This window comes from Algibacter sp. L4_22 (assembly GCF_023473045.1).
GTDB lineage: Bacteria > Bacteroidota > Bacteroidia > Flavobacteriales > Flavobacteriaceae > Algibacter.
The window spans coordinates 115,343-173,013 of sequence record NZ_JAMCOK010000004.1 but is presented as its reverse complement, the minus strand read 5'-3'; the positions used below and the strand labels follow the sequence as shown (position 1 = coordinate 173,013).

Genomic DNA, 57,671 nt, shown 5'->3' with positions numbered 1-57,671 from the left:
ATTCATCGTCCCAATATTTAGAGGTTGCTAAATACGTAGGAGCATCATCTAGATTTAAAGCAATTGTCTCGCCATATTCACTCTTACCAGATCGTTGTCCTCCTGTAATAATATGTACTATTTTAGTGCTCATTGTCTGTGATTAAACATTCATAATTTGCATTAATACGATGCGCTAAATCAGAAGCAACGCCTATTTTAACCATGCCTTTTTCGGCATCAATAATTTGAGTCGTTTGTACACCTTTACAATAGGTCTGAAAAGCCAATACGGTAGCTTCTAAACTATCCTCTGTATTTAGTTTACCATCAGTAATAATATGAAGGTTGTGATTAAATTCTATATCGGAACAAATTCCCTTTACGTGTTTAAAACCAGCTGTTAAATTGGTTTTACCACCTGTTTTAAGAGCGGTTAATGCGATTTCAATAGCTTTTAAAACGCCTGTTCTATTTAAAATATGTTGCGCTTCTCCGTCAAACAAAGAAATAATAGAAAACTGTGTGTTTTGATTTTTAGAGGCTTCTGCTATTTTATTTACCGTGCCTTTGGCGTAAGCTATAATTTGATCTTTTAACATGGAACCACTAGAATCTATCAAGAATATATGATGCTGTTTTAAAAGCTTATTTTTACGCTTGTTTTTTAATTCGAATTTATCTGTTGCTAAATATTGACTTACTGTTTTTTTGGTATCAATTAACGCAATATTACCTTCTGAATTTTGAATTGAATGCGTTCCGTTTTGAACGGTATTTGTACGAATGTCTTTGGGCTTATGAAACTTATTCTGTGGAAGTAACATATTTACTTTATCTTCTTTTGAAGGACTAACTTCTGAAGGTTTTTCTTCTGGTTGATTATTTTGATCTGGAGAGGAATTTTCCTTATTTGGTTCATTATTTAAACTCCTATGGTTTAACACCAAATCTGCAATAGTATCAACATCTTTTATGGTGATGTTTGAAGTATTTTGATAGGCAACATAAGCTCTCGCTGTTTTTAGCAGTAAAATATCTGCCCGCAACCCTTCCACTTGATGCTGTATTGCTAATTGGCTACAATAGGCTATAGTGTCATCAGTAATCTGTATTGATTTCAATCTGTTTTTAGCAGCTTCAATTCGTGATTTAATACGATCATCTTCAACGCTATAATCAGCAACAAACTGTAAAGGATCATCATCAAATTCAAAACGTTGTTTAATGATTTTCTGACGTACTTTTGGATCTACAGACGTTGTAATATTTACACTTAAACCAAAACGATCTTTTAGTTGTGGTCTTAAATTTCCTTCTTCAGGATTCATAGAACCTACTAAACAAAATCGACTTTCAAAATAGCGAGATACACCTTCTCTTTCTAAATAATAATTGCCAGAAGCAGCAGCATCTAATAAGATATCGGTAAGATAATCTTGTAATAAATTAACCTCATCTACATATAAAACACCTTGGTGTGCTTGTGCCATTAAGCCTAGATTAACAACTTCTTTTTTAGCATTTATCAATTGTTCTAAATCTATACTTCCTATTAATCTATCTTCTGAAACACCAATGGGTAAATTAACAAAAGGATAGTTTTCTTGATTTCCCATTAGGCTTGTTAACGATCTAATCAAGGTCGTTTTTCCTGTTCCTTTATCACCAACAGCTAAAACTCCACCAATTAGAGGATCTACCAAATTTAAAATAAGTGCTAACTTAAAGTGGTCTTGCCCCACAATGGCAGAAAACGGAAAATTCATATATTCTTCAACTTGTCTCATATTGCATAAAAACCGTTATAAATCCAAACCATTCCAATAATTACAGAAGCCATTCCTGCAATACCATTCATCCACTTAAAAATGGATAAATTACGTTCTAAAAACCGACTCATTACAGATATTAAAACGTAACTATAAACACCCATGGCTATAATAATCCCTAGACTTTCTACAGCTAGAATTAGAATAGCTTCGCCTATGGTAGCACTACTTAATACTAGAGCAGAAGTTAAAGCTCCTCCTGTACCTGCTAAGCCGTGCAGCATACCAATCCAAAATGATTTATTCATTGGGTTTACGGCTATTTCTTCTCCTTTAGTACCATGTAGATGTATGGGATTAGAAAGATCATGTTCGTGAGCCTCAATTTTTTTATGATCCTTTACCATGTTATTAATGGCATGATTTCTTTTTATGGCAACAATCCCCAACCAAATCATAATTGGGCCAACAGCTAATTCTGCATAAAACGAAATATTATGTACAACCAATGTTGCCATACTTTTAAAAAGTAGAGCTGTTCCTCCAAAAAGTAATAAAGTCGCCGAGTGTCCAAATGCCCATTGGGAGGCTTTAAAAACCGTTTTAAAGTTTACTCTTTTATTATTAATGCTATTTTCGGAAGCTAATACTGAAACTGCCGTAACATGATCTGGCTCAAAGGAATGCAGTATTCCTGCCATTAATGGCCTAATTAAAGAAATTACTGTCATTTTTTAATAAATTTAATAAGTGTTCCATTTTTATCTATAAGATAGATATCCAATTCTACCTGTTTAATTTTTATATGTGTATGCTGGTAACAATGCTTAAGTAACAACTGAAAAAAAGGTGAGTTTTGTTCAAAATCAAACAATTCGGTTAACCGTCCCGCCATATTTAAGGCTTTAATTTTATCTGCTTCATAAAAACCGACCTCTTCGGCCAATTGCACTATAAAATCTTTATTCCAACTAGATACACAACTATGTGTATCAGTAATACCTGCTGCTAATTTTGCAGCTTTACCAAGCATGATACCAATACTAACTTTTTCAATTGGGCATTGATTAATTTTAGTCAGCGTTTCCCCTATCCAATTCCCATAATGGATAAAACCATATTCGGGTAAATAATCGAATTTAGCCGACAAATATTTTTCACTTCTTGCTCCTGAATTAATGACCAATTCCGTCACATTATTGGCAACAGCAACATCAATACCTTGCTCTATACTTGCGATATAAGATGATGACGAATAGGGCTTAACAATGCCAGTTGTTCCTAAAATGGAAATGCCGTTCATAATACCCACACGCTCATTAAGTGTGCGTTTAGCAATCTTTCGTCCATTAGTAACATATACAGTCACAGATACACCACATTCTAAATCGTAATCGTGCAATAGTTTTTGAATAGCACTTGTAATCATTTTTCTAGGAACCGGATTAATAGCCGGCTCTCCAATAGCCAATTCTAAGCCTTTAAGCGTTACCGTTCCTACACCTTCACCGGCTATAAATTGAATATCTTTTTCTTGTGTTAAACTCAAAACACATCCTATTTCAGCACCATTAGTTACATCAGGGTCATCACCAGCATCTTTAATTACAGAACATTTGGCAGTATTTTCTGTAAACTCACAATGATGCACAGGAATTTCTAATACTTTATCAATAGGCAAGTGAACTTTTACAGAAACTATTTCCTTTTGATGAATAATAGCCATCAACCCAGATTTCGCTGCAGCTGCAGCACAGGTTCCTGTTGTAAACCCTTCTCTTAACGGCCCTTTTGGAATCTCTCTTAAACTCATATTTTCAATGTTTTAAGAATGAGTAATTCCAATGTACTAACATCAAACACGACTTTAAAATATGTCGGTATTTTGGGCTGTTCAATAATAATAATTTGTGAATTTGTTTGTAAAGCAGCTTCTATTTTTGTGTTTAAAAAACCACTATCACCTGTTTCTTTTGTTAAAACAACGTTGATATCGTTCGCTTCAATTATACTAACCTCTTTTTTTAAATCTTCCGAAGGCAAACCTAAAATCAATTGTTTTTCGGGAAAATTACTCTCAGCAGCAATCGCCAATGATTCAGGTCTATCTAGTATTCTAAAATAGGTTGCCTGTTTTTCCCACCAAGGTTTTAATCTTTTAATAGATTGCACGCCCGTTAACGCTAATACAATTTGATTCTTTTCAAACAATTCTAAAGCATCATCATAAGAATCTACATAAAATACAGATGGGTTAATTATTTTAGAAAGTAACTTTCTTCCAAATCGTATCACTGGAATTTGTAAACGTTCTGCAACTTTTGCTATTGTACTATGTAATATTTCAGCAAAAGGATGCGAAGCATTTATAATAGTATGAATTTCATTGTTTAATAGGTATTCTTCTAGTTGTTGTTCATCTAAAGCGCCATGTCTATAACTAGCTATTTCATTTTCTTCAAAAGGAATATTTGTTTTAGTTGAATACACAAATGGCATAGCCAAACTTTCTAATAAAGTAGCTACTTTTTTCCCTTCTGTTGTTCCTCCAAAAACTAATATCATTTGCTTTTTATTATGAATGATTATTCTGTTACTACAAATTTCTTATTGGTTCTAAAAATGTGTTTCACATCTGGACTGTATAATTGTGATCTGTTTTTACGAGCTCCAATTGCGTGACCTACGATGATTAATACCGTTCTTGTTTTTTTACTGTCTTTTACAATTTTTGCTAGATTTTCTAATTTCCCTTGATAAATTTCTTCATCTTTCCAGCTGATTCTATACATCACAGCTACAGGCGTATCGGCATCAAAATGTTCTAGCAATTGTGCTTGTACTTTTTTAGCAATTCCCACACTTAAAAAGATACACATAGTTGCATTGGTTGATGCAAAAGCAGAAATGCTTTCTTTTGAAGGCATCGGTGTTTTTCCTTCTCCACGAGTTAAAACAATAGATTGCACAACTTCAGGAATTGTAAATTCTGATCTTAAAGTTGCTGCTGCTGCACTAAAAGATGAAATACCAGGTACAATGAAGTAATCCATTTCTAAGTCGTCAAAAATGGTCATTTGTTCTTGGATAGCACCGTATAAAGAAGGATCTCCACATTGTAACCGCACAACGAAATTCCCTTTTTTATAATGCGCTTGCATTAAAGTAATTTGCTCTTCTAAAGTCATCATAGCAGAATTTCTAACTACTGCTCCTGCTTTACACCAATTGGTCATTTCTTCAGGAATTAAACTCCCGGCGTATAACACGCAATCTGCTTGCTCTAAATATTGCTTTCCTTTTACGGTTATTAATTCTTCATCTCCTGGTCCTGCACCAATAATAGCAATGGCAGTTTTACGAGCCGCATTAACACTTAAAGCCACAGAAAACGTAAATTTCTCTCCATTATCTAAATGAATTTTTTGTTTTTCAATCAATACGTTCTTGCTTCCAGAAAGTAACATTGCGGTAGATTCTGAAACGCCATCGACACCAATTTTAGATTGTACCATGTCACTTGGGTTGGGCACTGTAATTGTATCTATTTCTTCTGAAGTAAACGTGCTAAAAGGAATTGCATTATTTGTACTAAAATCTAAATACGCTTGTTGTTTTCCTTTGATATCTATAGAACCAAAATTTTTAATGGCTGAAAAATTAATTCGTAATGCTTTAAGTTCTCGTCTTAAAGTGGTTTCAAACAGTTTTGAATCTAATTTTTTAGAACATCCAGATCCTACTGAAAGTACTTTTGGAATAAATAATAAACTCGGAATTGCTACCTCATAAATCTTATACGTTACGGCTATAAACAATTCGAATTGGGTGTAATCAATATCACTTTCATTATAAAAAAGAGTCACAAAACCAGGTACTGTTTTTTCTAAATGCTGTGTCCCTTTATCTTTAACATCTAACAATAAAGCGGTTGGTTTATTATTGACAAACAACGCCATGGTTTTATTCATAGATAGCGAGGTTTCTACTTGCCAGTCAAACTGACTTCCAAGTGTATCTAAAGCCCAAATATTTTGAACATCACTTGAGGTAGAAATAATAGGTTTAGCTCCTAAAATTGTTGCAACTTTTAAAGCAAAATCATTTGCGCCACCTTTATGTCCGCTTAATACAGATTGTACATTTACACCTAAATCATCAACAGAAATTACAGCCGGATCTGTACTCTTATTTTCAAGATGAGATGCTATTAAACGCACACAAATACCTAAAGCCGTTACAAAACAAATACCATCTAACTTCGCGAAATTATCATTTAAATAACTTGAAATTGAAGCAATGGTTGATACATTTTTATTCGTAGAGCTTAAGATTGTTACAACTAACGATTTTGGAAATTCTTGCTGAATAATAAGGGCTTTTTCAAGGCCTTTTTCAGTAACTGCTATGATGGCTATTTTTTTCATTTATTGCTTTTCTGCGGTGTGAATGCTAATTTTATTGTGATCGTTTAGCTGAATACTATTCGTGCTAATCGCATAATTTAAGTCTGTAAGTGTTTCTATAAATACAGAACTACTTGTTTCTCTTACGGCATTGGTTACAAAACGAACCAATGGATTTAATTGATAAACGGTTTCGATTAATTCTTTTAATCGTCCGCCGTGTCCGCCAATAAAAACGACATCTGGCATAGGGAAATCGTTTAAATTCAGATTAAAGAAATCGTCTATAACAATCTCAATACCTGGTGTACTAAAACGTTCTGCATTTTGTTGAATAATGGTTATGCATGCTCGTCGCTTTTCAAAAGCAACTATTTTTAAATGTGGAAACTGTTGTTTGGCTTCAATAGCTACAGAGCCTGTGCAAGCACCAATATCCCAAAAAACATTTTTATTTTGTAATGCTAATGCACTTATGGTACTTAAACGAATAGGCATTTTGGTAATCATATTTGCTCTATTTTCTAACGGAATAAAAGCAGCATCTGGAATACCAAAAGGTTTGTCTTTAGGTGTTAGTTGTTTTAATAACACACAGTTTAATGCGTTATGCGTTTTGGTTTTACAAGCTGATAAATCGAGTTGCTCAATATGTTCTTCATTTCCATCTAAGGCTTCACCAATAGTAATCGAATAATTATCGAAACCATATTGTAGCATGCGTTTCGCAATTACTGCTGGTGTTTTTTTACTATCTGTTAATACACCTATCAATTCTGTTCTGTTAATTAAAGCTTCATCTAAAGCCGTCCAATCTCTACCGTGAATAGATAACGATTTTAAGGTGTTATAGTTTGTTTGTGTTTTATGACATAATAACTGAATACTATTGAAATAAGGAAAAGCTTTTAGTTTTGCATTTGGTAATAAACGTTGTAACGTGTTTCCGAAACCATAGAAAAAAGGATCTCCGGAAGCAAAAACGACAATAGACGAATTAAAGCCGCTATATTTTTTGATGAGTACGTCCATTTTTCCTGAAATTTCAATCCAATTATGATTTTTAGGTAAGAACGATTTCACCAATTCATAATGACGTTTCCCTCCAGAAAAAACAACTGACTTCTTAATTAATTCTAAAACATCATCATTCAATTTTGGAATAGGATGATTGCTAATTCCAATTAAATAAAAATCGATATGTTTATCATTTTGTATCATTTACAAATACGATTCTTTAATTACCACATCGTTAATGTTCTTACGTTTTCCCCATTGTAAACGTTCTAATTCTGGGTTTTCATAAAATTCATCGACATGCCCTAAACATAAATAACCTATCAATTGTCTATCTTTTGGTGCTTTTAATATGGTTTTAATGGTATCGGGATTTAAAATACTCACCCAACCTAAACCAATATCTAACGCTCTCGCCATTAACCACATATTTTGGATCGCACAAACAACAGAATATACACCAGCTTCTTTCATGGCTGTTTGTCCTAAAACAGGGTGTTCACTAGGCTTATAGAATACCGCTATATTCAATGCAGATTCAACAATACCTTCTAATTTCAATTGGGTATAAGCATCTATTTTATTTCCTTCAAAAAGTGTTTTAGCTTTTTCGTTTTCTTCAAAAAAACTGTCTTTAACTTTATTTCTAATTTCTAAATCTTTAATGATAACAAATTCCCAAGGTTGCGAAAAACCAACCGAAGGTGCGTTTACTCCAGCAAATAGAATTTTATCTAGATCGGCTTTAGCAATCGATTTATTTATAAAACGATTCCCTCTAACGTCTCTACGTGCAAGTATTATTTGCTCTAAGGTTTCAATATGTTCTGGAGTAAATTTGTTCATCTTTTAAGATTTAAAATAAGTTGAAGCTTCGGGTAATGTAAAAGCAGCATTAACAATGGCTGCGGCAACATTACTTCCACCTCTGTTACCTTCTATAATGACCCAGTTTGTATTATTTGTTTGTGATAATTGCTCTTTAGCTTCTAAAACATTTACAAACCCAACAGGTACACCAACAACTCCTGCAGGTTTAAAATTGTTGTTAGCTCTTATTTGGTCTACAATTTCAAACAAAGCCGTAGGCGCATTCCCCACAACATATAAAGCATTCGGATGTTTTTCAATAGCTTTTCTAATGCCTGCTTGCGAACGCGTAATATTTTCTGATTTTGCTAATATCTGGGCATCTTCGTCATTTAATAAACAGTGTATCTGATTACCGAATTCCTTAGTGAACGCTTTTGTTATTCCAGCTTGTACCATCGTAACATCTGTTACAATTTCTCCTCCGTTTTTAAGATGATGATGCCAATTTTCAATGGCTTTTGAAGTCGCAGAATAATGATTAAAATCTTCTAAAATCCCTGTGGTATGAATCACTCGCGTTATCGCCCATTTATCAGCTATAGAAAATGGCAAATCTTTAATATGTTCTGTAACAATTCTAAAACTTTCTTGCTGAATTTCTTTACCCGTATGTGGTTTTCTGTTCAGGTAACCTCGTGGTGTAACTAAATAGTCTTTAAAACGATACGTTTGAGAGTTTCCAATCATCACCAAGCAAAACATGTCTACATCTTCAGGATTAAACTCACCTAAAGTGGTGATTTTGAGTGCTTCTTCTGGTCGTGTTACGTGCCTTATAATTGCAACAGGCGTATTAGGTGAACGCTCTGATAAAAATATTTTCTGCAATCTACCTAATTGCCAATGTCTTTTTATACTTTTTGGATTGTATAAACTGGTAACAAAATCGCCCATTGCGGCCGCTTTAATTCTTTTTTCTATTCTGTTCCATGGCGTCATTAAATCCGATAAAGAAATACAGCAAAAATCGTGACCTAATGGCGCACCTAATTTACTTCCTGCAGCTAAAAAAGCAGAAACACCTGGTAAGGTTTCCAATTCAATATCATCGTGATTTTCTTTAGAAACAACTTCGTAAACAATAGCCGCCATAGCATAAATACTGGCATCTCCAGAACCAATAACAACAACATGTTTGTCTTCTTTAGCTTTTTCAATAGCTTTATGAGCTCTAGCTTCTTCTTTACCTAAGGGCATGGAGATGAGTTCTGCATCTTCTTTAAATAAAGTGGCTCCAAATTGAAAATAATAGTCATAACCAATAACCACATCTGCGTTTTCTAAAGCGTTTTTAACTATGGGTAACATATAATCAATATCTCCAGGACCTAAACCTGCTACTGTTATTTTCATGATGTGATTTTTTTAATAATGGTAAGAGAAAAATAAGGGATCTCTCTTTTATTTGCAGTTGTCCAATGGGTTGAGATAAATTGTTGATCGGTTCCTAAACGTTCGGCATAAGTGATACTATGCTTTTCTGTATCGATTACTGATGTGATAATATCTATTACCGATATTATTTTCATTAATACTACGGTGTCAAAATTATCTATAGCTTCTTGTAATTCTGCTTTGGTTTGTACACGCGGAATAACCACTACTTTTTCGTTTTGTAAGCACAAAGGTATTTTACTTTCTGAAGCTAAATGCAAGTATGAACTAATACCAGGAATTAAATCTATAGCCAATTCATGCTCTTGTATTTTTTCTAACAAATAAGAAAAAGAACTGTACGTACTAATATCGCCTTCACTAACTATAGCAATGGATAATCCTTTTTTATAATCGCTTAAAATGTGTTGAAACGTTGTTTCGTAAATAACTTTCGCTTGCTCGCGTTCCAAATCCATTTTTAAGTAGAAGCCTTCTAGTTTTTCGGTATTTAAATCATAATGATTTAAAATTGATAACGAATAACTTTCTTTCCTACCGTCTTTAAATAAAGATCCTGGATAGTATATTTTATCTGCTTGCTGTAATGCTTTTAAGCCTTTTAAAGTAATTAAATCAGGATCACCAGGACCTAAAGAAATACCACAAATTTTTCCTATCATCATATTCCTAACCCTTTTTTAATTTTAGTAAATACACTACTTTTTTGACCTACTTTTTCATCTTCTTCAAACAAAAGACCTTTTACGCCTAAATGATGCCCTATTTGTTCTTTTCCTATTTCAGATTCTAGACCTACAATTTGCTTACGATATTTACACATTTGGCAATTCATATTTGCCGTACCGTTAATAGCTTCATCTAAACGCTCATCAAAAGCTTTTAAAATCAACTCATCACTACCAAAAGCTTGGGTGTATACATGCTCTAAAGGAGAAGTTTCGCTAAAATCTCTTATTTGTTTATAAATACGTTCTAAAAGAATACCTGTAAAAAAGAAAAACGGAATGGCAATCGTGCGTTTGAATTCCATTTTACTAGTAAGTTCTAAACTTTTAGTAACGCTTGGATACGCAGTACCACTGTATGAAACCGTTGTAAAACCAAAGCCCATCCCTTCGCCTAACATGCAGGCTAATTTGTGTACATCGGAATTGGCATCGGTATCGGTAGTTCCTCTCCCTACAACCATTAAACAAACGTCCTTTCTGTCCATAGGTGCATGTTTGCGTTCCTCTTCTAAAACTCTTTTTTGAGCTAACTCTAGCAAAAAGGAATTTACACCAAGATGTTTTCCCATTTTAATGGTTAAATCTTTGTAATAGCTTTGTATGGTATTCATCTCGTAAGGAATATCATTCTTGGCATGAGAACCCGCAAAAAGTATAACAGGCAATGCATAAATTTCACGAATACCTTTTTGATACATACGTTCAACAGAAGCTTCATAAACTGGATGATTAAATTCTAAAAACCCATAATCTACTTCGTATTCTGTATACCTCGCTTGTAAAACTCTAACTAACTCTTTAAAAGAATCGGTTCCTGATTTGGTTCTACTACCATGTCCACAAAGTAAAATTCCTTTTTTCATTGTTTTATGTAATTGGTTCTGCCCCTATTAAAAATACTACAGGCATTTGTAGTTCTTGTATTTTAACGTCATTTTCAATTCTCCCTAATGTTGATGATAATAACACCTCGTTTTGTCTTGATACATTAGAAATAGCACTAATAGGGATATCTGGGTTTTTACAAACCTCCAGTAGTTTAGGAATAATTTGGTCTAAACTTTTTAACCCCATATATAACGCCAATGTATTACCTGCGTTAAGCATTTCGGCTATACCTTTAAGCTGCGCTGTGGAATAATCGGCTGTATGAGCTGTACAAATTAAAACAGCATTAGATTGCCTTCTTTCTGTAATGGGGATATTAGCTGAACTGGCTGCTGCTAAAGCGGCAGAAATACCAGGAACAACTGTAAATGGTAGATTTTGCTTTGTTAAAAAACGAGCTTCTTCTGCTGCTCTACCATAAATATATGGATCGCCAGATTTTAAACGAACAACTCTTTCGCCTTGTTCGCAATGCGCTTTCATTAATATATTTATTTTATTTTGACGCGTTTCTTGATCTTCAATATCACCAAATTTCCTTCCTACGTAAATACGTTCAGCTTTTGTATTGATATTTAATATTTCATCTGAAATTAAATTATCATGTAATATAATTTCAGCATTTTCAATAGCTTCAAAAGCTTTTAATGTTAATAAATTTTTATTCCCAGGCCCTGCACCAATAATGCTTATTTCTGGTAAATACGTTTTTGTGAAAATCCATTCAGGATTTGAAAATTGATAGGTATAATTAAGTAATGATTTGGATTTAGAATTGTCTATAATCTTGTAACGTTCTTCTGTTGTTGCCTCAAAAACAGGTGTAGGTAAGTTTAAATGAAATGCTGCATTTTCATAATACGCCCTTCTTTTTGGGTGTACATCTGCACAACCATTAATAACTTCTCCAAAACAGTTTTGTTTTAAAATAGCTTCAATTAAACCCACAGCATCTTTTTGATGAATAAGATTTACTGGTACATTTGGATTTTTTAATTGTTTTTTATTTGCTAGAAAGCGTCCTGGATGCCGTTTGCTTCCTATTAACCCTGCCAAACGCAAAATAGTTAAGTTACTACCAAAATGCTGTTTCAATAAGTATTCTGCTTTTATTAACGCAGTACCTGAGGCTTTTTCTGGATAACAATCTATTGTTTCATCTATAAGACCATTGGTGTTTTGATACACAGATGTAGAGCTTACAAAAACAATTTTTATAGACTTAGGTGTATGCTTAATAATTTGTTCTATTTGAAGTGGGTGTATCGTTTCAATATTTTCGATACGTTTTGGAGGAAAATTGATAATTAGTGTTGAAGCTCCGCTTATTAAAGCATCCCAATCTCCAATAATCTTATCGGACTCTATTTTTATCCTACTTACTTGAAACGAATATTTACTTAGTGATTTTAAATTATCCAGATCGGACGTGCTGCCACTAATTGAATACCCTTTTTTTTGAAGATCTAACGCTAGTGGTAAACCTAACCAGCCTAATCCTAAAATAGAGATATGCTTATTCATAACTGTGATAAATCTAAAGTTAGACGTTGCAACTGTATTTTTGTACAGTACTGCCAAGCTTCGGTATTTATAGAGTCAAATTCTATTCTACCTAAAGTTTTTCCGAATTTATTTTTAAAACGAATGCCTGTTTTTGTAGTTTCCTTTTGATAAAAATATTCTGTACTCGAAATTTTTAATTGTTGCAATTCCTTATTCTCTTTTGGAACAGCAGCAATAACAAATTCTAAACAATCGGTTTTAGTTTGGAGTTCTAGCGTGAATTCTTTTGAATAGTTTACCGCGTTTATGTCTTTAAACGCTAAGTGAGGTTTATTAGGTAACTGAAGTGTTACACCTTCTGGTTTTTCTAGCAGAAATAAGAATAATGGATATAAATATTGATCGGAACTAAAGCCTCTTGTAATAAGGCAATCTCCCAATTCTTCATCGCTTTTAAATTCAAAAGGTTTTGGTTTTATAGGTGCTATTTCTTTATTAGAAACCTGTTCTTCCCAACCTTCTCGATACAACAGTTCGGTTTCTAAAGGACATTCATTCTGTATATGTCCTTTAACAATGTGGGTTATTTTTTCTGGCGTAAGTTCTTTGTACCAAAATTCTCCAGGGTGTACAATACAAGTAGGTGCATCTTCACATCTACCATTACATCGTGTTTTAATGGTATGTGTATCATTCCAATTATCATTGTTACGTAAATAAGCTCTTGCAGCTCTTATAACTTTTTCTCCGCCTGCTTTTTGACAAGAACCACCGTCGCAAAAGAAAAAAGTATGTGTTGTATTGGCTATATTTTTTCCCATTAAATTAGTATGACTATTATGGGAAAAGTAGAGAAGAAAGCCAAAAAATATGGCAATCAAACACATCAACTTTTATCCCGAAAGTTTAAATTAGGTTTTACTTTAGGCAGGTCTTCTGACTCACTCTACTTTTAACGCCTTCCCGTTCCTAAGAACAGTGACTTCTAGATGTTAAAAGCTTTTTTAGAGCTTACAGCTGCGGGAACAGTTTTGGATTCTCACCAAATTCCCTTTTAATTCGATATTCTTAATTAAAAGAATAAGAAACCTTAAGCAATACAAATGTATAGCTAATTTTTGAATTATAGTATCGATTCTGTAATGAATTTTGCCCTTTTTTGAGGAGAAGCTTTAGGTAAAATTATAATTTCAAAACCTTTGTTTTTGTACTGTTCTAAAAGTACTTTTTCTAATTTCAAACAGTAATCAAACTCCTGTAACCTTTGTCCGTCTTGACAATAAATATCAAACCAAGTTGGTGCAAAAAAAACGGTGTTATGGTAAGTGTCTTGATAAGGAAAATCTTGTAAGTAATGAGGAATGGTTTTATTTTCTAAAACTAAATAAGCTTCTAAATCTAATAACGATCTGTCGCAAACTTGAGCTTTACTAGTTAATAATTCTTGACTCGTTACATTGAAAACAAGATCGGAAAAACGATTAATATCACCCCAAGGCACACCGTTTCTATTATTCTGTTGTTCCTCTAGAATAATTTTTCTAGACACTTCATCCATACAAGGAATCGTGTTTTTTAGAAGATTTATGGTCGTCGTTTTCCCAGTGCCTGGAGCTCCTGTAATAATATATTTTTTTTGAAGACTATGCATATTGAAACAGTAATAAAACGCCAATAATTATGAAACAAAATAGTATACTAACTTTGTAATTAATATGTGTAACTATTTTAATTTCTTCATGTTTTATGTCTCGGTTATTGCTTCCTATAAAAGGTTTATCTACCAGTTTTCCATGATAATAATTTGGTCCTCCAAACTGGCAATCTAAAATATATGCTAAAGCTGCTTCTGGATAACCTGCATTTGGACTACTGTGTTTACTGCCTTCTTTAAAAACAAACCGCAACCCGCTTAATTTAAATTGAACAATTAACAATAATATAGCAGTAATTCGAGCAGGAATATAATTAACTACATCGTCCAATTTTGCGGCAAATTTACCGAACCATATATAACGATCGTTTTTATACCCAACCATGGAATCGAAGGTGTTTATCATTTTATAAGCCATTGCTCCTGGAACACCCAAAATTAAAAAATAAAAAAGTGGCGCAATAACACCGTCACTTAAATTTTCCGACATCGTTTCAAAAGTTGCTACTCTAATTTGTTGTTCGCTCAAGTTATTAGTCTCTCGCCCCACAATCCAAGATAAACGCTTACGTCCAGCATCCAACCCTTCCTTTTTTAAAGTACTAAACACAGCTAAACCTTCCTTTATCAACGTTTTATTTGCCAAACAATAAAACAACATAAGTGTTGAAAAGAAAATAGCTGAAATTTGAAAATTGGAAGCATTTAACCATCTAATAATTAGATAGGGCACAATAAAAGAAAAACTAACCAATACGATAACTAATAAAGCACCTTTTAAGAACTTATAACGGCCTTTATTAAGCCATTTTTCACCTAAAGAAATACTATTACCAAACGCGACAATAAGATGTGGCATTTTTATGGGGTCTCCTAAAATTAAATCAAAAGTAAAAGCAAAAATTAAAATGTAAATATGGTTTAATCCCATGCTTTTAAAGCTTTAATTAAAATGTTATTTGCTTCTTTACTTTGTGTCGAAAGTCGGATAAATTCCCTGTCTATTTTTTTAAAATTTGTAGCATCGCGAACTAGAATTTGATGTTCCTCTATTAAATAGTGTTTTAATTCTTTAGCCGATTTATGTAACAATTCAACTAAAAAATAAGACGTATTACTTTCAATAACCTTAAAACCATTTAACTGTGCCACTTGCTGTTTAAAAACAGTTGTTTCCTCTAATAATTCTGAAGCATTAAATTGAAGTGCATCATAGTTTTCCAAAATGAATTCACCAGCTTTTATAGCCAATAAATTCACACTCCAAGGCATTTTTAAACTTAAAAGTTTTACTATGTTTGAAGCATTAGAAACTACATACCCCAAACGCAATCCAGGAATGGTAAATGTTTTGGTTAAGGAACGAACAATTATTAAATTACTGTACTTTGCCGTTAATGACACAATGGATTCAATACGCGTTGTAAACTCAATATATGCTTCATCAATAACAAATGTAGTCTCTGGTTTTTGCTGAAAAAGAAATTCTAATTCATCTTTAGAAAAAACGTTCCCATTAGGATTATTAGGATTACATATAAACACAAGGTCTGCATTAGTCTTTTTTAGTTCGGTTGAAGCAATTAACTCGTAATTTAAATGAAAGATTTTACAAGCATCTTCGTATTCTGCAAACGTAGGTGCTACTATAGCTGCTCTCTTATTAGAGAATAATTGAGCTATTAGATAAAATGCCTCTGTTGCTCCGTTGGTAAACAAAAATTGTTCACTATTTAGTTGAAATTTTTTAGCTGCTAATACATTCAATTCACTTGCGGAAGGAGAGGGATAACTTTGAATTTGATTAACACATTTTGAAACCGCGTCAAGCAATCCTTTAGGGCATCCTTTATAGTATACATTCGAACTAAAGTTGTGTTTAATTTCGCCCTCAATTAAATGAAGATCATCTCCGTGGCCATTTAACATTGTTGTGCGCTGTTTTTTAAAATGGTTTCCATATCTAAATTTTCATTTATCCAATCGGCTAACTTATCAAATTGTTCCGCTTTAAAAAGTATGTAATTTTTTGCTTGAGCTTCAGGGAATTTTAATTGTAATAATTCTGTTACGACATCTTGATTATCAAAAATACCATGAAGGTAAGTGCCCCAACTTTTATCGCCATCAAAATAACCTTCTTCCTTCTCGTCTATAAGATTTAAATATTTGTTTTTAGGTACACTAGTTTCACCCATATGAATTTCGTACCCTACACAAGGTGCATTGAAGTTTTTAAACTTAAAATTACGTTGTATCGTTTGCTTTGTTTGAGAAAGCTCTGTCTCAATATCAAACAATCCCAAACCTGCTTCTAGTTTAACATTGCTTTCTACAGAAAATGGATCTGTAATAAATTTACCCAACATTTGGTAACCGCCACATATTCCTATAATTGGAATTTGTGAATACTTATTTTTAATAACAGAATCCAAACCCTCCTTTTTTAAAGCAACTAAATCTTCAATGGTGTTTTTGGTGCCTGGAATAATAATAACATCGGCTTTATTAAGTTCTTCGGAATCTCTTGTAAAATAAAGGTTGATAAGTGATTCCTGCTCTAAAGCTTGAAAATCTGTATAATTAGACATGTAATGAAGTTTTACTACTGCAATGTTTAATTTACCTTCGATAGCTGTTGTTGCCCTAAGGTTCAATGCTACAGAGTCTTCTTCTTCAATAATAATATCTTTTGCGTAGGGTAAAACCCCCAAAACAGGAAGACCTGTAAGTTTTTCTAATGTCTTTTTTCCTTCAACAAATAAAGAAGCATCTCCTCTAAATTTATTAATAATAATACCTTTAACAAGTTTACGTTCCCAATCTTCTAGCAAAGCAATAGTACCATAAACACTACCAAATATACCTCCTTTATCAATATCTCCCACTAAATAAACACAAGCGTTAGCAGCTTCTGCCATACGCATGTTTACAATATCTCTATGCTTTAAATTAAGTTCGCTAATACTACCGGCACCTTCCATAACAACAGGATTGTGCTTTGATACTAGTTTCTTGAAAGACGCTTTAGCTTCTTCAAAAAGATGTTTTTTATTATCACCTAAAAAATATTCTTTAGCGGTTTGATCTCCTATTGGTTTTCCATGCAAAACAATTTGTGATTTATTTACAGATGACGGTTTTAATAAAATAGGATTCATTTCTACCGTTGGCGGAATACCACAAGCTTCTGCTTGCACTGCCTGCGCTCTTCCAATCTCAAGATTATCAAGTGTAGAAAAACTATTTAAAGACATATTTTGTGCTTTAAATGGAGCAGGATTATATCCTTTTTGTTTAAGCCATCTGCAAATTCCTGTTGTTATCCAACTTTTACCAACATCGGAACCTGTACCAACTAACATGATAGGTTTTAGGTTTTGCATTTAAAATTTGTTTATTTTAAATACAAAAATATCGAATAATATAGACTTTAATATCGGGTTGATGATAAAGTTTATTGAAATATACACCTTGCTTTTGTTTAAGTAAAACCAACTTGTAAAAGACTTTGAATTTAATACCTTTGTTTTAAGATTAGTAGTTTATATTTTTTATGGAAGACGAATATAAATATTGACACTAAAACTACTAGAAGTAAATCCGTTAGTTTCAAATATTTATGTTACGCTTACAACTTGAATTTAGACAACACCTAACATATTTATAATTTAATAAAACAGTGATTACGCAAATGAATACAGGATTAGTCTTATCTGGTGGCGGTGCACGCGGTATTGCACATATAGGTGTAATAAAAGCACTAGAGGAACACAATATAAATATCACTCATATTTCAGGAACAAGTTCTGGAGCTTTAGTAGGCGTTTTATTTGCTGCTGGCCATTCTTGGGTTACTATCTTAGAATTCTTTAAAGCAGTGCCCTTATTTGAGTACAAACGATATGCATACAACAAACCTGGTTTTATAGATACCAATAAATTTTACAAAGACTTTTTGCCTTTCTTTAGTAAAGATGATTTTACAAGTTTAAAAAAACAGCTTTATATTCCGGCTACCAATCTTATTGAAGGCAAAGAAGTAGTCTTTAATAGTGGAGAACTTATAAAACCAGTATTAGCTTCTGCTGCGTTCCCAGGATTATTTACACCAGTAATTATTGACAATGTGCCCTATATAGATGGTGGTGTTTTAAATAACTTCCCAATAGAACCTATTAAAAAAAAATGTACTAAGACGATAGGCGTTTATGTAAACCCATTACAAGAGGTTTCTGCTAATGAGATAAAACATTCTTATCAAGTAGCCAATAGAGCTTATGATATTAGTTTTGGAAATCGCTGTGAAAACAAGTTTAAAGATGTCGACATTTTAATAGCCCCAAAGGAACTCGAAAAATTTGGAATGTTTAATCTAAAGAATATAGATGCTATTTTTGAAATTGGCTATCAAGCAGCTATAAAAACATTAAGTAATTATAACAACAACTCTTTAGGATGAATACCCAAATTTCTATTTAAACAACCTCCTCTTTATCTAAATACACCTTATTAACTTTCTCCATTGAAGACCTATAAAATCACTATCCTTTCTTCGAGTTATTGTATTTTACTTAATTCTATTCTTTGTTTAATTTTGCCTGTTTTTTCGCAGCACGTTCTTGTTTTTTAAAATAACTTCGGAAGAAAAAATTATGCTTAAGAGCTTCCATATTTTCATTTAACTTTTGGGAAGCTCCCTTTATTTCCAGCATAGTTGAATCTATTGTTTTGGGCAAGATTTCATTTTTTGTAAGGTAATTGAAGGTGCTTTCTTTTGCATTTATTCTAGAAACCATAAGCTCTAGTTGTTGCGATGTTTCTAAAATAGTTGTGCTTGATTGTTTTATATTATTAACCGTTTCTTGGACTTGATTACCCACAAGAGTATCATTTAATAAAATACCTACAGCACTTTGTTCCATATCTATTTTGGAAAATTTATAGTTTAAAGAACTCAGTAATTGATTGGTACCACTTGTAGTTTGTTTTAGATTAACTAACGTAGCTCGAATATCTTGGGCTAGTAATGAATCGGTAATTAAAGTCCCTAAAACGCCTTCTCCTTTCAAAATCTTATTTGTTATTTTTAATAAATCTGCAGTTAACAATGCGGCATTTTCATTGGTTACGTTAAGTGTTGAAAACATATCATCTGCACCAATCTTGCTAAACGAAGTAATTGTATCTGTAGAAATAACCCTTTGTAAATTCTCTTTACCCGGAATAATATTAATAACCATACTTCCAACCAACCCATCTGATCCAATACTAGCAATTGCATCTTTTTTTATGAAGGCTCTTGTTTTTTCTTCAATCATCATTTGTACAACAATTTTCTTATTGGTTATCATTTCAATATTGCTGACAGTACCTACATTTATTCCAGAATAGCGCACATTATTACCCAATTGAAGCCCATTCACATTATGAAATACGGCATACAGTTCTATATTGTTACTAAAAACATGTTGTCTATTACCAATAAAGTAGAGTGTCACTAATAGAATGAGTGTACCAATGACTACAAATAAGCCAACGCGGGTTTTATGAGAAGCTGATTTTTTCATCATAATAAAGTATTTTTTTGAATGCCTAATAACTGATTAAAAAATTATTAAATAGCATTTTATGTGTTCATTTTTTTTACTTGTTAAAGTAGCCTCCTTTTAATTGTTAAACTTCGATTTCAAACTTTTAGTTATAGATATTTCATAAAGTTTAATCTTTAAAAAAGGCTTTAACTTTCGGGTCTTCTGAAATAGAAAGCTCTTTATAAGTTCCTTCCGCATAATTAATTCCATCTACCAGTAAAATCATTCGGTTACTGATTACTCGTGCACAATCCAAATCGTGTGTGATAATTAGCGAAGATGTATTATATGTTGTTTGAACAATTCTCATTAAATGAATAATTTCCTTTGCTGTTATTGGGTCAAGACCTGTGGTAGGCTCATCATATAAAATAATCTTTGGCTTTAAAATTAAAGCCCTTGCTAAAGCTACCCGTCTCTGCATTCCTCCAGAAAGTTCTACTGGCATTAAATCTATTGTGTGTTCTAATCCAACATTTTCCAAAGCTTCTACAACCAATTCTTCTGTTGTTCGAGAAGCATCTACCCTATCCCGGTTTCTACGCAAAGGAAATTCTAAATTTTCTCGAACCGTCATAGAATCATACAATGCACTTCCTTGAAATAAAAATCCAATTTCTGTTCTAAGCACATCAAACTCTTTTCGGCCTAGCTTCATAATATCTTCACCTTTAATAGTAATACTTCCATGATCGGCTTCTAGCAACCCAACTAAGGTTTTTATCATAACTGATTTACCAGAACCCGATTTACCCATTACTACAAGGTTTTCACCTTTAAACAATTTTAAGTTAAAACCATTGAGTACGTGATTATCTCCAAAGCTTTTATGAAGATCTTTGATTTCTAAAATGGGCTGTATATCTTCTTTTGTTTCTATCATATTTTAAAAAAAATATCTGTAATAAATACAGCTACAAAATCAATAACAAAGAGCAGCATAGATGTGTAAACTACAGCAGTATTAGATGCTTCTCCAACTCCTACGGTTCCTTTTGAGCAATTATATCCTTTATAACACCCTACCAAACCAATGGCAAAGCCAAAGAAAAAGGACTTTACAGTAGCCGGAAGAACATCACTAAACTCTAAAGCGTCAAACACATTATTAAAATATAATAAGTACGATACTTCTCCTTTTAAATTCTCAATAAGTGCAGATCCAAATAAGGCTATAGCATCTCCCATAAGTATAAGTAGCGGAAGCATTAATGTAGTAGCCAATATGCGTGTAACTACCAAATACTTAAATGGGTTGGTTCCTGATACCTCCATCGCGTCTATTTGCTCCGTTACTTTCATTGAACCAAGCTCTGCGCCAATTCCAGAACCAATTCTTCCAGCACATATTAAGGCAAAAATGACTGGACCTATCTCTCTAACAATTGAAAGACTAACCATTGATGGCATCCAAGAGGTAGCGCCAAATTGAGAAAGTGTAGGTCTAGACTGTAATGTAAATACTAATCCTAAAATAAAACCAGTAACACCTACCAACGCAAAAGAACGGTTCCCTATTTGGTAACACTGCCTTAATAGTTCTTTCCATTCAAACGGAGATGTAAACATCTCTCTGAAAAAACGAATTGAAAAATAGGTTATATCACCCACTTCTTCAAAAAAGAGTTTGGTTCTTATTACTATAGAGTTTGTTCCGTTCAAAATGCATCAATTATCCGAAGTTAAAATTAAGATAATTTTTACCAACGGTAAATGATCTTAGTCAGTTGTACAGCCTAATTAATATCATAGCATTAGCTATAATATTTAGTAAAACACCTTCATTTAATTAAGAAAAACTGGAAGTAATTCTATTATTATCACATAAAAAAACTAATTATTCTATCTTAATTTATCCACTTTAGCACCTGCATTATTTGCTATATGCCTCTTGTAATCTTCTGTATAAAGCGTTGCTATTGTACTATACGCCTTGGCTAGTTTATTATAGTTTCTCCAAGCTTTATCATAAGCTTTAATCCACTTTTTAACATCCTTTGTATTTCCATTATCATCTGCATACTTCATATACACAAGTGTTCTATATATTTTATATAGTTTTAATCCATATTCAGAAGATCCTATAGCATGGTTTTTAGTTTCTTCATTTGGCCAATCAATTGATTTAGCCAGTTTAACTATTTCTTTCCATTTTACTATGGATTCATCTTTTTGAGCTAAGTTTCTCTTTTGCTCTAAATCTCCTTTTACTACCATTGGCCAAGCAATACCTTGATCTCTTGTCCACCACGGGTTCATATCTCTATACGTACTATTTCTACCTCTAACTACTGCTTCCGCAGAAAGTAAACATAGTTTTCTAAATTTAGAAACATCATCTCCTTTTAAATTTAAACGTTCTGTTGCATATCTATTAAAAATAAATTCTTCACTCTTATCTGTATTTTGACCCCATTGTGCCATAACCCATGAGTTCAAATCACACCACATTTCATCTTTAATATACGGACCATCCCATCCGCCTCCACGAGACCATGTCCAAACACCTGCATATAATTCTGGTTTAGTATCTACAAACTCTTGAATACTATTTATACGTTCTTCGGGCATTCTAGCATGCTCTTCAAAACCATCTATTACACCATTAGCAATGTAATTCGGGTATGCCCCTTTTCCTTCGTATTCACGAGCAGATTGTACCTCGATGATTTGACGGTGGCGCCCTTGGCCAATAACTTTACTAAATGCATTCGATCTATGGAAATCACCTTCACAATGTTTTATACTGATAATTAAATTTTTATGAGGTTCTACGGCATTACTCACTTCCATATAGTCATCTAACTTGGTATCAAAAGCACCCCAAGTTCTAAAAATTAATTGCTTGTCTCTTTTTTCACAAATTTCTTCTCGTAGTATATTGATTAAAGGAGAAATTGTTTTTTCAGGATTTTTTTTATCTTCTATTGCCCCTAAATGATATGGAGCATCGTGTAAATACGTTTCTCCAATTCGAACAACTAAACCATCAAGATCCGGAAACTGATCAAACATTTCATTAATTTGAGCACGGATTAATTTTTCTGTTAAAGGATCGTTAGGATTCCCAAACGTTTTTTCAATGCCATATTTTGCAATTAATCGCTTAGGGAATAAAACAAGATCGGACATGGCGTAAATAGCCATATCTTCAGCTTTACACGCTGCATGCATTTTCTTTATTTGTGCTGCTTTAGCATCTACCCATTTACGATCTTCTGTACCTTTTGGTAAGATATCCTTGTCTACTGATTCCCAATTAATGGCTAATGCAGGAGATTCAAACAGAAAATACACTTTGCCGTTATACCCCATTTCCTTTATTACAGCAGGATCATTATATTTAGAATCGTATGGTGTTTCACCAGGGTTATGGTGAACCATATCTAAAATCAAAGGGTTGTCTTTGTTATTTTGAGCTCCAACATTTACACTTAAAACACTTACAAGTACTAAAAATGTAAAAATGCTATGTTTACTTAAATTTAATGCTTTCATATTCCTTTTCTACTATTATTTCTAATTAAAAACGTGTTACTAAACTATTGATTGGCGTTAATTCTTCACCTTGCAAGGCATATTTAACCTCAATAACTCTTGGTTTATCGCTTGGTCTATATTTAATAGTTATAGGATGTAAACCTTGTTTTAAAGCGACTTTTCCATAACTTTTTTTAGGTCCGTGCCATCCGCTATTATCAACAATAACATCTTCACCTAAAAACAATAAATCACCACCATCGGAGCGTGTTTCAAACTCATAAACACCATCTTTTTCAGCATTAAAATAACCTTGATAAACCACAGCAAAATTCTTTTCATCTTTTAAATCGCCCAAAGCAATACCTTCTACTTTTGTAAAATTCGGCGTTGTAGGTGTTTTAATATCTTTTTCCTTTTTGAATTTCCCTTTAACCACCCACTGTTTTAATCCTTTTCCTTGAACTGTTGCATCCACAGATTCTATATAGTTTTTATGAATGACTTTTGTCGATTTTAAGTCGTTATAGAGCTCTCCTCGATAAGCACGTGCTTTAATTTCAACCGTATCATTCACCACAAAAGGCGCTTCATATTTTAAAGATGCTTTGGTTGGTACGGTACCGTCCAGGGTATAATAAATGTATGTTCCTTTTAACTGGTAGGCTAAATTTAAACTCACCGAAGTTTCATCAACAAAAGCAATATCCTTATCTAAACCTTCAACCGCAGGCACGTAATAATACACACCTAAAGCATCCAGCCTGTCGTATTGTTTTTCAACATTGCTATTAAAAACTTCAAAATTTTTGTTTTCTTTAGACGCCCAAGCATTTTCTGCTACGGCTAACATTCTTGGAAATGCTTGATATTGTAAACGTTTGTAATTCGGAATTCTTTCCGACCATAAATTGGCCTGAATCCCTAATACATTAGCTTCTTCCTCCTCTGTAAAATCTGCAGGAATAGGCTCGTAATTATAAACACCTTTTAAAGTCGTTCCTTCATTTAAGTAATCGAAATAATAAGCAGCCGTTGTAGTTACTACAACTTTATTTCCATTTTCTGCTGCAATTTTAGGAGCATTAGGCGCCCAATTTCTCCACCACATAATGTTGGCACTTTTGGTTAAACCTCCAGTCACAATTTCATCCCAACCCATAAATTTCTTTCCTTTAGATTTCAAAAATTGCTCTATATCTCTGTTGAAATGCGACTGTAATTCGTGCTCATCTTTTAAGTTATTGTCTTTAATTGCTTTTTGACAATGTGGGCAAACTTTCCAAGATGCAATATTGACCTCATCACCACCAATATGAACATATTCTGCAGGGAATAACTCCACCACTTCATCTAAAATATTTTTCATAAACTCGTAAGTCGTTTCCTTTCCTAAACACGTTGGGTATGTAAACACAGTATCCCAACCCGATTCACCATTACAAGATAAAAATGGATAATTATCGATGGCCGATTTAAAATGCCCTGGCATATCAATTTCTGGAATTACGGTAATACATCTATCATCTGCATACGCCACAATGTCTTTAATTTGTTCTTGAGTAAAGAAACCTCCATATTTTCGTTCTCCATCAATGGTCTTAAAGTTAGATTCATCAATAGTATAAAGCTTATTTTCAACCGCTCTATCCATACAAATAGTGTCTTGATTGTTTGGTGTTCTCCAAGCGCCTTTTTCGGTTAATAATGGATATTTTTTAATCTCAACTCTCCAACCTTGATCATCTGTTAAGTGCATGTGATAAGTGTTTAATTTATACAATGCCATATTATCTAAAAAGTCTTTGACTTCATTTATATTGAAAAAATGACGACTAAAATCCATGTGCATGCCTCGCCATTCAAAACGCGGTTCATCTTCAATAGTTACAGATGGCACAAACCAATCTGCTGCAACTTTTTCTTTGCTTTCTATAGCTGTTGGTAATAACTGACGAATACTTTGAACGGCATTAAAAAAACCACTTTCTTCTGATGCTTTTATGTTAATTGAAGTTGGATTTACATTTAATTGATAAGCGCCTTCTTTTAATCCTTCTATCGTTTCAAAAACAATAGCGCCTTCTGCAATGGTGTTTTGTAATTCTAAATTATATCCTGCAGCTTTGTTAAACAAACCTGCTAAATAATTTGCTCCTTTTTTTTGACTTTCATCTTGAAGAATAATAGCTGTATTGGGTTCTACTTTAAAAGAACCTTCATTAAGCTTTAAACTTGATGGCTTAGGAAGTATAGAAATATCTTCTTGTTTAAAAGACGGATTTGGCTGTTGCGAGCATGATGTAAAAATGACCGTTAACAACATTAGCACTACATATTTTCTCATACCTGATAGTATTATATTTCTGTTAGTTTTTATTTTAAAAACGATAAATCTTTACGTTTAAATCTTATCCTCTCTTTGGATTTTCTATGATATTTTTTTGGACAGCCAAATCAAAACTCTCAATAATTGAATTAGATAATTTAGCTTTTTGTTTCCAATACTTATCACCTACAACACCTGCTTCGGAATAATTAAACGGTATAAAATTTATTTTTTTATAATTTTTTTTACTCTTAAAATGAAAATCAGCTTGTAACGGGTTCTTAAATTTTGGATCGATTAAAAAGCTATGCTTATCAAAACCTTTTTTACGCCAATTTCTAAAAGAGTGCTTATTAAAATCGTATTCATTTCCATTTGTATTCCAATATATATTATAATCTATTTCTGCAATTACATCATCCCAAGCACCTTTTGCAACCATTCCTTCATTAAACAAAACAATATTATGTGTGAACGTAAACGATTTGTGTTCTTCGGCAATAGTGCATTGCATCTGATATTTTTTAGCAAAAGCCAATATGTTGTTTTTTACAATATTTTCTTTGCCATAATTTTCTTGAAAACCACCTGTTTTGGTATTATAAACTAAATTATTTCTGAACACTATTCCAGAAGAACCTTCATCTGCATACATGCCCCAGCCACCGTAAGAATACGAATGTATATGATGAATCAAATTATTTTCGACCACCGTACCTTCTGAAGCTCCCAAAGTATAAATTGCAGCCATATCACTCAATAAATCCCAACCAATATGATGGATATGATTATAAGCAATTCTATTACGTTTGGCTAAACTAGGTTTATAACCCCAAATCCAACCTACAGAAATTCCTGTATAATAAAAGTTCCCAATATCGTTATGCATTATATTACTATCAGAACTATGACCAACCCAAACACCAACAGCCGCAGGAAATTCTTGCCCGCCTGTTTGTATAATATTATTGTTCACAGTAATATGGTGTGTATGCTCCTTTCCTCCTAATGCTTTTTTTGAATTTGAAGCTTTAAAACCTCCCAAATAAACACCACCTCCACCAAGATTATGCATATAACTATTTTCTACAATAGAATGACTAACCCCTTTTCCAAACCATAAGGCATGTTGGCCAATTTTTGAAATTTCTCCGTTAGAAAATGTAATATTTCTTGCGCCTTCTACATTAATAGCAGCATTTAAAACAGCAGCTGCTTGGTTAGGTTCTGAACCCGTTGCAGGTATTCTGTAGTGACAATACTCAAAACTCAAACCTTCAAAATGGATATATTCAACATAATTACCTTCAGAAGCATTTCCTTTTACAGCTACTAATTGCTCCAAAACGGGCACTATCACCGTTGAATTCTCCGGTGTTTCTCCTGCTTTTGGCATGTAGTATAAAATTCCTTCTTCACTTAAAAACCATTCTCCCGGAGCATCTAAAGCCGCTTTATAGTTTTCAAAAACAACACGTCTTCCTTTTTTTAATGGATTCCAAGGTTTCATTCCTTTTCCTGAAGTGGTTATAGACAAACTATCTTTATTTATAGCATCAATATAGCGCAATGTATAATCCCATTTATGATAGGCCTTGAACCTTACTTGCCCCATGTTTTCCGCTGTAATCCCAGATAAAGACTCGAATGCTTCTTTATCAAAAAATAATTTTTGCTCTGCCTTATCGGCGACTTTTCCTTGGCCTTGTTTCCAAATATTTTGCGTTACAGTATCTAATTCTATAAACCCCTTATTTGGTGTTCTTGCTAAGGTTGCACGTTTATGATTAACATATAATTGATCGAACCTCCAATTGTAATAAACACTTTCTGGGATTTTCACTTCCCAAATTCCGTTTGAGTTCACTGTAAAGCCATCTATTATTTTACCTCCACTAAAAATAGGTTTGGCTCCTTTTTCAGCTTTATAAATAACGGGGAATTTTTCTTTTCCACTATCTTGTGGTCCTAATTCCAAGGGCTCCATCATGCTATAATGTCCGTCTTGAATAATAACCGTATAAGATTGATTTTTTTTTGACGTTTCTTTGTGATGTCTAATAGCATCACGAGCTTCTATCAAACTAGCAAAAGGCTGATTTTTAGCACCAGAATTTGTATGATTCCCTGTTGGAGATACATAAAACTCTACTTGCGCATTAAGTGGTAAGAAACAGATTAAAAATATAATTATGGGGTAAATATTTTTCATTTATTCGTTTTAGTTCATTTCCAATTGAATATCTCCTTTTTCAAGACTCCAATCGTTCCCAAAAAATCCAGCGGCTTTAATACCTTTTAAGCCTTCTTTATATGTTGATGGTGTAAAAATCATAACATCTGGAATGCCTACTCCAGAAGAAAAATATCTGTTAGGCGTTACCGTTTTAAATCCTTTGATACCCGTACCCGAAACAACACCTACCGCTGCCATTTTGCTATCCGTTCTTGGATAGGTAAAATACACACCATAGTCAGCTCCTTTAAAACTTTTAGTCCCAACTTTAACCTCATTTCTTTTTATCTGAATAGGGCTATCGGCTAATAACAACTTCCAAGCGCCATTGGTGGTTGCATTCCCGTAAATAATTACAGATCGATCTTTATACTTAGATAATTTGAAATCTTTATCCGACACGATATCTATCGCACCATTGCCTCTGTAATAAAACGTTTCGGCATCAAAACGTGCTTTATTAAAAGCCCACTCATTTTCTTCACGGGTTCCTTTTGTTGCGTAAACAAAAACCATATTATTTTTAAAAGCCTCTTTAAAATTACCAGATCTCAACGGACTTTTCTCCAAAGTATTTGATGGTTTTTCAACCAATACCCATGATTTATTTTGCTTTTCGAACCAAACATCGCCTGTTTTGTAAATTGCCAAATTATCAAACATTGTACTATCCACCTTAACTTGAATAGTATCCGAAGCTATAGTATGTTTTAAATCTAGTTTAAACTTTTTTAAGTTTTCCGTTTCAATGTTAATTGTTCTCGTTTTTAAAAACTCGGCTTTTTTAATTTGCTTTTCGCTACGTATATTTTGAGTGACTTTTACACCAGTAAATTCAAATTGTTTTTCTTGTTGATATAAAGTAATATATCTACTTTCTGAAGACACACCAGGATTTGCTGTTCTAAATTCAAACGTTTTTACATCGCCATTTTCAGGAATTGTATGCCATTTAAAATAATCGAAAATGGTGCTAAAATCTATTCCGAACCAGTGTTTTTTATCTGGGTATTCTAAGTAAGCAAAATCGGGATGGTAATCGCCCAAATAGTTTCGCATAAAACGTGCTTGCTCTACAGGTACTACATCATCGGCATCTCCGTGTTGAATATAAATACCTTGTTGTAGGTAGTTTTTAGATAACTCTAAAGTATAACTCGCATGACTTGCTCTTTCAAACATTTTTTCTAAAGCAGAAGGATTTTCTTTTTTCTCTTTATTCGCATAAGAAAACAAAGAATACCACCCAGAAATAGGAGCAATTGCTGCCCATTTACTAGGAAAAGTAACGCCCACTTGCCAAGTACCATGACCGCCCATAGAGTGCCCCGTTAAATACGTGCGTTTTGGATCTGTACCATACATTTTTTCGGCAATAGCCTGTACTTCCATAGCATCCCAACGTCCCCAATCTTCCCAATCGAAACCATAATTTCTACGATTTGTAGGTGCAATGACGTGTCCCCAATCTTTAGCTTTGTAAGATGCTGCTTGATTTCTAGCCTCTACACTTGCGCCGTGTAAAGAAAGGAACATGGCTGGTTTTTCCTCTGTTTTTAAATCGCCTTCTTTTACAGAAAAATACTGAACACTACCATCAATGTCTGAAATAAAAGTTCTTGAATAGAATTGCTCTAGTGTTTTTACTTTGTATAAAACAGAAGATTCATCTATTAATTTATTACCATCAAACAATTTTACTTTTACTCTAACCGTATCTTTTACAGTATAATTATCCTGAACCAAATAAGGCACCTTTCTCATAGTTAACGGCGTAATAGAAGGTACTTTTGTTTCCAATATTTGTCCGTTAGACTCGGTAATTATTTTAAGATTTTTCAGTGGTTTGACTGTCGCATTTAAAACTCTAATTGATCCCGTTTTAGTATCCTTTTCCGTCGTTAAAAAATCAGGAATCGTCATATCTCTTTTTAAAAGAGCAATAGGTTTAATAACTGGCAATAATTGCATATTCACCTGTCCGCGACCGCCTTTTACTAAAAATGTATTCTTTCCTTTTTTTAATGCTATAGGATGAAAAGTAAGATGTTTGTTATAAACATCTCCCCCACGTGGAGCACCGTTAACATAAACTTCACTATGACCAGATATCTCTAATATTTTAACCTCAGCCGCTGGAGCGTTGTAGGTTACAAATAAATAACCACCTCTTAATTTTCTATCTTTAAAAACACCTTTATCATCAGCAGTTACTGCTTCCCATTTTTCAACATCTCCTTTTCGGTTTACACCAACGCTATCATGTTCTACAGGCTCATAATTTTCTTCTGAAATAAAGTTATAAAACACAGGGTCTGTATAAATAATAGTACGTCGCCCTTCACCTGTAGCTCCAACAATTAATCCTTTTGTTAAAGGAATGGTGTCTTGAGCTAGTACAATAAAACTATAAAAGAAGGCTAAAACTGATATAGATAAGCTTTTCAAATTCATATAAAATATTCTTAATTTAATTTTGGTTCAGGTCCCATTTGCATTTCTAAAACACCTCCTTGAGTAATCTCTTCGTGCGAAATCCAAAATCTATCCAATGTTTTTCCATTCAATGTCATCGATTGTATATAAATGTTTTCTTCTGAATTATTATTGGCAATAATTTTAAAAGTCTTTCCAGTGTAATATTTACTGTCTAGTTTAATTTCAATATCACTAAAAACAGGACTTGTTATTTGATATTTATTATCTCCTGGGTTTATAGGATGAATTCCTATTGAAGCCAAGACATACCAAGCAGACATTTGCCCTACATCTTCATTCCCACATAATCCATACGCATCGGTTCCATAAGCATTGCTACAAATTTTACGGGTATATTTTTGTGTTAAATACGGTACACCAGCTTCGTTTAACATAAAAGGCACATGGTGTACGGGTTCGTTTGGATGATTGTAATAGTTGTTCCAAAGGAAATCTTCAGGTGTGTTTTCAAAGAAGGAAACCAATTCATTTTTAAACGCTTCTTCTCCACCCATCAATTCTTTTAATCCATCAATATCATGTGGTACAAACCAACCTTGTTGGTAGGGATTACTCTCTATACAACCTTGCCCATGCACTGTTTTCCCTTTCCATTCTAGCCAAGTTCCTGTGCTATCTTTTGCTCTAAACCAGTTCACCTCATCGTTCCAAATATTCTTGTAATTTTTACTTTTCTTAAAGTATTTATCTGCAATAGAATCTTTACCTAAAGATTTAGCAAGTGTGGATAAAGCCCAATCTGAATATGCATACTCTAAGGTTTTAGAAATATGCTTATTTGAATAGCCTAACTCACCATTCCCTGTATTATTGACAGTATTTAACGAATATTGAAATGCTTTTTCTACATCGTAATTACGAATTCCTTTTTGGTAAGCATCATTAATAACAGATACCGCAGGATTCCCCAACATAACCCCAGAATACGAGTTTAACATTTCCCAACGTGGTAAATATTCACGTCCGCTTAATTCTGCCATTTGTAATAATGAATTAATTTCATCATTTACTAAAGATGGATTGAGAATGGTTTGTAAAGGAAATTGAGAACGAAAAACATCCCAACCACTAAAAATAGTACGATACGTAAAATTGTTAGTTTGGTGTACTTTTTTATCGGCTCCCATATAATTTCCGTTAACATCTGAAAAAGCCCGAGGATCAATCAACGTATGATAAAGTGATGTATAAAAAATAGTTTTCTCTGCATCGGTTCCGCCTTCAACTGAAATATTCGCTATAGCTTTACTCCAACTATCACGAGCTTCCTGTCTTACTTTATCAAAATCCCAATGATTAATATCGTGTTCTAAATTTTCTTTAGCACCTGCAACACTCACAAATGAAATTCCACTTTTTAATAAAACGTCTTCACCTGCTTTAGTATCGAAATTCGTGTAAAAACCTAAATGCTTTCCTTGCATTTCAGTTTTATCTGTATAAATTTTTGCGCTTTTTATTGAATCTTGATAGTTATCTTTTCTAATCCAACGCATTTTTCGTTTTACATCGGGTAAATCTGCACTCCAAATGCCGTAATCTTTTAAAGGCTTACTAAACTGACAATAGAAATACACAACGTAATCTGCATTACCAGCACCAGCGCCCCAACCACCACCTTCTGGCGGACATTTCATCCAACCTTCAATCGTGTTTTCGTTTACTATTTTTATGTATTGTTCTGTTGATGTACCACCAACTCTTCGTGCTAAATCTATTTGTATACGAGAACTATCACTTTCAGGATATGTAAAACGAATAATTCCTGCTCTCGGTGCTGAAGTTAATTCTGCTTTTACTTTATAATCATCTAAAGTCACTGCGTAATAACCCGCTTCTGTAGTTTCTGTTTCATGAGAAAAACGAGAACGATAACCACTTTCCGGATCTTTGGCCACACCTCTATTAGTTTGTAATTTACCAACGGTTGGTGTTACTAAAAAATTACCTAAATCTCCAAACCAACCAATACCACTCATGTGCGTAAAGCTGAAACCTTCAATCGTGGAGTGTGCATAAGAATATCCAGGACCATTATCGCCATCTGAAACCGTATCTGGACTTAATTGTACTAAACCAAATGGTGTGGCAGCACCAGGAAATGTTTTTCCAAAACCATGGGCATCTTTCGACTTCTTTCCATAAGTAATGGCACCTATAATAGGATCTATATAATCTACGGCTTCTTTTCCGTTTTCATCAACATCTTTACTTTTTGTTGAAGGTTTGCAAGATGTAGCTATTAGCACACTTAAAGTTAAACAGAAATAAACCGATATTTTCATTTTCTCAATTTTCATAGACCCTTTTATTCTTTTAATACTTAATGTCCTGATTTCTTAACAGTCTTCCCTTTTTTGTAAATATCTACAGTAACATCATTTTGTTGTAACGCCCCAGAAGTTGTTCTTCCATTTTCAACAATTTCTTTTAATTGTGCCGTCATTTTTTTAACAAGCTTCGAATGTTTATCATACACATTAATGGTTTCTTCAACATCTTTTTTCATATTATACAACTGAATATCCGGATAGTTTTCATCGATAGCTTTATTATCTGTTGGACTACTCCATCCACCAGAACCCGGCGTTAATTCTAATTTCCATTTTTTATTACGGAGAGAAAATTTTCCATTTATAGAATGATGTACCACCACATTATAATCCGTTTTTGCTTTTTTATTCTCTAACATGGGTAAAATACTATATGAGTCTACACCTTCATTTACTCCTAAATCTACTCCTGCAATTTCTGCTGAAGTGGCCATTAAGCTCGTTTGACAAATTAGCTTATCATTTTTAGAATTGGCTTCAATCTTCCCTGGCCATCTCACTATAAAAGGTATACGGTGTGCTCCTTCCCAAATATCAGATTTATATCCTCTAAAATTCGCACTTGGGTAATGCCCGAATTCTTTCTCTAATTTCCCTGCTTTTGCAACAGGAGCAGAACAGCCATTATCACTTGTAAAGAAAACTAATGTATTCTCTGCTATCCCATTTTTTTCTAAAGCCTCAAGTACACGCCCCACAACATCATCGGTTTCCATAACAAAATCTGCGTAAGCACCCATACCACTTTTACCTTGCCAAGCTTCAGAAGGTACAACCGGACTATGTGGAGAATTTAACGCTAAATACATAAAGAAAGGTTCTTCTGTTTTAGATGCCTTTGCTATATAATCTTCTGCATGATCACCCAAAAATTGTAACATTTTTATTGGTGGCATTTTATCGACTACTTTATCATCTTCAATCACTGTTTGCATAACTCTAGAATGGTGAAAACCAATATAAGAATCGAAACCGCGTGAAACTGGCCCGTTTGGCACCGTTGATCCAATTGCTGGGCCTACAACTTTTTTACCATCGTAAACCTGAACGGGGTTTCCCTCATCATCAATAAATTTAAATCCAAGATGCCACTTACCAATAGCTGCTGTTTTATATCCCGCTTTTTTAAGCATTTTTGGAACGGTCATTAAATCTTCTGCTATTAAAGGCTCTAATTCATCTCCACTAGCTAAAACACCATGCTGTAACCTTGAACGCCAAGAATAACGCCCGGTTAAAATAGCATATCGCGATGGCGTACAAACTGCTGAAGCCGAATGCGCATCGGTAAACGTCATAGATTCTTTTGCAAAAGCATCAATTTTTGGTGTTAAAATCTTTCCTCTTTCTGGATTTAAAACTTGTACATCTCCATAGCCTAAATCATCACAAATGATGTAAAGTATATTGGGTTTTTGCTGTGCTGATGCATAAGTAGCAATCAACATAAATAATACTATTAATTTTGAAATCTTCATGCTCATTATTTTAATCTTACTTCCGTTATTTCTCCTAATAAATCACCTGTTTTATTAAACAAACCTGCTTTTAAAAGTGATTTTGGTGTTGCTGTAAAATCACCTTCATATTTAGTTGCTTTTATGGTTGGATCATCACCATTTGTGGTATAATAAATATCGTAACCAACAGCTTCAGTTTCTAAATACACAATCGCTTTACTGTGTAATTGGTCTATTCCAAATGCTGGATATACAGTAAATAAACTCTTAGCAACATTGACATTTTCTCGTTTTAACCGCTCAAAATGAGATGTTTCTAAGGCATGTTGAAAACGCTCCCAATTTTTAACTTTTGGATTGCTCCAAGATACTTCGGCACTAGCTAAAGTTCTTGGGTATAACATGTATTCAAAATGTTCTTCAGTTGGTGTAAATTCTCCCCATAAAGAGGCTTGATTCCCTAAAACTAAACGCGCTTCTTCCGGAGTTAATTCTTCTGGAACAGGTTCATGATTATAAACTACTGATAAAGGCAATACTGAATTTGGCCCTTCTGGCTCCATAATGGTTGGCCCTTGAACGCGGCTAATATAAGAATGCAAGTAAGACGTCATTATTGTTGGATAACCTTCTCTTGGAGCTTGTAATTCTGGTGTGTGTTTACCTCTACGCCACGCCATAATAGTTGCACCTTTAACACCATTACCACTTAAAACCTCATCCCAACCAATCATAGTTTTGTTTTGAGCAGTTACAATTTTATGCATTCTCTGAATAAAATAACTTTGTAACTCTTCTTCGTCTTTTAAGTTGTTATCTTCTTTAACTTTTTGGCAATGCGGACATTTTTTCCAATTGCTTTTGTTACACTCATCTCCTCCAATATGTAAATAGTTTGATGGAAATAATGCAGCGACTTCTTTAATCACGTCTTCAAGAAATTCATAGGTTGTTTCTTTACCAGCACAAAGTGCATTGTCTGGTGCTTTACCACCAACGGCAACTTCAAAATTCACTCCTTCTGGTACCTCATCATAACAAAATAAATGTGGGTACGCTGCTATTAAAGCTTTACTGTGCGCAGGAACATCTATTTCTGGTATAATTTCTACATTTCTAGTTTTAGCATAAGCGATAATATCTTTTAAATCTTCTTGTGTGTAAAAACCGCCAACCGTTTTGGGTTCATCTGCAGTAGCATGTTCTCTACTCCACCAAGCTATTCCTGTTCTATCTGCTCTCCAAGCTCCTTTTTTCGTTAGGTTCGGATATTTTTTAATTTCAATTCTCCAACCTTGATCATCGGTTAAATGCAAGTGAAAAATATTTATTTTATATGAAGACAAAACATCGATTTGCTTTAACACAAATGCTTTCGTTTGAAAATGACGCGATACATCTAATAAAACACCTCTCCAATGAAAACGCGGATTATCAGTCACCATCATACTTGGAATTGCAGTTGCTCCATTAGCCCCAACAGGAATAGCTTGTCTTAACGTTTGAAAACCATTAAATAAACCTGCATAATCTTTCGCTTTAATAATGATTTTTTCTGTTGAAATTTCTAAAACATAACCTTCAGGATCTATAGAAGCATCTTTAACTTTCTGAAAAAGTATATAATTTGAATTTACTTTTGTTTTACCCTTATGAATAGAGATATCTAAACCTGTATCCTTAGCCAATTCTGAAGTAACAATAGATTGTAAATCTGTAATATATTTTGAAGGTACATATACTTTAGTATCGCTATTTAAATGAAACCCTCCTGAAGTAAACACGACAGATTCTGGTTGTGGAATAAATGAATTCTCTTGGGCCTTTACTAATATAGAAAAGAAAAAAATTGATATAAAAAACACTATTTTATTCATACTTATAAATTTTCTGTAATAATTTTTGTTACCTGTTTTCCTTGTGCTTTTTTTCCTAAAGTATTATAATGCACATTATGCGGTTTTATATGCCAATCTTTTGCATTGGGTTTTGTAAAAGCATACAAATCGTTAATTTGAATAGATGGATAATTTGCCAACACTTCTAATGCTGCGGTATTATACGTTATACTATCTCTAGAAATTCTACCATCTGCCCCTTCTTCAGGAACGGCTGTTGTGGTAGCAAAAATCAATTTTGCTTTTGGAAACTCTGTTTGTAGGTACTTACAAATGGTATCTAAATTAGATTTATAAACAGCGATACTACTTACTTGTTTTCCGTTTTCTATATCAAGTTTACCATCTTTAAGATATTTTAAATCGTGCAAACCAACGTTAAAATGAATCACGTCCCAATTAAAATCCCAGCCACCCTTTAAATACGGTTGAAACATGGTTTCTTTAAGTTTTTTCATTTTAGGAATGAATCTATCACTAGACTGACCATTACTATAAATTCTAAAAACATTAGCCTTATTTACTAACCCTTGCCTTACAGTTGGCGTATAACCAATAGAAATTGAATCGCCATAAAGCAATATATTTGGAAGTTTTTTATTCGGATTTACATACTTAAAAGCCTCACCTTTATCAGCAAGTTTTTTCCATGCTTCTCTAGATGTTTCTTCATCGTAATTATTACCAAAAAAATTAATTGAAGCACAAGAAGTAGCACCTATAAAAATAGATGTTGCTCCTAAATACTTTACAAAACTTCTTCTATTCATCTTTATAAAATTTTATAAACTAACAGTTAAAGTGTTAAAAGATTTGGCTTCTAATAAAGTCCTTACTTTTTTATCTTTAATATTAAATTGAAATTCTTGATTTTCTTCAGCACTATTATACGCCAGAATAACAACTTCGTTTTTTACTTTATTGTAAAATACAATGGCATTATCATCATTCCCTTTTGTTGCTAATTTCACAGATCCTGGTGCTACAAAAGCGCTTAAATGTTTCATTAAGTAAAATTCAGGATTGTATGTAATCCCTTTTGTTTTACTATCAATAGAAATCATTGAGTTTTGTTTCCAACCCCATTGGCTTTTTCCTGTTTCATCTAAAACCATATTCCAGTACATATAAGAATTTGCACCATTTTTAAAATAATGTTTCATAAGGTCGAAAGTATGCTCTGCAGATTTCCAATCGTTAGAACCATCACCACATTCTGTTTCTGTTTGCATTAATTGCATTTCTGGATATTCAGCATGTACAGCTTCAATAGCGCCTTTTCCTGCCCATTGAAAACCAACACCTGTTACATATTCTTTTGTGTTTTTATATTCTAAAACATCTTCTACACGCTCAATTTGAGGACGCTCTACAGTACCTAACCAAATTTCAGCATCTAATTTATCTGCTTTAAATTTAGGGCCTAAATAATCTGCGATGAAAACCCCTAAATCTTTAGGATCCCAAACACATGATGGAAAATTTTGAGCCGAATTATATTCATTCTGAACATGCACTGCACTTATATCTATACCTTCTTTATCGTAAGCTTGAACAAATTTTGAAAAGTATAAAGCATAGGCTTCAAAATATTCTGGTTCTGTTATAAAACGAGACACCAATTCTTCTGTATTACTTAATTCTAAAGGCAAATCATTAAATTCAGGGTTTGCTTTACACGCATAATGTTTGCTATGCTTCATCCATGAAGGCGGACACCAAGGCGACGCCCAAACAGCAACATCTGGGTTAATTTTTTGTGCTTCTTTTATATATGGAATTAAACGTTTTTTATCTCTATCAATAGAAAAGTTCTCCATGGCAAAATCACCTTCAGTTTCATTAAAACTATACCAATCTACGGCATAATCATTAGCACCAATAGGCATTCTACATAAGTTAAATTTAGATCCTGTTTCTTGATTAAATAAATCGTTTAAAATTTGTTGTTTCTCTTCTGGAGTTATCATACCTAAAGCATCCCAACCTAACTCATTAAAACAACCACCAAAACCAGTAATTTCTTGTTCTTGTGCTTCTGTATCGATATCAATAACAACATCTGAAGCTATCTCTTCTACGCTTTGATTGTATGTTTTTGTATTCCAAACTGTATCTTCAGTACTGCTAACCCATGCAACAGTTAAACCTTTCTCTTCTTCTTTACAAGATGAAAATACTACTAAAGCTATTAATACAAGTGCTTTTATATTTTTCATTATACTTTACTTATTTTACAGTTAAAACTTCTCTTAAACGAATATCTTTTGATGATGCTCCAATCATAATTCTGAAATCACCAGCTTCTACTAATCTTTTTAAATCTTTATCTAACATAGACAACTCATCTGGGCCTAATTCGAAAGTCACTTTTTGAGATTCTCCAGCCTTTAAGTTGATACGTGTAAAGCCTTTTAATTCTTTTATTGGACGAGATACTGAAGCTAATTCATCACGGATATATAATTGCACAACCTCATCGCCAGCAACAGAACCATTATTTCTAACCGTACAAGTAACCCGTACAGTTTCCGTTGGTGCAATATTATTTTTACTGAATTCTAAATTTGAATATTCAAAAGACGTATAACTTAAACCGTAACCAAAAGGAAATAATGGTTGACCTGTTAAATTGTGATAGTTATCACCTCTACCTGTTGGTTTGTTGTTATAATATAACGGACATTGTGCTTCATCTACGGGGAATGTTATAGGTAAACGTCCTGCAGGATTTTCATCTCCAAAAAGAATATCTGCAAAACCATTTCCTCCATTTTCGCCAGCATACCAAGCCATAATAATACCGTCCACATCATTAATCCAGTTCGCCATGGTAATCGCGCTACCACCAACTAAGACAACTACGGTAGGTTTTCCTGTTTTAGCCACTGCTTTAATAAGTGCTTCTTGGTGACCAGGTAAAGCTAATAACGCACGGTCTCTAAATTCCCCTTCGTGAATTCCTGCAAAAACCACAGCAACATCACTTTTTTCTGCTAAAGCAACTGCATCAGCTATTTCTTGTTCCCATGCATCTTGAACATCGGCATCCCAAACTAATTTGAATTTTGCATTTCCAGCAGATTCGTAGAATTCAATTTTCACATCGTATTCTTTACCTTTTTCAAAAGAAAATTCTTTTAAAATTGTATTGTACGATTGTTTTTGCCAGTTATCAATAATCAATTTACCACCTAAATACATGCGGTAACCATCGTTACCTTCAATACCAACATTAAAAACACCTGTTTTAGTCGCTTTTATTTTTCCTGTCCATCGCACAGAGAACCAATCGTAAGCCAAATCTTCATGAGGTGAAAACAGTGTCCAACCAAAACTTACTTTCTTGTCAATACGTTCCACTTTTGGTGTGCCGCTTAATTTAATATTATCAAAATAATCACCTTTTAAACCTGCTACTTTTTTACCATCTTTAATTGTAGATAAATTAACAGATGCTATGGGCTTGTATTTTACTTCTGTTAATGCAACACCTTTTGCATATTCAATATTTTGTGCTCCAATTTTGTTAGCAACACCATCGTACATAGAAACTAAATCGTTTCCTGGTCCGCTGTAGCCACCTAATCTCACTGTTTTTACATCATGACCAATAAGTGCTACTTTTTTTGTAGATTTTTTAACTGGTAAAACGTCATTAGTATTCTTTAATAACACCATTGATTTTGAAGCCGCTTTTTTAGCTAACTCACGGTGTGATTTATGTCCATTCCATACTGCTGCTTGTTTTGCATCTACATAAGGATCTTCGAATAAACCTAACTCAAACTTAGCTGTCAAGATTCTACTTACCGCTTCATCAATCGCTTTAATATCTACCATACCGTTCTCGTAAGCTTCCCAAAATAATGGGTAGTGGTTATAATTGGTTTGGAACATAACATCTAAGCCAGCTTCAACAGCATCTTCTGTAGCTTCGGCATAATTAGCGGCTGTAAAATGTAGAACATTAGCACCACCTGTAGCACCAGCATCAGAAATAACAAAGCCATTAAAACCCCATTCTTCTTTAAGCTTCGTACGTAATAACCATTCGTTAGATGTACAAGGTGTACCGTCTAATGAATTATAAGATGTCATAACCGAACGAGCACCTGCTTCCTTAAAAACAGCTTTGAACGCTGGAAAATAAATTTCTTCTAGCAAACGCTCATTAAAACTAATTGGGTAGCTATCACGACCACCAGCACCTACATTGGCAACAAAATGTTTAGGTGTTGTAATGACACCAGCATTTTCAAACTGACTGATAAAAGACACACCCATTCTAGAGGTTAAATATGGGTCTTCCCCATAAGTTTCTTCAACACGTCCCCAACGTACATCGCGAGCAATGTTTAAAACAGGAGATAGTATTTGACGAATACCTCTTGTTTTAGTTTCTTTAGTAATAGCACTTGCAACTTCACCAACTAAATCCGTATCCCAAGTAGATGCTAAAGCAATAGCTTGCGGAAAAGTTGTTGCTCCATCACGAGCTAAACCGTGCAGCGCTTCGTTAAAAGGAATGATAGGAATACCTAAACGTGTTTCTTCTAAAAAGTACTTTTGAAGTTCGTTAATCTCTCTAGCCATATTGGCTGCAGTTCCAGTAGAACCATAGTCCATAATCTGCTCGGCTGCGTTATCATTTAATCCTTTTGACGAAATTTGAAATCCGAATATACCATGCTTCAATTTATCTTTCCCAATTTTTAAATCTCCAGGAATCATAAACATTTGCCAGAACTTCTCTTCTAAAGTCATTCTACTCAATAAATCGCTTACACGTTCTGCAACTGGTAATTTCGGGTTTTTATAAGGTGGATCTTTTTTAGCGGAAAACGCTAGCGATACTGTTAAGATTCCTCCTAAACACACTAATACTAAAACCGTTTTGATGTTACTAATTCTCTTCATCTATATTTTAATTAAACTGGTGTTGGTTTTTTTTCAAATCTTCATCAAACGCCGTCATCATCTTTTGTAATTTTTTTACAATTTTCGGATTAGCTGCTGCGACATTTTTACTTTCAGAAATATCATCTCTAAGGTTATATAGCGCTACACAATCCTTTGTAATACGCAATTTCCAATCGCCTTTTCTAACAGCTTGAAGTTCATTTTTTAAATAATAATAAAACCCATCTTTTTCGTGTGGGGATTTTGCTTTTTCTACTCCAGAGAGTAAAGACCAAATATTTTTCCCATCCATAGGTTTATCCGACATTTTAGCCCCTGTTAAATGTGCTATGGTTGGCAACAAATCTATTGTTGATGCAACTTCATTAGAAACAAGTCCTTCTTTTATTTTTCCTTTCCACTGCGCTATCATCGGTACACGCATGCCTCCTTCTAAAGTTTGAGATTTAAAACCTCTCAATGGTAATGCACTTCCGCCTTGCTTATCTTTTAAATCCCAAGGTCCATTATCCGAAGTAAAAACAACCAATGTATTTTCATCTAATCCTAAAGATTTTAAGGTTTCTAAAATAGTTCCCATACTCCAATCTATTTCCTCAACAGCATCACCATATAATCCTCTTGCACTTTTTCCTTTAAACTTAGGAGAAGCATATAAAGGGACATGCGGCATGGTTTGCGCTAAGTATAAAAAGAATGGTTTGTCTTTATTCTCTGTAATAAATTCTACCGCTTTTTCAGTATATCGTTGTGTTATTGACGATTGATCTACAGGATATTCAATAACCTCGTTTTGTTCTAATAAAGGTACGCGTCTCCCTCTCCATTTTACTTGACGAAGACTATCGATAGTCATCCCTTCTCTGAAAACAATATCTTTAGAAACTTTTGATTTTGGATTAACAGACATATCATTACTAAACGGAATGCCATAGTATGAATCGAAACCTTGAGAGGTTGGTAAATATTGTTCTTCATCTCCTAAATGCCATTTCCCTATACAAGCCGTGGCATAACCTTCTGTTTTAAGCATATCGGCAATAGTCATTTCTTTATTTGATAAACCACCTGGTAAATTTGGCCAAAACACATCTGGCACTCCAACTCGTGGTGGATAAGAACCGGTAAGTAAAGCAGCTCTTGATGGTGAACATACAGAAGAAGCTGCGTAAAAATCTGTAAATTTAATACCTTCAGCAGCCATTTTATCTAGGTTTGGCGTTTTAATTAATGGAGAACCAAAAACACCAACATCCTGATACCCTTGATCGTCTGTAAAAAATATAATCACGTTAGGCTTAGGTTGTTTTTCTTGCGCAAATAGACTAAGATTACAACTAATAAATGCTATTATGATACCTATTATAAACTTCATAAATGCTGTGATTTTAACTTCTTATTTTTTATTTAAAAAGCCATCAAACGCATACGCTTTTCCTGCTTCTGTTTTAAATTCTATTTCTTTATCCTTATAAACCAATTTACAAGACTGTCCTTTTTTAGATAGAACACTTACCCTTTTTAATTCTGAATTTCCCCATTCAAACGACAACTCAAAACCACCTCTAGCAACAATACCTTTTACTTCTCCATCGGCTAAAGCATCTGGTAAAGCAGGTAATAATTCTATTTTGTCTAAATGACTTTGTAGTAACATTTCTAAGATACCCGAAGCGCCACCGAAGTTACCATCAATTTGGAATGGTGGATGCGCATCAAAAAGATTGGGATAAGACCCACCTCTTATTTTTCGTTCAGGAATTTCTGCCGGACTTAGTAATACATTCAATAATTTATAAGCGCGGTTGCCATCTTTAAAACGAGACCAGAAATTAACTTTCCAAGCTAAACTCCAACCTGTTCCGTTATCTCCTCGAAATTCTAAAGATTGTTTTGCAGCCTTCATTAATTCTGGAGTCTCTTCATAATTTATTTCACTTCCTGGATATACTGCCCATAAATGCGATACATGTCTGTGATGACTTTCTGGGTTATCTTTATCTTCCAACCATTCTTGTAATTGCCCATATTTACCTATTTGGTTTGGCGCAATTTTAGGAATCATAGCTGTTAATTTTTCAGCGAAAGCTTCATCTGTTTTTAATATTGAAGACGCTTCAACTACACTTTTAAAAAGTGCTCTTATTATTTGATGATCCATAGTTGGCCCAGCCACTAGACCACCAATTTCTGGCGATGTAGATGGTGTACTTATTAGGTAACCCGTTTTTGGATCTTCTACTAAAAAATCGGTATAAAATTGCGCCGATTCTTTCATTAAAGTATAGTTATTCTTTAAAAAAGTTTCATCTTTTGTAAATAAATAGTGTTCCCAAATATGAGAGCAAAGCCACGCACTACCAGATAACCAAAGTCCGTGATTAGAGTGGTTTACCGGTGCAGCACCTCTCCAAATATCAACGTTGTGGTGTACATTCCAACCCTTAGCACCATAATGTTCTTTAGCTACGTTTTTTCCGGTTTCAGAAACATCTTTTATAAAATCGAAAAGCGGTTCGTGACATTCACTAAGGTTTGCAATTTCAACTGGCCAATAATTCATTTCTAAATTAATATTGGTGGTGTAACTACTAAACCATGGTGGTGTTAATTTATCATTCCAAATACCTTGTAATGTTGGCGGTTTAGTTCCGGGACGGCTACTGGCTATCATTAAATAACGGGCATATTGTACGTAAAGTGCAATTAATTGCGGATCGCTTGGGTTTTTCCAGAAGTCGAAAATACGTTTATCGGTGGTGTTTGCCGATTTTCCATTATCACCAAAATCAATATCAAAACGATTATACAGAGATTGATAATCTTTTAGATGTTTCTTTTTTACTTTTTTGTAATTTTCTGAAACAACATCTGCTAAAGTTTTTTGAGTGATTTTTTCAGGGTTTCCCGAAACATCATCATATTTAATATAGTTGGTTGCTGCTGTTAAATATATGGTTGCTTTTGATGCATTCGAAATTTGAAGTTTCCCGTTTACAGTTTCAATAGTACCATTAGTTTTAATGTTTAAAGTAGCAACACCTCTTAGTGCTCCATCTTTAACTTGAACCCTTAAGGTTTGTGTATTTCCAAAGGTTTCTAACGTTTTATCTTCGTGAAGGGCATCTAACCATAAATCGAAATTAAGAGCTTTAGACTTACTCGAAGTTAGATTAATAGCAATAATTTGAGATGGGTAACTAGAAAAGACTTCTCTTTTAAAATCAACGCCATTTACAGAATAAGAAACTTTGCTAATAGCTTCTTCTATGTTTAGTTCCCGTGTGTAATTTTTATAGTTTTCATGGCCTTTAAAAGCAATGTAAATATCACCAAAAGGTTGGTAAGGCTTTTGTTTTAAAGGCGTGCTCATAAACTCTTGCATCGCTAAGTTTTGAGCATCTACTTGTTTGCCATCTGTTAATAATTGGCGAATAGTATCTAAATATTTATAAGCCCCTTTATGTGCATAATCATGTGGTTTTCCTGCCCAAAGTGTTTCTTCGTTAAACTGAATATGTTCTTCGGAAACACCACCAAAAATCATAGCGCCAAGGCTACCATTTCCTATAGGTAAAGCTTCGGTCCATTTTTCAGCAGGAGACTCATAAGATAATTTATGAGCTCCTTGAGCTTGCCCGTGGTTCACGGACAAGCAAAAGCAACTTATTGCAACTACAAATCTTAACATATTTTTAATCTTAATCATTCCAATGTGCATCAATTGCTGCAAGAACTTCAGGGTGATCTGTATCTAAATCTCCTAAAGCAACTCTTTGATTTAAAATTTCATTCTTCAACTCTTTAATAATATCTTGATATTCTGGATCGTAATAACCATTATGAATTTGAAGAGGATCTTTCTCCAAATCAAAGAAATCCCAATACTTTTTTGGTGCATTTTCTTTGGTATAACCATTTACCTTGTATGCATGTCCATAAGAAAATGACAAAGTGTATTGTTTTCCTTTAATTCCAAAGTGACCTGGACGATCTTTGGTATGATCCCAATAACGATAGTATCCGTATTTACGCCAGTCTGAAGATGTGTTTCCTTTTAAATTTTCTCTAAAACTATGTCCTTGCATGTCTTTAGGGTATTCAAGACCTGCATAATCTGCAAATAAGGCAGAGAAATCTACATTTTCTATCAAATCAGAATTACGAGTTCCAGCTGGAATTTCTTTTGGGTAACGAATAACAAAAGGCATATGGATAGACTCTTCATAAATTAAACGTTTATCAAAAAAACCATGTTCTCCTAAAAAATATCCTTGATCTGCAGTATAAATTACAATCGTATTTTCTGCTAAGCCAGATTCTTCTAAATATTTTAATAATTTACCAATGTTATCATCAATAGCTGCTCCACAACGCATAAAATCTTTCACATATTTTTGGTATGTTTTATAACGCGACTCCATTCTATCTAAACCGTCTACATCAAAAGGTAATCCAGGGTATTGCATATATCCAGGCACATTATCAGGATCTTTTGAAGCTACCAAATATCTGGTCTTTAAACTATCAATAGATTGGCCATTAAAAGATCTTCCTGTTGTATCTGGTCCTTCGTCGTAAAATGTAGAAGGCACAGGGATATCAACATCTTTATATAAGTGACTAAAACGTTCAGGGTAATCAAAAGGTTCATGTGTTGCTTTAAAATTACACATAGCCATAAACGGCTTCGATTTATCCCGATTTTCCATCCAGTCAATAGTCAAACCAGTAATAACATCGGTACTATATCCTTCGTATACTTTCCCACCTTCATCATAATCTTTCCAGTTCTCTTTTGTTTTCAAAATTGGGTCCCAATATCTACCTTGTCCTGGCAAAACGCAATAATAATCAAACTCATCTGTAGGCTCTTGCTTCATATGCCATTTACCTAATATAGAAGTTTGATACCCGCCTCTTTGCAAAACACCAGCAATAGTTTTATGACCTGTTGGCAAACCTGCACCTAAAGTTGTTACACCATTTATATGGCTATATTGCCCCGTAAGAACGGTAGCTCTACTTGGTGTACAAAGTGAATTAGACACCAAACAGTTATCTAATACCGCGCCTTCTGTAGCTAAACGTTGAATATTTGGTGTATGTACATAATCTTTTAATATACCGCCATATATACCTAAGGCCTGAGATGTATTATCATCTGCCATAATATACAAGATATTGGGCCTTGTATCTTTTGCTTCTTTTTTAACCTCCGTTTTATTTTTACAACTCGTAAAAACAAAGAGGCATAGTGCAAAAATTCCTAAATAAAATGATCTACTTTTTTCCATTTGGTTTTAATTTTAATTTATGACGTCTAAATTAATATTTATTAATTCATTAGAAGACTTTCCTATTCCTATTTTAAACAATCCTGGTTCTACAACCTGCTTATTTTCTTTAAAATTATAAAAGGCTAAATCTTCTGGTTTAATAGTGAATTTTACTCGAATTGTCTCATTTGGATTTAATGAAACACGTCTAATACCTCTTAGGCTTTTTAAAGGTCTTACTTCTTTACTTTCCAAATCTTTTATATAAAGTTGAACAACTTCTTCTCCCTTAATTTTTCCAACATTAGTAACATCTATACTTACCGATGTTGACCCATTAGTCTTTATTTTTTTATTCTTTAATTTTATATTTTCATAATTAAACTGAGCGTAACTTAATCCAAAACCAAAAGGATATAATGCTTCACCTTCAAAATATCTATACGTTCGGCCTTTCATACTATAATTTACGAAGGGAGACAACTCTTTTATTGATTTGTAAAATGTTATTGGTAATCTACCAGACGGATTGTAATCTCCAAAAAGTACATCAGCAATCGCATTACCGCCAAGTTCTCCAGGATACCAAGCTTCTACAATAGCTGATAAATTATCATTCTCCCAGTTTACGGCTAAAGCACTACCGTTAAGCAATACTAAAACAACAGGTGTTCCTGTTTCGTGTAATGCTTTTAATAACTCCTTTTGTACTTCTGGTAATTGAATATCCGTTTTATCACCACCTTTGAAACCTTTAGAATTTACTGGCATCTGCTCACCTTCTACACCTGGAGAAATTCCTCCTACAAAAACAACAACTTCAGATTTTTTAGCTAATTCAATCGCTTTTTCAAAAGAAGTTTTCCCTGGTGTAGTCCACAATAATTTTAATTTAGCAGGGTAACCTTCATGTAAATATTTAATTGAAATTTGGTACGTTTTTCCTTTTTCTAAATGAATTCTCTCTTTTACAACTCTACGTTTTAAGTCTTTAGTATTATCAACTATTATTTTTCCATCAATAGCTAATGTATAGCCTTTATTACTTTGAAGTCCTAATTGATAATCTCCTGAAACGTCTACTTTAAGAGTTCCTGTGTATAAAACTCCAAATTTAATCTCGTTTAAACCATTTACTGGGTTTGAATTCCAGTTAGAATTCACCCCATGTTCAACTCTCGTAACTAAAGGCGTTCCTAAAAAATCATGATTATTATAATACTTAGCTTGAAGTCCGTTTTCAGTTTCGAAACTCAAAAACTCATTAGGAATTAAAGACATTGCCGGCTCTTTAGAAATTAATTCAGTGCCTGCTTCATAATAAATTTCTGTATCTTTAGATACTTTATTTTTCACCCCTTCTAAAGGTGTGAAGTATTGAGACGGAAACCCATTATAGTTTCCTAAAAGCACTTCTAAATCATTGGCATTAGGACCAATAACAGCAATAGATTTTACATCTTTCTTTAATGGTAAAGTATTATTCTTGTTCTTTAATAAAACAATAGATTTCTGAGCTGTTTCTAAAGCTAAAGCTCTGTGTTTTTCAGAACTTACTACACTCATAGGAATACTTGCGTACGGTACCATCTCTTCAGGGTCGAACATTCCTAATTTAAAACGAGCTTTTAGTACTCTTTTTAAAGAGATGTCTATTTCGTCTTCGGTTATATCTTTTTTAGCTACAGCACTTATTAAATACTCGTAACGCGAACCACAGTTTAAATCTGTTCCGGCTAAAACTGCCACTGCTGCAGCGGCTTCTTTAGAATCTACGTAGTTATGATAATCGTGAATATCTCTAATCGCATTACAATCTGAAACAACATAACCTTTGAAACCCCAATCTTTACGTAAAATATCATCTAATAATTGATGACTTGCGCAACATGGTTTCCCCATATATCTGTTATAAGCGGCCATGATAGAATAAGCTTTCCCTTCTACAATAGTCGCTTCAAACGCCGGTAAATAAGTATCATATAAATCACGTTCTGTAGTTGTGGCATCAAAAAAATGTCTTTCAGGTTCAGGACCGCTATGTACTGCAAAATGCTTTGGAGTTGCAACTAGTTTCAAATATTTTGGATCATTACCTTGCATACCTTTTACAAAATTAACACCCATACGAGAGGTTAAATAAGGATCTTCACCATAAGTTTCTTGTCCGCGTCCCCAACGTGGATCACGAAAAATATTTACGTTTGGTGTCCAGTAAGTTAACCCTTCATACCTTTTAAATGAGTTATTTCTTAAAGCTTCATGGTGTTTAGCACGCGCTTCATCTGAAATTACTACGGCATCATTGTAAATTAAATCGGTATCAAAAGTTGCGGCTAAACCAATAGCCTGAGGGAAAACCGTGGCTTTACCAGCACGTGCTACACCGTGTAAACACTCATTCCAATATTCATGTGCTGGTACTTTTAATCTTGGAATAGCAGGAGCATCATTCATCATTTGTGCTACTTTCTCCTCTAAAGTCATTCTAGAAACTAAGTCGTCTACACGCTCATCAAAAGATAATGATGTCTCTAAATATGGCATGCTTTCTTGAGCTATACCAAAACAGCAATGAAATATTAATATCCAAAACAGATAGATTTTGCACATAATTTTTATTTAAATTTTGCCTTTAAAACTACTGGATAACTATCGCCATTAACCGCAGGCATATTAATAGCTAAACCATTATTGGTTTGCTTAAAAGTTACTTTTCTACCGTCGTATAGTTGCGTTAAATTTTTTAAGCTGCCAGGACTTAATTTACTTGATTTTACAAATGAAGGAATTATGAATTCACCGCCTTTTGGATTCATTACTATAATATAGAAATCGTCTCCTTTGGTTGTGTAACGCACTTCATCATGATAAAATGCAGGTGTTGCTGTTGTACGTTGGTTAAAATGCTCGCCGTGTTTTTGAGATTCTGTAGCATTACGTAATTCTCCTTCAACAGTTTCAACATCTTCACCTCGAACACTTTTACCATCGCCATAAACAGTCCATGGTCTAGTACCATAAATAGCTTCGCCATTAATTTTAAGCCAATCGCCAACAATTTTTACACTCTTTTTAATTTCATGCGGAATGGTGCCATCAGGATTTAGTTCCATACTTAAAAGCAAATTTCCGTTTTTACTAACGGCTTCAATTAGCATTTCTAAAATTGTACGGGCATTATGAGTTAGGTGATGATCTTTTTTATAAAACCAATCGGTAAACGTAATTTCCGATTGCCAAGGGTATTCTCTTAAGGTATTACTACCGCCAGATTCTACTTCATTAACGGTTCCTTTTGCTTGTCTTTTTAAAAGCATTACAGCATCTATTTTGCCATTTTCTTTTAAGCTATTATTGTAAAGTTTACGAGTAACTTCTTTACCGTAATCACCATACGTAAAGTTAAAGCCATCATTATATAATAGATCTGGTTTGTAATTTGTAACTAGTTCAATATGGCGCTTTAACCAGTTTTTCTTAATATCTTCAATAATTTCTGGTGTACGATCTTCTGGTGCTGGACCATATAAATTTTTAGGATCTAAACCTTCCCACCAAAGTCCTTTACCATCTACTTTAGCTAAACGAGCATCATAAGGCACACCTGCATATTTACCTTCTTTATCTGCTCCAAAAGCCGGTTTCCACCAGTTAAGAAAACGGTCGTCATGGCTAGTAACGCCGAATTTTAAACCTGCGTTACGTGTAGCCTTTTCAAACTCGCCAATAATATCTTTTTTAGGACCTACATTTACAGAATTCCATTCGTGATATGTAGAATTAAACAAATCGAAATGGTCATGATGGTTTGCTAAAGCAACAATATATTTAGCTCCATTTTCTTTTGAAAAATCAATTAATTCTTGAGCGTCAAATTTTTCAGCTTTCCACTCATTTATAACATCTTTAAAACCAAATTCTGAAGGATGACCGTAAGTCTGTAAATGATATGAATTTGCCATTTTCCCAAACTTCTGTTTACCTACATCTTGCATATACATGTGTCGAGCGTACCAGCCACCACCTTGCTCCGGAACACTTTGTGGCCCCCAATGAAACCAAATACCAAACTTAGCATCTCGAAACCATTCTGGACACTCATATTGAGATGCAAGCTCATCCCAAGATAATTCTTGTTCCTGAGCTGTAGCAAAATTGATATTTAAAAGCATTAATAAACCCACAAAAAAAGAGTTGAATACAACTGTTTTTTGAAGGTTATTTTTAAATAAATAACTTAAATTCATTATTTTTTAAAATTATAATCTTCTGGATGATCAAAAAGTCCAAATTCTTTTTTAGTTAAATCAGCAAGATCACCTGTTTCTTTTATTAATTTTTCTAACTCTAATGTTAAATCTTCTTTTACATTATTATAGTTTTCATCTTCAATTAGATTAATTAATTCCCAAGGGTCATTTTTAACACTAAATAATTGATAAGTGTAGGTGTCATTTTTTGAACTTACTATTAATTTAAATTCCCCTTTACGGACTGCTCTGTGCCCACCATGATTATTTATATTTGGTTTAAAAGCTTCACCTGGCCAAGAGTTATAAGCATAAAGCATACTCGTTCTAACTTCTTTAGCATCACCTTCTATAACAGGTGTTAAATCTTCTGTTTGCACAGATTCAGGAATTTCTAAACCTGTTAAACCACATAATGTTGGAAAAACATCATGTAAGTAAGCCAATGCAGCTGTCTTTTTGTTTTTAGGAATATTTGGCCCAACAAATACTAATGGTACACTAACACTATGCTCATATACATTTTGCTTTCCTAATAAACCATGTTGCCCTAAAGCAAGCCCATTGTCTCCAGCCAATACAATGATTGTATTATCTGCTTTACCTGAGTCTTTTAAAGCTTTTAAAACACGTCCAATTTGAGCATCGGTAGCAGTAATCATTCCATAATAATCTGAAATTTCTTTTTGAATAGCCTCAGGAGTTCTAGGGAATGGTAACAATACTTCATCTCTAATTCTTTCATCAGCAATTTCAAAAGGATGTTGAGACATAAAATTTTCTGGCAACGCCATGTCTTCATTTGGATACATATCCTTAAATTTTTGTGGCGGTGTACGTGGATCATGGGGTGCTGTAAAAGCAACATACATTAAAAATGGATCTTCTTTTTTATAATCATTTAAAAAACCTACTGCAGCATCACCAAAAACTTCACTACTAAATTTTTCTGTGTCTTTATAAGGTGCAGACCATCCTGTTTCTGGAGTATAATCTTTCACTTTAGTTCCGTAATGTGTTGTCATTCCTCCTAAAAAGGCAGATTTCACATAGTCGAATCCGCGTTCTACCCAAGGCTCGCCATTATGCTGTTTTCCTGTAGCAAAAGTTTTATAACCATTGGCTTTAAAATATTCTGGAAAAGTTAGTTTATCGCTTTGTCCTTTTTCTTCCTTCGGAAAAGCAAATTGTGCATAAACATTGGGTTCAATATTAAAATAATGACGACCTGTCATTAACATAGCTCTACTTGGTGAACAAACAGCAGCAGTTGTTGCTCCTAAAATGTATGAATTTGTAAATGATGTTCCATTATCAACCAATTGATCCATATTGGGTGTTTGAACATTGTACTTATCCATTGCACCTATTGTACCTCCTCTTTGATCGTCTGTAAATAAGAAAAGTATGTTTGGCTTTTTAGTCTCTTCTTTAACAACTTCTTTATTCTCTTCTTTTTCTTTACACGCATTAACACATACAAAAAGTATTAAAACTAATATTTTGATTAGATATTTGATATTGCTCATTCTTGAACCTTTATTTATTAATAATATGAATTTTAAATTCTATTTTATTCCCAAATGTCAGGCTTGGGAGCTTCTAATTTTTGACCTATAAAAACATCTTTTTTACGATCTGAAGGTGTCACTTTTAATTCTTTAATTTCTCCGCTAACTATCTTTCCTTCAACTAGAGTATTCCTTTTAGCATAAAGTTTAAACTCGCCACTCCATGCTTCAGGAAAAGCTGGTAAAAGCACTATTTTACCTTCAACATTTTGTAAAATCATACGTTGTAATGCTGTAGCCGCTACTGATGAATGTTGTACATCTGGCGTTCCGTCGTGAGTAGACATAAAAAACCCAGGATAACGTTGCTCTGGAACTGGGCGATGTAGTGCCCAAACGACTTCTTTTTGAACAGAATCTGTTAAGCCAACCATTGCAGCCATAATAGCTTCTGGATGCCAGCCACCACGAATGTAACCTGGTGCCCATTTTGGATTTTCTCCGCCAACATCATTTACTAAAGTTGTTCTGTTTTTATAAGTGTCTTGCGCCATTTTTAAATCGGGCAAACCAACACCGTATAAATGATATGGAAAAACCGAATACAATTCTGCTACTTCCACATTTGCTTTTTTAGATTTTATAACTTCAGCGTTAGCTAAAATTTTAGTACCATTTTTAACTCTTGTTGGAATATCTGGAACACGAGACAATAATGCTTTCCAATAAGTTCTATCTGCTTTAGTAGTTAAATCTTCAGGTAATTTAAGTAAACTATTCAACACAGATCGTAGGCCTGCAATAAAAGGCATTGGATTATCTGCATCACGAAATGATTCTAAAACATGAACATCTGGGAAGTATAATTTCCCGTCTTTATGTGGCCAATGTAAATCGAAAAACTTTACAATTTCTGAAGCAAAAGGGATAAACTCTTCTTTTGCAAAAGTTTCATCTTGTGTATAATCAAAACGTTCTGATAAATACCAAGCTACTTCCAAACCTGCATTCCAGTGCGTTCTATGCCATTGAGATTGTTGTTGTCCTGGTTCTAAACCTGTTCTGTCTATTCCATATACACCCGGAGCAATAACTCCCCAAAGTGTTGTTGATTCTCTAATTACCGTACCTTCATGACCAAAAACGGTATTTGAATGTTCTTTCATCAAATCAAAACCTCTCATGTATAGGTTGATAAAAGAATTGGCATATTTAAATTGCCCAGCGGCGTTCATGGAATAAAAGGGTAAGCGCACATTTTGATGCAACATCAAGTTACCCCAAGAACGATGGTCTTTATCTTTAAAATGTTTTATGCCTGTATGGTTTCTTTGTAAAACTTCGTTTAAATCGGGAGCAAACATAGAGCCATTCCAAATTATAGGGAATTCACCTTCGCCAGCCATAGCATTTAAATACATGGTGTAAGCGTAACCTGCACTTGTTTGTTTTGCTTCTTTAAAACCGCTTAAATGAATGTAACTACTTTTCCAGAAATTGTTCCACCAAGTGGTGTGGGCTTGCCAATTGGCTTTTAAGTTTTCCTTTTTAGAAGAAGATTCTTTTATTTCAGCTAACCATTTATCAGCAGTTTCAGTACGTTTGTTAAGCGTGTAAATTTTTAAATGATTACACTTTCTTTCTTTTGACGACATTGTCGTACTAGAAGTGTTCGTCATTTTATCACCAACTACCATAGCACCAAAAGTTCGATTCTCTAAAACATCATCTAAATTTTCTGGCCTCGTAATTTCTAATGCTTTTATAGTCCAATCGAAAGCTTTTGTATTAGCATTTCTATGATACCAAGTAATTGCTTTTTTATTATCTGCAACAATAACATCAGCAGATTCGGTTATTCCACCAGGAATTCCTTTAAGATTAGTTTCTTTAATAATTTGAGCTTCATCTCTCCAATCATGAAGTTTTACATTCAATTTAAATTTTGAATCTGCATTGTTTTCAATATGAATGATTTCACTATTTTTATCAATCCAAATTTTAGATTTAAAACCATCATTGCCTTCTAAATAGATAACACCTTCGCTTAAAACAAGTTCTTGTTTAAAGTTGTTTTCAAAAGGGTTTGGAGACACTTCAACTTCTACATCTCCTAATTTTAAAAGTCGGTGCGCTTCAGACCAAGCATCAATATGTCTAACAGAAATCCAAATATGTCCGTTTTCTAAAACAGAAACTAAAGCGCCAGTTGTTCCATTTCCCAGAGGCATGGCATCTGAAGCTATTTTACTTTTCTCTGTCCAAGAAACATTATATTCATCTACAGATATACTTTGACTATATAATTTGATTGATACCAAACATAGACAGATTAATATAGATGTGATTTTAAATTTCATATTTAGGTGTCTTTTTTGGTTATTGCTAAATACCGAGGTATATGTATTACTTCGCTTCCTTTTTTAATATTTCACCTACCTGCTTTAAAATCTTTACAGACTTTTGCGGTACCTCTCCATTACCATTAGGACCAATATTTAGTAACAAATTGCCTCCTTTGCCATTAATATCTTTTAATTTTGCATATACTACTTCTGGGGTTTTCCAATCGGTATCTTTAATTTTATATCCCCAAGAATCATTTAAAGTATAACAAGCTTCCCAATAATAATCCACTTTATCTTCTAAATGAAACTGCTCTGGTGTTCCAAAATCTTTTTTAAATATTTTTCTTTTAGCAACTCTGTTATTTATGATAATACTAGGTTTTAATTCTCTAATGTATTGGTACAAATCTTTACCATCTTCTAGAGTCCACCAGTCTACCCAATCCGCATCGAACCAAATAATTTCACTGTCGTACTTTTCGATAAGCTCTTTAATTTGGTTTTTCATGTAATTAACATATTCGGCTTTTCTGCCTTCTTTCATGCTAATTTGTCCCCAATTATGCTTTTTAGTTTTTTCGTTAATTGTTACAACCTGACTTGGGTGATGCCAATCGATAATGCTATAATATGTTCCGAAATGAAGACCTTCTTTTTTACAGGCATCAGATAATTCTTTTATAAAATCACGCCCTTTCATTGGAGATGATGCGATGTCAAAATCGGTGTATTCAGAATCCCATAAACAAAAACCTTCGTGATGTTTGGTTGTTATTACCAAATATTTCATGCCTGCTTTTTTCGCTAATTTCACTATTTTTTTCGCGTTGAAATCTTTGGGATCCCATGTGTTTATTAATTTAGCGTATTCATCTGTAGGAATATCCTGATTACTTTGTATCCATTCAGCATATCGCCCTTCTTCATTGCCTTTGTATATCCCTCCTAATTGACTGTAAAGCCCAAAATGAATAAACATCCCATATTTTGCATCATTAAACCATTGCATTCTTTTTTTAAAGTTAGTCTCTGGTTCTTCTATGTAATTTACATCTTGCTGAGCAATTGTTGGGGTAATCATTAATAAGAACAGTAATAGAGTTATATATCTATCTTTCATAGGGGTTACTGCTTTTATTAGTGTATATTTTTAGCGCTTAAATAGCGTTGCAAATTTTCTTCATTCAAAGCATCGCTATCACCATACTTTGTTCTCATTTTCTCAAGTTGCTTGTGCATATCTTCCTTCACAGAAGCATATTCAGTGTCTTCATAAACATTATGCATTTCTGTTGGATCTTTTTTTAAATCATACAGTTCCCATTTATCAATATCATAATAAAAATGAATCAACTTATAACGATCTGTTCTTACTCCATAATGACGCTTTACTTTGTGTTCCGCAGGATACTCATAGAATGTGTAATAAATAGCATCTCGCCATTCACTAGCTTCACCATTTACTAATTGTCTCAACGATTCTCCTTGTATGCTTTTATCAATATCTACACCTGCGTAATCTAAAAATGTTGGAGCAAAATCAATATTTTGTACTAACTCATCAATTACTGTTCCCGCTTTTATTTCTTTCGGGTATTTCATTAAAATAGGTGTTCTAAAAGACTCTTCATACATAAAGCGTTTATCGAACCAACCGTGTTCTCCTAGATAAAACCCTTGATCTGATGTGTAAACAACAATTGTATTTTCTTCTAAACCGTTCTCTTTTAAATAATCCAAAACTTGACCAACACCGTCATCCACAGATTGTATTGTTCTAAGGTAGTCGTGCATGTATCGGTTATATTTCCAAACAGCTAAATCTTTCCCTTCAAGGTTTTTAGATTTAAAATCGGCAATAATAGGATCGTAATAAGCATCCCAAGCGACTTTTTGCTCATTGGTCATTCTATCGTACCTCTTTTGAAACATACTTCTATATTTCGTTTTAAGCTCGCCTTCCTTATCAAGCATTTTTAAATCGTAAACCAAATCCATGTCTTTATAGATACTCATTTCTTGTCCAGCTGCTGCAGGTCTGTCTTCATAATCATCAAAGAAATTTGCAGGCGGATCGAATGTTATACTATCCATTAAAGTCAAGTACTTTTCTTCTGGCATCCATGTTCTATGCGGTGCTTTTTGATGATACATTAACAAAAATGGCTTGTCTTTTTCGCGCTTAGTATCTAACCAATCTAAAGCGATATCTGTAGTTACATGGGTAATGTAACCTGGATATGTTTTCTTAACACCATTCTCTATAAAATCTGGCGAGTAGTATTGCCCTTGACCAGGAAGTACATTAGAATAATCGAAGCCTTGTGGTAAACCATCTAAATGAATTTTGCCTACTAAGGCTGTTTCATATCCGTTTTTTTGCAATGCTTTAGCGAAGTTATCTTGATCCCAATTAAAAGGACGAATATTATCTACTTTACCATTTTTAAAACTATGTTTACCAGTAAGAATTGCTGCTCTACTTGGTGCGCAAATTGAATTATTTACAAAACCTTTATTAAAAATAGCACCTTCTTTAGCAATTCTATCAATATTCGGCGTGTTGTTTAATCCATGACCGTAAGCACTAATAGCTTGGTAGGCATGGTCATCACTCATTATAAAAACAATATTTGGTTTTTGAGGAGTTTCAACTTCAACTTTAGCTTCATCTTTACAGCTAAAGCATAACATGAAAACCGATAAAACTACCAAGTAGGAATTATTCAGTTTTGTTGTATTTAGAATGTATTTTGCCATTTTTATCAATTGAATTGTTAATGTTTGTTATTCTATGAGATATTTATTTCTTTCCAATTTTGTGTCCCCAAACAGCAAAGAACAAAATAAGAGCGTAACAAGGAATTAAGATCCAATAACTACTTGTTGCAGCGCTTGAAGTTGCTTGTACTTGGTCTATACCACTTAATATTAGTTCGTTTTTATTAGCATCTACAATTCTTCCGTATAGTGGTGGAATAATTGCACCACCTGAAATTGCCATAATTAATAAGGCAGAAGCGGTTTTTGTAAATTTCCCTAAACCTTCCAATGTTAAAGGCCAAATAGCTGGCCAAACTAAGGCATTTGCAATACCTAAAGCGGCTACAAACAGAATAGAAGTGAAACCTGTAGTGAATAAAATACATAAACTAAATACAATACCAAGTATTGCACTTGCTATTAAAGCTGTTTTTTGTTTAACGTATTTTGGAATTAAAAACACACCTAATGCATAAGTTGCTACCATGGCCATAAGGGTGTATGTTGTAAAATACTTAGCTTCTTCTCCTGTAAAGCCTAATGA

The 57,671-nt window shown here is 33.6% G+C and carries 41 protein-coding genes and 1 riboswitch (2 of these 42 running past the window's edge); of the genes, 1 reads left to right on the top strand and 40 read right to left on the bottom strand.

Translation table 11 applies throughout. The features are described 5' to 3' along the window. The 17 genes from M4I23_RS12385 to M4I23_RS12305 all read right to left on the bottom strand — a co-directional run. Positions 1–133, bottom strand: the 5' portion of a protein-coding gene (locus M4I23_RS12385; RefSeq protein WP_249754594.1) for a bifunctional adenosylcobinamide kinase/adenosylcobinamide-phosphate guanylyltransferase. The gene continues 386 nt to the left of window position 1, outside the view; the window shows 133 of its 519 coding nt (coding positions 1–133); the start codon lies at positions 131–133; the stop codon falls past the left edge of the window. Beyond that, positions 123–1,769 (bottom strand): AAA family ATPase, encoded by a 1,647-nt coding sequence (locus tag M4I23_RS12380; RefSeq protein WP_249754593.1) that lies wholly within the window; start codon positions 1,767–1,769, stop codon positions 123–125. The genes M4I23_RS12385 and M4I23_RS12380 overlap by 11 nt, the downstream gene beginning before the upstream one ends. Further along, positions 1,766–2,482 (bottom strand): hypothetical protein, encoded by a 717-nt coding sequence (locus tag M4I23_RS12375; protein WP_158850684.1) that lies wholly within the window; start codon positions 2,480–2,482, stop codon positions 1,766–1,768. Before M4I23_RS12375 ends, M4I23_RS12380 begins: the two co-directional genes overlap by 4 nt. Further along, the gene (cbiD, locus tag M4I23_RS12370) at positions 2,479–3,564 is read right to left on the bottom strand and encodes a cobalt-precorrin-5B (C(1))-methyltransferase CbiD (RefSeq protein WP_158850686.1); all 1,086 of its coding nucleotides are present in this window, start codon (positions 3,562–3,564) and stop codon (positions 2,479–2,481) included. Before cbiD ends, M4I23_RS12375 begins: the two co-directional genes overlap by 4 nt. Continuing rightward, positions 3,561–4,316 (bottom strand): precorrin-6A/cobalt-precorrin-6A reductase, encoded by a 756-nt coding sequence (locus M4I23_RS12365; RefSeq protein ID WP_249754592.1) that lies wholly within the window; start codon positions 4,314–4,316, stop codon positions 3,561–3,563. The genes cbiD and M4I23_RS12365 overlap by 4 nt, the downstream gene beginning before the upstream one ends. Positions 4,317–4,336: 20 nt before the next feature. After that, entirely contained in the window at positions 4,337–6,178 is a 1,842-nt protein-coding gene (cobM, locus tag M4I23_RS12360; RefSeq protein ID WP_249754591.1) for a precorrin-4 C(11)-methyltransferase, read from the bottom strand. Then, positions 6,179–7,378, bottom strand: a complete 1,200-nt coding sequence (gene cbiE, locus M4I23_RS12355; protein WP_249754590.1) for a precorrin-6y C5,15-methyltransferase (decarboxylating) subunit CbiE — start codon at positions 7,376–7,378, stop codon at positions 6,179–6,181. It lies immediately after the preceding gene. After that, on the bottom strand, positions 7,379–8,020 hold the full coding sequence (gene bluB, locus M4I23_RS12350) for a 5,6-dimethylbenzimidazole synthase (RefSeq protein ID WP_249754589.1): 642 nt from the start codon (positions 8,018–8,020) through the stop codon (positions 7,379–7,381). A 3-nt stretch (positions 8,021–8,023) separates the two neighbouring features. Then, positions 8,024–9,400: a precorrin-3B C(17)-methyltransferase gene (gene cobJ, locus M4I23_RS12345; protein ID WP_249754588.1), complete on the bottom strand. Its 1,377-nt coding sequence runs from the start codon at positions 9,398–9,400 to the stop codon at positions 8,024–8,026. Continuing rightward, a complete protein-coding gene (gene cobI, locus M4I23_RS12340; RefSeq protein ID WP_249754587.1) occupies positions 9,397–10,107 on the bottom strand; it encodes a precorrin-2 C(20)-methyltransferase in 711 nt (236 codons plus the stop codon). The genes cobJ and cobI overlap by 4 nt, the downstream gene beginning before the upstream one ends. Beyond that, positions 10,104–11,036 carry a sirohydrochlorin chelatase gene (locus M4I23_RS12335; RefSeq protein WP_249754586.1) on the bottom strand — a complete coding sequence of 311 codons (933 nt, stop codon included), beginning with the start codon at positions 11,034–11,036 and terminating at the stop codon, positions 10,104–10,106. Before M4I23_RS12335 ends, cobI begins: the two co-directional genes overlap by 4 nt. A gap of 4 nt (positions 11,037–11,040) precedes the next feature. After that, positions 11,041–12,585, bottom strand: coding sequence for a uroporphyrinogen-III C-methyltransferase (gene cobA, locus M4I23_RS12330; protein WP_249754585.1), 1,545 nt, complete (start codon positions 12,583–12,585; stop codon positions 11,041–11,043). Next, positions 12,582–13,388 (bottom strand): ferredoxin, encoded by an 807-nt coding sequence (locus M4I23_RS12325; RefSeq protein WP_249754584.1) that lies wholly within the window; start codon positions 13,386–13,388, stop codon positions 12,582–12,584. Before M4I23_RS12325 ends, cobA begins: the two co-directional genes overlap by 4 nt. A gap of 87 nt (positions 13,389–13,475) precedes the next feature. After that, a riboswitch (cobalamin riboswitch) is annotated at positions 13,476–13,675 on the bottom strand. 15 nt (positions 13,676–13,690) lie between these two features. Beyond that, positions 13,691–14,218: an AAA family ATPase gene (locus M4I23_RS12320; protein WP_158850706.1), complete on the bottom strand. Its 528-nt coding sequence runs from the start codon at positions 14,216–14,218 to the stop codon at positions 13,691–13,693. Further along, positions 14,211–15,152: an adenosylcobinamide-phosphate synthase CbiB gene (gene cbiB / locus M4I23_RS12315; protein ID WP_249754583.1), complete on the bottom strand. Its 942-nt coding sequence runs from the start codon at positions 15,150–15,152 to the stop codon at positions 14,211–14,213. The genes M4I23_RS12320 and cbiB overlap by 8 nt, the downstream gene beginning before the upstream one ends. Then, entirely contained in the window at positions 15,143–16,150 is a 1,008-nt protein-coding gene (locus M4I23_RS12310; RefSeq protein ID WP_249754582.1) for a histidinol-phosphate transaminase, read from the bottom strand. The genes cbiB and M4I23_RS12310 overlap by 10 nt, the downstream gene beginning before the upstream one ends. After that, positions 16,144–17,607 (bottom strand): cobyric acid synthase, encoded by a 1,464-nt coding sequence (locus M4I23_RS12305; RefSeq protein ID WP_249754581.1) that lies wholly within the window; start codon positions 17,605–17,607, stop codon positions 16,144–16,146. The genes M4I23_RS12310 and M4I23_RS12305 overlap by 7 nt, the downstream gene beginning before the upstream one ends. A gap of 308 nt (positions 17,608–17,915) precedes the next feature. On the opposite strand from M4I23_RS12305, the gene M4I23_RS12300 reads away from it, so the two are divergent. Continuing rightward, a complete protein-coding gene (locus M4I23_RS12300; RefSeq protein WP_158850714.1) occupies positions 17,916–18,683 on the top strand; it encodes a patatin-like phospholipase family protein in 768 nt (255 codons plus the stop codon). Between the two features lie 118 nt (positions 18,684–18,801). On the opposite strand, the gene M4I23_RS12295 is transcribed toward M4I23_RS12300, so the two are convergent. The 23 genes from M4I23_RS12295 to M4I23_RS12185 all read right to left on the bottom strand — a co-directional run. After that, a complete protein-coding gene (locus M4I23_RS12295) occupies positions 18,802–19,794 on the bottom strand; it encodes an MlaD family protein (RefSeq protein WP_249754580.1) in 993 nt (330 codons plus the stop codon). 148 nt (positions 19,795–19,942) lie between these two features. Continuing rightward, on the bottom strand, positions 19,943–20,698 hold the full coding sequence (locus tag M4I23_RS12290; RefSeq protein WP_249754579.1) for an ABC transporter ATP-binding protein: 756 nt from the start codon (positions 20,696–20,698) through the stop codon (positions 19,943–19,945). Then, the gene (locus M4I23_RS12285; RefSeq protein ID WP_158850718.1) at positions 20,695–21,477 is read right to left on the bottom strand and encodes an ABC transporter permease; all 783 of its coding nucleotides are present in this window, start codon (positions 21,475–21,477) and stop codon (positions 20,695–20,697) included. Before M4I23_RS12285 ends, M4I23_RS12290 begins: the two co-directional genes overlap by 4 nt. Positions 21,478–21,657: 180 nt before the next feature. Continuing rightward, on the bottom strand, positions 21,658–23,313 hold the full coding sequence (locus tag M4I23_RS12280) for a hypothetical protein (RefSeq protein ID WP_249754578.1): 1,656 nt from the start codon (positions 23,311–23,313) through the stop codon (positions 21,658–21,660). A 25-nt stretch (positions 23,314–23,338) separates the two neighbouring features. Continuing rightward, the gene (locus M4I23_RS12275) at positions 23,339–25,642 is read right to left on the bottom strand and encodes a family 20 glycosylhydrolase (RefSeq protein ID WP_249754577.1); all 2,304 of its coding nucleotides are present in this window, start codon (positions 25,640–25,642) and stop codon (positions 23,339–23,341) included. 64 nt (positions 25,643–25,706) lie between these two features. Then, complete coding sequence (locus M4I23_RS12270) at positions 25,707–27,836, bottom strand: right-handed parallel beta-helix repeat-containing protein (RefSeq protein ID WP_249754576.1); 2,130 nt, start codon at positions 27,834–27,836, stop codon at positions 25,707–25,709. Positions 27,837–27,845: 9 nt separating this feature from the next. After that, a complete protein-coding gene (locus M4I23_RS12265; protein WP_249754575.1) occupies positions 27,846–30,314 on the bottom strand; it encodes a prolyl oligopeptidase family serine peptidase in 2,469 nt (822 codons plus the stop codon). An 11-nt stretch (positions 30,315–30,325) separates the two neighbouring features. Beyond that, positions 30,326–32,659, bottom strand: a complete 2,334-nt coding sequence (locus tag M4I23_RS12260; RefSeq protein ID WP_249754574.1) for a GH92 family glycosyl hydrolase — start codon at positions 32,657–32,659, stop codon at positions 30,326–30,328. Positions 32,660–32,682: 23 nt separating this feature from the next. Beyond that, on the bottom strand, positions 32,683–34,170 hold the full coding sequence (locus tag M4I23_RS12255; RefSeq protein ID WP_249754573.1) for an arylsulfatase: 1,488 nt from the start codon (positions 34,168–34,170) through the stop codon (positions 32,683–32,685). 5 nt (positions 34,171–34,175) lie between these two features. After that, entirely contained in the window at positions 34,176–36,029 is a 1,854-nt protein-coding gene (locus tag M4I23_RS12250; RefSeq protein ID WP_249754572.1) for a beta-N-acetylhexosaminidase, read from the bottom strand. A gap of 2 nt (positions 36,030–36,031) precedes the next feature. Next, a complete protein-coding gene (locus M4I23_RS12245; RefSeq protein WP_249754571.1) occupies positions 36,032–36,820 on the bottom strand; it encodes an SGNH/GDSL hydrolase family protein in 789 nt (262 codons plus the stop codon). 12 nt (positions 36,821–36,832) lie between these two features. Then, positions 36,833–38,269, bottom strand: coding sequence for a hypothetical protein (locus tag M4I23_RS12240; RefSeq protein ID WP_249754570.1), 1,437 nt, complete (start codon positions 38,267–38,269; stop codon positions 36,833–36,835). Positions 38,270–38,279: 10 nt separating this feature from the next. After that, positions 38,280–40,970 (bottom strand): glycoside hydrolase family 3 protein, encoded by a 2,691-nt coding sequence (locus M4I23_RS12235; protein ID WP_249754569.1) that lies wholly within the window; start codon positions 40,968–40,970, stop codon positions 38,280–38,282. Between the two features lie 7 nt (positions 40,971–40,977). Then, positions 40,978–42,348: a sulfatase gene (locus M4I23_RS12230; protein WP_249754568.1), complete on the bottom strand. Its 1,371-nt coding sequence runs from the start codon at positions 42,346–42,348 to the stop codon at positions 40,978–40,980. A gap of 21 nt (positions 42,349–42,369) precedes the next feature. Further along, a complete protein-coding gene (locus tag M4I23_RS12225; RefSeq protein ID WP_249754567.1) occupies positions 42,370–44,664 on the bottom strand; it encodes a glycoside hydrolase N-terminal domain-containing protein in 2,295 nt (764 codons plus the stop codon). 10 nt (positions 44,665–44,674) lie between these two features. Continuing rightward, the gene (locus M4I23_RS12220; RefSeq protein ID WP_158850742.1) at positions 44,675–46,270 is read right to left on the bottom strand and encodes a sulfatase; all 1,596 of its coding nucleotides are present in this window, start codon (positions 46,268–46,270) and stop codon (positions 44,675–44,677) included. A 12-nt stretch (positions 46,271–46,282) separates the two neighbouring features. Then, entirely contained in the window at positions 46,283–48,865 is a 2,583-nt protein-coding gene (locus M4I23_RS12215; protein WP_249754566.1) for a beta-glucosidase, read from the bottom strand. 5 nt (positions 48,866–48,870) lie between these two features. Continuing rightward, the gene (locus M4I23_RS12210; protein ID WP_249754565.1) at positions 48,871–50,502 is read right to left on the bottom strand and encodes an alpha-L-fucosidase; all 1,632 of its coding nucleotides are present in this window, start codon (positions 50,500–50,502) and stop codon (positions 48,871–48,873) included. Continuing rightward, positions 50,502–52,034 (bottom strand): sulfatase-like hydrolase/transferase, encoded by a 1,533-nt coding sequence (locus M4I23_RS12205; RefSeq protein ID WP_249754564.1) that lies wholly within the window; start codon positions 52,032–52,034, stop codon positions 50,502–50,504. The genes M4I23_RS12210 and M4I23_RS12205 overlap by 1 nt, the downstream gene beginning before the upstream one ends. Positions 52,035–52,078: 44 nt before the next feature. After that, on the bottom strand, positions 52,079–54,376 hold the full coding sequence (locus tag M4I23_RS12200; protein ID WP_249754563.1) for a DUF5703 domain-containing protein: 2,298 nt from the start codon (positions 54,374–54,376) through the stop codon (positions 52,079–52,081). Positions 54,377–54,422: 46 nt separating this feature from the next. Next, the gene (locus tag M4I23_RS12195; protein ID WP_249754562.1) at positions 54,423–55,484 is read right to left on the bottom strand and encodes an alpha-L-fucosidase; all 1,062 of its coding nucleotides are present in this window, start codon (positions 55,482–55,484) and stop codon (positions 54,423–54,425) included. Positions 55,485–55,501: 17 nt separating this feature from the next. Continuing rightward, entirely contained in the window at positions 55,502–57,124 is a 1,623-nt protein-coding gene (locus M4I23_RS12190) for a sulfatase (protein ID WP_249754561.1), read from the bottom strand. 43 nt (positions 57,125–57,167) lie between these two features. Next, positions 57,168–57,671, bottom strand: the end of a protein-coding gene (locus tag M4I23_RS12185; protein WP_249754560.1) for a sugar MFS transporter. It continues 801 nt past the right edge of the window; only the last 504 of its 1,305 coding nucleotides appear in the window; its start codon lies off the right edge, out of view; its stop codon occupies positions 57,168–57,170.

What these genes read in the sequence shown, in the direction of transcription:
- M4I23_RS12380 (WP_249754593.1), bottom strand. Translation starts at nt 1,769, where the DNA reads ATGAGACAAGTTGAAGAATATATGAATTTTCCGTTTTCTGCCATTGTG.
- M4I23_RS12375 (WP_158850684.1), bottom strand. Translation starts at nt 2,482, where the DNA reads ATGACAGTAATTTCTTTAATTAGGCCATTAATGGCAGGAATACTGCAT.
- cbiD (WP_158850686.1), bottom strand. Translation starts at nt 3,564, where the DNA reads ATGAGTTTAAGAGAGATTCCAAAAGGGCCGTTAAGAGAAGGGTTTACA.
- M4I23_RS12365 (WP_249754592.1), bottom strand. Translation starts at nt 4,316, where the DNA reads ATGATATTAGTTTTTGGAGGAACAACAGAAGGGAAAAAAGTAGCTACT.
- cobM (WP_249754591.1), bottom strand. Translation starts at nt 6,178, where the DNA reads ATGAAAAAAATAGCCATCATAGCAGTTACTGAAAAAGGCCTTGAAAAA.
- cbiE (WP_249754590.1), bottom strand. Translation starts at nt 7,378, where the DNA reads ATGATACAAAATGATAAACATATCGATTTTTATTTAATTGGAATTAGC.
- bluB (WP_249754589.1), bottom strand. Translation starts at nt 8,020, where the DNA reads ATGAACAAATTTACTCCAGAACATATTGAAACCTTAGAGCAAATAATA.
- cobJ (WP_249754588.1), bottom strand. Translation starts at nt 9,400, where the DNA reads ATGAAAATAACAGTAGCAGGTTTAGGTCCTGGAGATATTGATTATATG.
- cobI (WP_249754587.1), bottom strand. Translation starts at nt 10,107, where the DNA reads ATGATGATAGGAAAAATTTGTGGTATTTCTTTAGGTCCTGGTGATCCT.
- M4I23_RS12335 (WP_249754586.1), bottom strand. Translation starts at nt 11,036, where the DNA reads ATGAAAAAAGGAATTTTACTTTGTGGACATGGTAGTAGAACCAAATCA.
- cobA (WP_249754585.1), bottom strand. Translation starts at nt 12,585, where the DNA reads ATGAATAAGCATATCTCTATTTTAGGATTAGGCTGGTTAGGTTTACCA.
- M4I23_RS12325 (WP_249754584.1), bottom strand. Translation starts at nt 13,388, where the DNA reads ATGGGAAAAAATATAGCCAATACAACACATACTTTTTTCTTTTGCGAC.
- M4I23_RS12320 (WP_158850706.1), bottom strand. Translation starts at nt 14,218, where the DNA reads ATGCATAGTCTTCAAAAAAAATATATTATTACAGGAGCTCCAGGCACT.
- cbiB (WP_249754583.1), bottom strand. Translation starts at nt 15,152, where the DNA reads ATGGGATTAAACCATATTTACATTTTAATTTTTGCTTTTACTTTTGAT.
- M4I23_RS12310 (WP_249754582.1), bottom strand. Translation starts at nt 16,150, where the DNA reads ATGTTAAATGGCCACGGAGATGATCTTCATTTAATTGAGGGCGAAATT.
- M4I23_RS12305 (WP_249754581.1), bottom strand. Translation starts at nt 17,607, where the DNA reads ATGCAAAACCTAAAACCTATCATGTTAGTTGGTACAGGTTCCGATGTT.
- M4I23_RS12300 (WP_158850714.1), top strand. Translation starts at nt 17,916, where the DNA reads ATGAATACAGGATTAGTCTTATCTGGTGGCGGTGCACGCGGTATTGCA.
- M4I23_RS12295 (WP_249754580.1), bottom strand. Translation starts at nt 19,794, where the DNA reads ATGATGAAAAAATCAGCTTCTCATAAAACCCGCGTTGGCTTATTTGTA.
- M4I23_RS12290 (WP_249754579.1), bottom strand. Translation starts at nt 20,698, where the DNA reads ATGATAGAAACAAAAGAAGATATACAGCCCATTTTAGAAATCAAAGAT.
- M4I23_RS12280 (WP_249754578.1), bottom strand. Translation starts at nt 23,313, where the DNA reads ATGAAAGCATTAAATTTAAGTAAACATAGCATTTTTACATTTTTAGTA.
- M4I23_RS12275 (WP_249754577.1), bottom strand. Translation starts at nt 25,642, where the DNA reads ATGAGAAAATATGTAGTGCTAATGTTGTTAACGGTCATTTTTACATCA.
- M4I23_RS12270 (WP_249754576.1), bottom strand. Translation starts at nt 27,836, where the DNA reads ATGAAAAATATTTACCCCATAATTATATTTTTAATCTGTTTCTTACCA.
- M4I23_RS12265 (WP_249754575.1), bottom strand. Translation starts at nt 30,314, where the DNA reads ATGAATTTGAAAAGCTTATCTATATCAGTTTTAGCCTTCTTTTATAGT.
- M4I23_RS12260 (WP_249754574.1), bottom strand. Translation starts at nt 32,659, where the DNA reads ATGAAAATTGAGAAAATGAAAATATCGGTTTATTTCTGTTTAACTTTA.
- M4I23_RS12255 (WP_249754573.1), bottom strand. Translation starts at nt 34,170, where the DNA reads ATGAAGATTTCAAAATTAATAGTATTATTTATGTTGATTGCTACTTAT.
- M4I23_RS12250 (WP_249754572.1), bottom strand. Translation starts at nt 36,029, where the DNA reads ATGAATAAAATAGTGTTTTTTATATCAATTTTTTTCTTTTCTATATTA.
- M4I23_RS12245 (WP_249754571.1), bottom strand. Translation starts at nt 36,820, where the DNA reads ATGAATAGAAGAAGTTTTGTAAAGTATTTAGGAGCAACATCTATTTTT.
- M4I23_RS12240 (WP_249754570.1), bottom strand. Translation starts at nt 38,269, where the DNA reads ATGAAAAATATAAAAGCACTTGTATTAATAGCTTTAGTAGTATTTTCA.
- M4I23_RS12235 (WP_249754569.1), bottom strand. Translation starts at nt 40,970, where the DNA reads ATGAAGAGAATTAGTAACATCAAAACGGTTTTAGTATTAGTGTGTTTA.
- M4I23_RS12230 (WP_249754568.1), bottom strand. Translation starts at nt 42,348, where the DNA reads ATGAAGTTTATAATAGGTATCATAATAGCATTTATTAGTTGTAATCTT.
- M4I23_RS12225 (WP_249754567.1), bottom strand. Translation starts at nt 44,664, where the DNA reads ATGTTAAGATTTGTAGTTGCAATAAGTTGCTTTTGCTTGTCCGTGAAC.
- M4I23_RS12220 (WP_158850742.1), bottom strand. Translation starts at nt 46,270, where the DNA reads ATGGAAAAAAGTAGATCATTTTATTTAGGAATTTTTGCACTATGCCTC.
- M4I23_RS12215 (WP_249754566.1), bottom strand. Translation starts at nt 48,865, where the DNA reads ATGTGCAAAATCTATCTGTTTTGGATATTAATATTTCATTGCTGTTTT.
- M4I23_RS12210 (WP_249754565.1), bottom strand. Translation starts at nt 50,502, where the DNA reads ATGAATTTAAGTTATTTATTTAAAAATAACCTTCAAAAAACAGTTGTA.
- M4I23_RS12205 (WP_249754564.1), bottom strand. Translation starts at nt 52,034, where the DNA reads ATGAGCAATATCAAATATCTAATCAAAATATTAGTTTTAATACTTTTT.
- M4I23_RS12200 (WP_249754563.1), bottom strand. Translation starts at nt 54,376, where the DNA reads ATGAAATTTAAAATCACATCTATATTAATCTGTCTATGTTTGGTATCA.
- M4I23_RS12195 (WP_249754562.1), bottom strand. Translation starts at nt 55,484, where the DNA reads ATGAAAGATAGATATATAACTCTATTACTGTTCTTATTAATGATTACC.
- M4I23_RS12190 (WP_249754561.1), bottom strand. Translation starts at nt 57,124, where the DNA reads ATGGCAAAATACATTCTAAATACAACAAAACTGAATAATTCCTACTTG.